Raw genomic sequence first — 57,382 nt, 5'->3', positions numbered from 1 at the left:
TATTGATCACATTTATATGATGGCCTGTCAGGCTTTAACCGGGAGCGGGGGGTGGCCGCTGACCGTAATTATGGATGCGGATAAGAAGCCTTTTTATGTGGCTACTTATTTGCCCCGCAGCAGCCGGGGAAGTCTCTGGGGTTTGCTGGAACTGCTTCCCCGTGTTGTGGAACTCTGGAATAAGGAGCGGGAATCTTTGCGGCAAGCCGGGGAAGAGATTAGCCGGCATATAATCAAGCGGGATGCAAAACAAGCAGGCCAGCCCATAAGTGAGGAGCTTTTAAACCGGGCATTTAAGCAATATGCCCGGGCGTTTGATGCGGAATGGGGTGGTTTTGGGTCTGCTCCGAAATTCCCTATACCCCATAACCTGTTGTTCCTGTTACGCTACTACCATTTTAGGCATGAAGAGCAAGCCCTCGAAATGGTGGAGAAAACATTGCAAAGTATGTACCGGGGAGGTATTTACGATCATATTGGTTTTGGCTTTGCCCGGTACTCAACCGATCGTCAATGGCTGGTTCCCCATTTTGAAAAAATGCTCTATGATAATGCGTTGTTAGCCATGGCCTACCTGGAATGCTACCAGCTAACGACCAAAGAATTTTATGCGGGGGTAGCGCGGGATATTTTCAGCTATATCCTGCGAGATATGAGCAGCCCGGAAGGAGGCTTCTATTCTGCGGAAGATGCTGATTCCGAAGGTGAAGAGGGAAGATACTATTTATGGGATAAGGATGAAATAACGGAGATATTGGGTGAGCAAATCCAATCTTTGGCCCGGACCTACGATATTAGTCAAAAGGGGAATTTTCAAGGTAGGAATATACCCAATCTTACTCGAACGCCAAACTTTGAAGAGCCCCGCCAGGAATTTGCAGCCGCGCGGCAAAAATTGTTTAATTACCGGGAGAAAAGGATAAAGCCTTTAAAAGATGATAAAGTATTGATTGGCTGGAATGGTTTGATGATAGCCGCTTTAGCTATGGGAGCCCGCGTCCTGGGGGATGAAAGCTATCTGCAGGCAGCCCGCCGGGCAGCTGATTTTGTAAAAGAGAATTTGCGCCGGCCGGATGGCCGGCTTCTCGCTCGCTACCGGGAAGGAGAATCCGAATACCTGGCTTATGCAGCTGATTATGCATATTTTATCTGGGGTTTGATAGAACTCTATGAGGCTGGTTTTGATAGTCATTACCTGGCCCTGGCTCTAGAACTCAGCGAAGATCTAAATAAATATTTTGGGGATCAAAAAGAGGGAGGCTTTTTCTTTTATGGTTTGGATGCGGAGCAACTATTGGCCCGCCCCAAGGAAGGCTATGATGGAGCCATGCCCTCGTACAATGCTGTAGCAGCTCTTAATTTCATGCGTCTGGCCCGCCTAAGTTCCGACCTGAGTTGGCAGGAAAAAGCGCAACAGGCTATGGATTACTTTGCAGCAGAGATTCAGGAGTATCCAACTGCCCATTCTTTCTGGTTGCTGGCGGCCATCTTTCAGATATATCCGGGAAGTGAGGTTGTAGTGGCAGCTGAGTCGGAAAACCAGGCAACTTCGGAAATGTTAAAGTTGCTTAATTCTCGTTATGATCCCCATAGACTGATAATTTTAAATGAATCAAAAACTAGTGAAATATTGGGTTCCAGAGCTCCCTATTTGCAGCACATGCCTGGTATAGAGGGCAAGCTTACCGCCTATATATGCGAGAATTTTACCTGCCGGGAGCCATTGGTAGGAATGGATGAGCTGCTGGAATCAGGATATATTTAATAAGCGGAGATATAAGCGGAAATAGAATGATAGGGGTATCTATTGATGCCTGATTATTTTAAAATAGCTGCTTTATAAAACACCTTCCGAAATCTGAAAGGCAGGTGTTTTATTTTGGCTTTCCCCTTAAACGATATCGCCGGGTAATATTGTATTACTACCATTAATTAGCATAACACTACCCCCATTTTATCTAAAAATCTGCTAGTGCTAATTCCATAATTGCTATAATATTGATAAATGTAGGCATGGTGTGGCAGTTATTGATGTAAGGGAAAAATCTATAACGAGGTGAAATATGTCCCCCGCTTCTTTAAGGGGTCGGGCTCCTCTTAACAAAACGGGCGGCGGGTTCTAATCCCCGCCTCGTTGCAGCGCTGTGTTGAAATTGCTCCGCAGTTTCTTCCGATGCTTAATTTCCGTTTAAAAATGCTGGCAAAGAAGTGTTGCTGGTTTTATGGCCAACAGAAGTCTGGTGCTTTTGAAGCTTTTTTTGTCCTTGGGGAGAAATAAGAGGAGGTATAAAAATGCGAATTAATCGATGCCTGGCAGGGTTGCTGCTTATATTTATAACTATCTTCAGCATTATTGTTGGAGGAGTGGCCCGGGCGGATTCAGACCCAAATACTACAGCACAACTACTAGCGATAGTAGAAAAGATGAGTATAGAAGAAAAAGTTGGGCAGATGTTTATGCCTGATTTTCGACAATGGAATGGTAAAAATGTATGTGAAATTAATGAAGAGATTGTTCAAGTTATACAGCAACATCATATCGGTGGAGTGATTCTTTTCCGGGAAAACCTGGTTGACACTGAGCAAACTGTACGCCTGGTAGATCAACTGCAGCGGGCGGCCGGTTCGATTCCTCTTTTGCTTAGTACTGACCAGGAGGGCGGGGTAGTAAACCGCCTGCAATCCGGGACAGTAATGCCGGGGAATATGGCCCTGGGAGCCACCGGTTCAACTGAATCCTGTCATCGCGTGGGTCAAGCAATTGGTGCAGAATTGCACGCGCTGGGAATAAATATAAACTTTGCTCCGGTAGTCGATGTTAATGTCAATCCTGATAACCCGGTTATCGGGGTGCGTTCCTTCGGATCTGACCCTCAGCTGGTTTCCGATCTAGGAGTATCTTATATACAGGGGCTTCATGATGCCGGAGTAGCCGCCACGGCCAAGCATTTCCCCGGCCACGGCGATACGGCTGTAGATTCCCACCTGGGGCTGCCATCGGTCCCGTATGACCGTTCACGTCTGGACGAGGTAGAGTTAAAGCCTTTCCAGACTGCTATAAACGCTGGGGTTGATCTTATTATGACAGCCCATGTAACTTTTCCAGCTATCGATTCATCAATGCTTATCTCTCGCTTGGATAATACCCCCATCTATGTGCCGGCAACTTTATCCGCTCCAGTGCTTACCGGATTAATCAGGAATACCCTGGGCTTTGAAGGAGTAGTTGTAACTGATTCCCTGCAAATGAAGGCCATTACTGATCACTTTGGTCCGGAGGATACTGTAATAAGAGCGGTTCAAGCTGGTACAGATATTATTTTGATGCCGTCCGATCTGAACCGTGCTTATCAAGCCATGCTGGCAGCAGTCAAAAATGGTGATATACCGGAAACTACGATTGATAAATCCGTGACCAGAATATTAGCTCTAAAGCTAAAACTAGGTGTGGTGGAAATTAATAACGGTAAACTGCAGCCCGGCATGGGTAGCCGGAATACGTGCCGGTGCGGAACTGATTGAATGGGACGGTCAGCCGGCAATTGATGCGGCAAGAGCTGTTTCTACTAAAGCTTATTGCAGCGATAAGGGACTGGCGTTATTACACATACCAGTCCCTTATCTGTAGAGGATTGTATTGATTGTGATAGATTATTTTATCGACCGGGCAATTTTCAATGCTTCCTCCGGTTCAAATCCTTTGCAGATCAATGAATAGCTTACCCCGTCCTTTTCCCACATTACATTGCTTTCTTCCAGGGCACCGGTTACGCCGCTGATATCTACCTCATCCACTTGCCCGCTGGTACCGTATGTGAACTGAGTATGTTCATTCATAACCCTTTCCCTTATGATTATATCTCTTCCCTTTCCCTTGAAGTAAAGATTGATGTAATCGCCGGAGCCTTTGTATCCTACAACTTCTTTCAATTCATAACCATTCGGCAGATAGTCCGGGGCCTGTACTTTGAAACTGGCAATTTTTTGAGCTTCCTCGATGCTGGCGTATTTAACTTTATAATTTTCATCTTCTTTGGCACTGGCTGCCTCTTCCTTACGCAGCTGTTCTTTTTGCTCCTCGGTCAGTTCCTTCTTTTCGGCCGGTGCGGGATCGTCCATCTGTATTACTGTACTGTACTTGCCCAGCTTGAGCATCTTGATAATATTGTCACCTACATTATCGGCTACCGCGGTAACAGTTCCTGGAAAAACCAGGGTCAGGGTCAGCATAAATATTAAGGCCAGACTTCCAAAAACGGTAACGGTCCGGTGTTGTTCAAATAGCTTTTTCATAATACCCTCCTTTTTATAGTCCTTAGAATCTTTTTCCCGGCAACGGCTTAAGAGTCTATTGCGCATTCTTGCCTGCGCAAGATTATCCCGGCTGAAATCTGTATCTTTAAGCCTGGCTATCAGTTGAAACAGCTGTTGCTCAACAATGTCTCCAGGTTGGGATGGGGTTTTCCCCTCCATAATCTCGTTCACTGACTGGTTAAAGAGTTCGGCCTGCTTATACTCGGTCATGATTCCCCTCCTTATTTGAAAGAATCTCCCGCAATTGGCGCAGGCTCCGATAAACAATAATGCCCACATTGTTCTCGGAAAGTCCCAACAAACTAGCTATTTCGCGATTCTTCAAATTGGCTGCAAACCTCATGGCGATGATGTTGCGTTCTCTATCCCCAAGGGTAGCCAGTGCCGCTAGTAATTCATTATGAGTTTCGTTCCAGAGGCTTTTAGCCGACGGGAAACTGCTCGCGGTAGGCAGTCCTGATGAAATTCATGAGTTACCAGAATAATAGACGGCTTCTCATCGGCAGATAATCTCGCAAGCTGAATCATTAATTTGTGAGTATGAATCGCATCAAGGGATTTACCGGGTTCGTCAAGTATCATTATTGAACTCCATGTTCTCTATCATTGCCACGTTCTGGGCAATCAGATCATTGACTACGCCTGGGTCATTATTCCAGTAGTTCTGCATAGTTTGAACCACCCACCTGGTCCATATCTTTATTCCAACTCCCCCCAGGACTCCGGCGCAAGGTTACAGCGTGGTGATGGGGCAGAATATTATTATAAATTACCTTGACAGCCATAGTACTATTTATTATTATGTACTTAAAAAGAAAAAGTAGAGCTAACGACACAGTTTGCTATAAAAACAACAGGAAGGAAATGCGACAATGAAATTGAACAAGGCCGGTATGCGGTGGATACGCATTTTGCATATTTTTTCAGTAAGCATATGGTTTGGAACAGTAGTGTGTATATTGGGTTTGGTTATAATGTGCTTTTTCCAATTAAACAAAAATGACTTTTTAATTATCGCTCCATTAGTGCCGAAGCTGTATCAAAAAATAGTCATGCCAGCAGCCATATTTACGATAATTCAAGGAATTATCTATGGATTTTTCTCCAGTTGGGGCTTTTTTAAGTATAAGTGGGTTCTATTAAAGTGGATTTTCGTTCTGCTAATTATCCTGTGCACTGGCTTAGGAGGCATCAGTCAAATGGTCTCTGTACTTGCAAAGATAGAGGCTACGCATTTTTTGGGCGGATTTGCTGACGGTGGGCTTGTTCTGCTATTTGTTTCCTTGCAGATTCTGTTCATGCTTATCATGATTGTATTATCCGTTTTTAAGCCAAGGACATTTAAGCCTATTATCTTTCCCGAAGATCCGGGCTGTAATTTAAAAGCTTCTATTTAATTTTGATTAGATACCCTTTGAATCTGAGGAGGCACATTTTATAAAATGAGCAGCACCATTTCAAACGATCTTATTCGAGGCCATACCGATACCATTATCTTGAATGTCCTGCGCCAGGGGGACAGCTATGGGTATGAAATCTATAAAAAGATAATCACCTTAAGCGGTCATCAATATGAACTAAAGGAAGCAACCCTCTACACTGCTTTTCGTCGTATGGAACAGGATCATTTGATAGCTTCCTATTGGGGAGATGAATCCCAGGGCGGCAGGCGGAAATATTACCGCATTACAACCAGAGGTAAGGAAGTATATCAGCAGAACATAGTAGATTGGAACTTTGCCAAGGAAGTTCTAGATATACTGATTAAGGGGGGGCTTGAAGATGTTCAAGAGCGATAATTCCATCAACACAAATAAGAAAATAACTACCTATATTGACAACCTGTTTTCTGAAGTTGGAGCCAGCCCGGCTTATATATGCGAGAATTTTACCTGCCGGTAGCCACTGGTAGGAATGGATGAGCTGCTGGAATCAGGATATATTTAATAAGCGGATAATTTGGGTGGATTAGATGCAATGGAGGACTAACTTATTCCAAGGTATAACATTATGGTCTTATGGATTTGTTCCCTTAACTCAGGGTTGTTGACTTTTCCGCAAACAGTTCCTAATCGCTCTTTGGATATTGAACGAATCTGGTGGGCCATGGCAATCGAATCCATATCTAAACCGCTTTCTCTTTGTGGCAAGCGTATCTCAGTCGGGTATATTTTTCTACCCGGTTTCATTGAAGTGATTGATAATACTGTTACAACTGGCAAAGCTCTGTTTACTGGTTCAGTAGATACAACCAGTACCGGACGAGTACCGGATTGTTCTGAACCTTTGGCAGGATCAAGGTTAACCCAGAATATATTCCATTGATATTCCTTTACCATAGAGAATCCCCTTCTCTATCAATAGCTTCGAAATCCCTCATGCTCTCGGTCAGGTCATTCATAAACATAGTATCGTTAATTGCTTCTTCCATAGTTTTCTGCAAGGTTTCTTGTTTTAGTATTTCCAAATATAGCTCAATGCCCTTGCGTACAATTGCATTTTTAGAGGGTTCAATCTTCTGCTGAACATACCAGGTCATTCTTTCAATTAAATCCTCGGGAAGATTAAAAGTAACTTGTTTATTCCTGTTCAGTTTAGATAACCTCGCTTTCTACTATGGTTTATTTATATTGTATTATATCACTAGCACTATCACAATATGCAATCAAATGGGTTTCGGACCCATAGGTCGTTTGGATTATGCGGCGCCGAAGCTTTAATGCCGGGCGGGCTTATAGTAAAATGGCCATCTGGTCAATCGCTTGATAAGAACAAGGAAATCCAGTTGGATAGCCGGAATGGGATTGGCGGGGTAAGCCCTTCTATACGGATACCGATGACCATGGAGAACGCTATTCGTGTCGCCAACGGTGAAGACGTGGAATTAGAGGAAGCAATTCGGATATTAAGTTCACTTGCGGAAAATAGTTAAAGGTATATGAAGGACGGTAAAAACTTACGTCTAATTTATCCCTGATAATACAAAAGATTTTGCTCTAAATCCGGATCCAGAGGAGCTCCGTTCTTAGTCAGCCGCGCGTAATTGGCCGTAAGAATCTTGATTTCACGATTGCGGAGGTTGTTCATGCGTGAAATCTGGGCGTTATAGAGAGGATGCTTCTCCAGGCTTTCCCTGATGGAGAGGGAAAAAGGGCAGTGCTGAAAGAGAATTTGCCGGGCCACTTTATTCAGGCGCAACAAGCCCCGGGCTTCGAAATTTATCCAGGTTTTATAATCGCTTGCGAATATTTCCCGGGTATTGTTGCGGTGTTTTTCAATCTGCAGCCGGAGTTTTTCTTTGGCCTCTTCAGTGAGATTCCGGTTCTTTTTGAAAAACTGAATGTAATCACTGTATTCCCCTATCAGTGAGTCTGATACACTGCTGGTTCTGACATAACTGGAGGTGCTGCGCGACAATTCCCAACGGAAATTAGCCATTATCTCCAGCAGAATGGTATCCAGGTTGTCGTTACAGAAAAGAGGCAAGACAAATCGCGCGGATGAGTTCCTCACCCGTCCGGTCAATTCCTGCCACATTACGCCGCGGGAACCTGGCGTTGGTACCAGAATATAATCAGGCCAGACCTGTTTCATAATGATATGCTTGTTTATGCCAATCTCCGGGTGGTGGTATACGATTTCCCGGTGAAAAACTGAATAGTCAACTTGCAGAATCCTTTCCACGCTTTCCCTAATTTTCTGAGGAGTAAGCAGACTTTTGGTAAAATCTTTTGGCAGGATAGCGGAATAAAGCACGGGGAAATAGCTGGCGCTGGAGCCATGACAAATTCGTTGACCGAGCTTAAATAGGTTTTCTATTTCATGTTGCAGCTTGCCGCTGGCATCATTATCATATTGTGGCTTATCGGTATCCCTCAGTTCTCCCCGTTTTTTCTTTTCGCGGAAAACTTCATTATAGTCATGGCCGAATTGATTTACCGAAGGCTCCTCATCCTGCTTATAAATGTTTACCAACCAGTTGTCAATGGTGTAAATTGCATCCTTTCTTCCAAAATCAATACTTTCGGCCAGTTGGTAAAGACTGTTGATTTGCTCAGGCAGCAAAAGTCTTTCATCCAGATAGCCAAAGCAAAGAAACATCTTCAACAGCGGATCAGAATAGCCTTCTGCGGCAACTTTCTTCAACACCGCCGTATATAGCTCAAAAAATACCGGGCTAACCTGCTCCCTTACCTTCCGAATCTTTTTATCGTTGGCATACTGCTGCTGCAAATGGCCAAAGCTATCCAAGCCCTGTTTAAGCTGTTCGGCTGAATTGCGGGATATCCCCCCAAAATGGATTATTTTTTCCAGGCTATTTTCGAGTTCAGCCGGGATGTTATTTGCTATCTTGCTTTTTTCCATATTTGCTTTCATATGCTGATTCACCTCTCAACTTAGCTAAAAGATGCCAGGTATTACTATACTACTTTTATACTAAATGAAATGGACGGATTCCAGTATCAGCTATATTTCCTATTTTTCGGGGTTATTTATCCTGGTAGAAAGGTCCCACAAGTCTTATGACACCTCAAATGGGGCAGCTTGCTGCTGTGCTTGTATGCTCCCAATAGCCTGGATTTGCAACGCAAGATGAATTTACCATTTGCCTATCCACCCTCCGGAATCACTTTTACTGGCAGAAGTGTGTTTCTTTTGATATAATAATAAGCTGAAAGAAAACTGGCAAAAGGTTGCAGTATTCTAGTCAACCCTATACAATTTCGAAGACGGGCCTAAAAATCCGTAAAGGGCACATCGATGAAGCTTCTGGTGCCGGCTTGTGACGCCCAGTCAGGGGTCGGTGCTGGGAGTTAAGAGTGCAGGGGCAATCCGCAACGGCATGCGGGCATGACCCCTGTATTCGTGGAGGCTCTTCACGGTATGACCAGTGAAGGGAAAACCTGCATTCCGGTATAAGCTGGGTGCAGTGTAGCCTGCCTTGAGTGGTGGCGGCGGATGAACTCTAGTGGGTAATCATATCCCGGCCAGGATATAATTGCCTGTTCTGAAACCGGGTGCTGCAAAAGAGGCTAGAATTGATGTGGGTTGTTGAGGAAAACTCCTAGACTGTGTGTTGCGGAACATAGTTTGTCGGGGATTAAAGTGTGTACTTAGTGGTAATCCAGCCCCATAAGCGGCAACGTTATGGAGCAGGCATAAAGGGAAACCGCCCTTATGGCAACATTCGGGTGACCTGCTGGGAAAACCTGCTGGACCTATGTCGCAGCGTTTACTCGACAGACAACCTTTTGCCAGAACTTTTCCTGGAGGAAACAGCGTATTGATGGGCTATATAAAAAAGGATAACCTGATATCCGGACTACTGGTAGCCTTTTTTACATTTTTTATTGCTCTTTTGGTCAGCCTGGGTTCTGAAGCTCTGGTAAGAGCCGTTAACAATGTTATCGTAGCCCTTATTCTCTTATTGACGGTAATATTTTTGGGAATATTTTTTGATATAATAGGAACAGCAGCTACCGCTGCCCAGATGCCGCCCTTTAATGCCCGGGCGGCAAAAAAAATATTTGGGGCTAAACAGGCGGTTAAGCTGGTGGGAAATGCCCATCTGGTTGCCAATTTCTGCAATGATGTTATCGGGGATATCGCCGGTACCTTGAGCGGCGCCATAGGCGCCGGAATTGTAATCAGCCTGGTAAATGAACTGGTATTTTTGGATATAATTTTAGCAGGAGCTATGATGACCAGTTTTATTGCGGCCTTGACGGTCGGGGGCAAAGCGGTGGGCAAGAGCCTGGCGGTAAATCAGGCCAATAATATTATCTTTAGAGTAGCAATAATTCTGGCCTGGTGGGAAAAGATGAGTGGAATGGAACTGTTTAAGAATAGAAGGTGAAGCTTATGGATGAGATTCTAAACACGATTAATTCACCTCGCGACCTCAAAAAACTAAGCCTTCCGGAGATGACGCAACTGGCCAATGAAATCAGGCAGTTGCTGGTAAAAAGCGTAGCCAAATGTGGCGGCCATCTGGCCTCAAACCTGGGCGTGGTTGAACTGAGCCTGGCCCTGCACACGGTTTTTGATAGTCCTGAAGACAAAATAATATGGGATGTAGGTCACCAGGCCTATGTACATAAGATACTCACCGGTCGCCGCGAGCAGATGAGTACCTTGCGCCAGTATGGAGGAATAAGCGGCTTCCCCAAGGTGGAAGAATCGGAACACGATGCTTTCAATACGGGTCATAGCAGCACTTCCATTTCGGCTGCCCTGGGAATGGCCCTGGCTCGTGACCTTCAGGGCCAGAGCAATTCGGTTGTAGCGGTAATTGGTGACGGGGCTCTTACTGCAGGAATGGCCTTTGAGGCCTTAAATCATGCGGGTCAGGAGGATTCTGACTTGATTGTGGTACTTAACGACAATGAGATGTCCATTTCTAAAAATGTTGGTGCCATGTCGGCTTATCTTAATCGTCTCCGCACCGATCCTTCCTATTCTCGAACCAAAGAAGAAATAGAAAGTGTTTTAAACCGCATTCCGGGAATAGGCCCGAATCTGGCCCGGGCGGCGGGAAAGTTTAAGGATACGGTAAAATATCTGATGGTTCCCGGAATAATTTTTGAAGAACTGGGATTTACCTATATTGGACCGGTAAATGGTCATGATCTGGCGGAATTGAAAGCGGTCTTGAGCAATATAAAAAAGATGAAAGGTCCGATCCTTCTTCATACTATAACGCAAAAAGGCAAAGGCTATGAACCGGCTTTTCAGAAACCGGATATCTTTCATGGTGTGGGGCCTTTTGATGTTGATACCGGTACCCAGTTGAAGAAAAGCTTGAAGACATATACCGAAATTTTTGGCGATTTTATGCTTAACCGGGCTCAAAGGGATAATAAATTAGTGGCTATAACGGCAGCCATGACCAGTGGTACAGGTCTATTCGAGTTTTCCCGGCAATTTCCGGAGCGCTTTTTCGATGTAGGCATTTGTGAACAACATGCCGTTACCCTGGCTGCTGGCATGGCTTCCTCAGGCTTAAGGCCAGTAGTGGCGGTGTATTCTACCTTTCTGCAAAGGGCTTACGACCAGATAGTTCATGATGTGGCCCTGCAAAAACTGCCGGTGATATTTGCCATAGACCGGGCAGGTCTGGTCGGGGAAGACGGCCCTACCCATCATGGTGCCTTTGATTTCTCATATTTGAGACATATCCCCAATCTTATCATTATGGCTCCGGCTGATGAGAACGAGCTGGTGGACATGCTCCACAGCGCCTTCTCTATGGAAGGACCGGTAGCGATCAGGTATCCCCGGGGAGTGGGGGAAGGGGTCAGGATTAAGTCCGAACGTCAGCTGCTGGAACCGGGACAATCCCGGTTAATTGTAGAGGGGCAGGATCTGGCTATTATTGCCATAGGAAGAGGGGTATCTATTGGCCGGGATGTGGTTGATATCCTGGCTGGCAAAGGGGTTAACCCGCTGCTGGTGGATGCGAGATTTGTAAAGCCTCTGGATCGCCGGGTTATAGCCGGGGCTGCTCAAAAATACCGCCGCCTGCTCACTATCGAAGATAACTCCCGGGCCGGGGGATTTGGCAGTGCCATAGGAGAGATGCTGGCGGAAGAAGGAATTGATGCCGAGTTATTGCATATAGCCCTGCCGGATGAATTTGTCGAGCATGGCCGGGTAGAGCTGCTTTTTGAACAGCTCAATATGAATCCTGATTCTATACTGGAGAGAATTGCCAGAAAATGGCCGGAGCTCTTTAGCGCTGGAAGCAGGTGGGAGTTGCTGAAGTTTGGCCAGAATTAGATTGGATAGCTTGCTGCACGACAAGGCGTTGGCCCCCAGCCGGGAAAAAGCCCGGGCCATGATTTTGGCCGGGGAGGTTCGGGTAAACGGGCAGATGGTAGATAAACCCGGAACCACCGTAGATGAAGAAGCCAGGATTGAGCTTAAAAGCCATCTATCCCGTTATGTCAGCCGGGGTGGTTTTAAGCTGGAAAAGGCTATAGAGGATTTCCGGCTTGATTTTTCCCAGCGGGTGGTATTGGATATAGGGGCCTCAACCGGCGGCTATACCGATTGTGCTCTGCAGCATGGCGCTATAAAGGTATTTGCCCTTGATGTGGGCTATGGTCAATTGGATTGGAAACTGCGCAATGATCCCCGGGTTATAAACCTGGAACGAAGAAATATACGCTATTTTTCTCGGGAAGAACTGGGAGAAGCAGTAGATATAATTACCATGGATGTTTCCTTTATTTCTACTACCCTGCTCTTTCCGGTTATCAAGGAATTGCTTAAGGAGGACGGGGTAATTGTTTCTTTAATCAAACCCCAGTTTGAGGCGGGCCGGGACAAGGTGGGCAAACATGGCGTGGTGCGTGACCCGGCAGTTCATCGTGAGGTTTTACTTAATTGCATTAATTCTGCTCAGCAGGAAAATCTATACTGTACCGCGGTTAGCTTTTCCCCTATAACCGGTCCCAAGGGGAATATCGAATTCTTTATCCAGTTGAAGAAAGAAGCTAAGCCTTGTGAACGAATAGAGGAAGTGGTTGAGAAGGTAGTGGAAGAGGCTCAGCAAAAACTGGGAGGCAAAAAGTGAAGATTATTTTAGTAAACAATCGTTTCAAGGAAAATACGGAAAAAAAGGCTCAGGAGATAGCGGGGCAGCTTAGCGCTCTTAATATTGAGGTAATTATTGACAATGGTCTGGATGAACCCTATGCCGGAACCGTAGATTTTATCATGGTTCTGGGTGGTGATGGAACCATGTTAAGGGCGGCCCGCCGTTATGGACAAAGAGCTATCCCGGTTTTAGGTGTGAATATGGGCACCGTTGGTTTCTTAAGCAATATTGAAATTAACGAATTGGCAGAATATTTACCGCTTATCTTACGAGAGGAATACTCACTGGAAGCGAGGATGATGCTCGAATTGGCGGTTTTTTACCAACAATCACTTTTGACCCGGGTTTTTTGTCTGAATGAACTGCTTTTGCGCTCCAATAGTCCCCGGATGCTGAGCTTTGCCTTGGAAATATCGGGGCAAAAACTGGAGCCTTACAGGGGGGATGGCTTAATCGTGTCAACTACCACTGGTTCCACGGCTTATTCCCTATCCGCCGGAGGACCGGTTGCCGACCCGCAGCTTGATGCCTTCATTATTACCCCGGTGGCTTCCCACATAATTAACAAGCGACCCCTGGTAGTATCTCCGGAACGGGAAATAAGCCTTCGTCTTCTCGAAGAGCGGGAAGCAATTATAGGAATAGATGGCCAGATAAAGATGGATTTTGGAGATGAAAACCGGGTTTTGATAAAACGAGCCCCTCACCCGTTGCTAATGGTTAATCTAAAAGCCAAGCCTTTCTTTACTTCTATTGACAGGAGTTTACAGCGCCAGTGAGCTTTGTTTAATGAATATAAGAGGTAAGGATAAATAAAGGAGGGCAAAAATGAAACTGCGCCGGCAGCTTTGCATAATTGATATTATCAGCCAAAAAGAGGTAGGAACCCAGGAAGAATTGTGTGAAACTCTCAAGAACCAGGGCTTTGATGTTACCCAGGCCACGGTATCGCGGGATATCAAGGAACTCAAGTTAATCAAAGTAGCGGATAAAGACGGGTACCATTATGCCCTGCCGGATACTCCGGGGGTGAAGGGCTCATATGAACGGATGAAGAGGGTTATTGAGGATTCGGTGCTGGGACTTGACTATAGTGAAAACCTGATTGTTATTAAAACTCTTCCTGGTTCTGCCCATGCGGTAGCTTCGCTTATTGATTCCGCCGAATGGCCCACCATTATAGGCACGGTTGCGGGTGATGATACCATTTTGGCAGTGGTCAAGCCTAAAGAGGCTGCTCCCGGTATTCTGGAAGAGTTCGAGCAGCTTATGTTGAAAAGCAACCGCTAGCTGTATGAAATAGAAGTATGACTCCACTGCAAAAACCCCTTTTGTTGCATAAGGGTTGCATAAATATACAAAGCGAGCGTTGGCGAAGCATGGGATGCAACACCCGGCGAAGGCGAGCGGCGAAAGGGGGCGAGCGACAGGACGTCGCGAGAGCGCTTCACCCTGCGGGTACTCCTGGTGTTCCACCCTGCGGGTGTCACTATTAAGGTTGCCGACCAGGATGGGAGATTAGCGCGGTACCCCTTGAGCCGCGAGACAAGCCGCAGGTGTTGCCCATGCGAAGCGCCCTGTCGGGCACAACTGATGCTCCCTGTGGTCGCTATTAAGGACGCTGGAGCGGTATATTTATACAAGCCAATGAATATTAATAACTTTTTGCAGTAGAATCAAGTATGAACGCATGACAACTTCTGATTTTGAATGAAGGGGATCAAATGCTGCAAGAGATATACATAAAAAACTTCGTACTTATCGAAGAACTGCGGCTTTCTTTTGAGCAGGGCTTGAATGTGCTTACCGGCGAAACCGGAGCGGGTAAATCCATAATAATTGATGCCCTGGGACTGGTTTTGGGCGAACGGGTAAGAAACGATCTCCTGCGGGACAGCCAGAAAAAGGCCATAGTTGAAGCAGTATTTGCCGTGGAGAATAATAGTGCAGCCCATTCAGTACTGCTGGAGAACGGACTGCTGGAGGAAGAAGAGGATTGCATAGTAGTAAGCCGCGAAATCGCTACCAGCGGGCGTAGTTTGGCGCGCATAAATGGACGTAATGTAAATGCCGGCTTCCTCAAAAGCCTGGCCAGGCATCTGATAGATATGCACCTGCAAGATGAAAGCAGCGGATTTTTAAACCCGCAAAACTACCTGCAATTCGTAGATGGTTTCATTGAGGAAGGCCAGGATATAGGGAAAGAGATGGAAAGCCTCTTCCTGCAGATAAGAGATGAAGAACGGCAGCTGGAAAACTATAAGAACAACGAACAGAATCGTTTGCAGAAGGTAGATTTCATTCGCTACCAAATAGAGGAAATAGAAAAAGCCGGCTTACGCAGCGGAGAAGAAGAGGAACTTCTGGCTCTTAACCAAAGAATAAAGAATGCTCAAGCTCTGGAGGAAGGAACCGGGAGGATACTGGAACTGCTCTACCATCGCCAGCATGCTGATGAAAGTGCCCTGGATTTAATTTCGGCAAGCCTGGAGAACCTGGGTCGCCTGAAAGAGGATGAATTTTTATCCCGTTTGGAAACTCCCCTGGAAGAGATTTATTATTCTCTGCAGGATATTGCCTCTCAGCTCTCATCATTTCGAGATTCCCTGGATTTTGAACCAGGCTTGTTGGAGGAAAGTGAGGAACGACTATACCAGCTGCAGAGGCTTAAAGGCAAATATGGTCAGAGTATTGATGAAATCCTGGATTATCTGGGAAAGGCTCGCCTGGAATTGGAATATCTGGAGAACAGCGGAGAAAAACAGCAAGAGCTGGAAGAATCCATAGCTGCATTAAAGTTAAGATACCATCATCAGGCAGCTCAACTCAGCCAATTGAGGCAAAGCGCGGCGCAAAAGCTACAGGAAAGCGTAGATATGGAACTTCAGGAGCTTAACATGCCTCAGGTGAAATTTGCCGTTCAGATGGAGCCCCGGGAAACCCCGGGCATTAAGGGCATGGATCAGGTGGATTTCCTGTTTTCCCCCAATCCCGGTGAGGAGATGCATTCATTATCCCGGATCGCTTCGGGAGGAGAAAGGTCTCGTTTTATTTTAGCCCTAAAAAAGGCTTTGGCCGGGATTTATATGATACCCACCCTGATTTTTGACGAAATTGATGTAGGGGTTGGCGGAACAGCATTGGCAGCCATGGCCAGTAAATTATATGAATTATCCCTGGAGCACCAGCTTATACTGGTAACCCATTCCCCCCAGATAGCCAGCCTGGCTCACCAGCATTTTCTTATTGAAAAAGCCAGCAGTGAAGACTGCACCCTTACTACAGTGAGGGAATTGGAAGCTGAGGCTCGGGTAGAAGAGATTGCCCGTATGCTGGAGGGAGAGGATTTCTCCCCATTGGCCCTGGAACATGCTCGCGAAATGCTCACCCGGAGAGAGCTGACTCCAGCAGCGGTGAAAAGAGAGTGAGCAGGCACTTGTGTGGTAAAAGGATGGATACAAGCAGCGACAGCAAAAGCCCCCCTGGGGAAAGCAGGGGGGCTTAAGTTTAGTCAATCTTAACTTGATATTTGTCGGGAGGAGTTTCTTTTAGCTTGGGCAGCATGATCTTCAAAATGCCATCCTTATAGTCGGCTTTTACTCCCTCCTGGTCCACATTCTCCACATAGAAGCTCCGGCTTACACTACCGGTCCTCCGCTCCCTGCGCACATAGTTGATACCCTCGTCCTTGGTTTCTTCATCCTGTGTAGCAGCTATGGTCAGGGTATGATCTTTTAATTCCACATTAATGTTTTCCTTTTTTACTCCCGGCAGTTCTGCTTCTACAATGTATTCCTTGTTGTTTTCTTTGATATCGGCTTTCATATTTAGAGCCGCGCCGTACCAGAAATCATTGAACTCCTTTAACATGTCCCCCCCCAACAGGCTGTTCATCATGTCCCTTCTCTTCCTGAATGGTGTTAGTTCAAACATAAGCATCCTCCTTTTTCACATTATTATTATATTTCTACAATGATATTATACAACAAAGGTCAAATAAAGTCAAAGGATAGATGAATGAAAATTGAAAGGAAAAAATAGCAAGTATTATTTTTTGATTTTATGTTATAATCATAAATAGAGGTTCCCAGCGGGAACTGAGAACCTCTTACTATGCGGGAGGCCAACATGACTCCTGGCGTAAAAGTTATTATGAATTTAGCTAATACATTATGTATTAGCTTTATTTTTTGGTTACGCCAATTATGGCAACTACCAGGGACAACAACATAAGCAATTCAATTATACTGATAAGCATTCCCCCTCTCCTGGGATTGCCAGGAGTAGGAGGCATCCTGCATAGCTAATCAAATTATACGCCAAATTAATAGAAAAAACAGTAATTTTAGCCAGCCCTTCATGTCTTAGAATACATGCACTTATGAAAAGTGAATCCGATTCTGTCTTTGAATGATGAGATATCCTAGTATATTAACCCTCACCCCTTATCCTTCACTTTTCTTTTAGAGTTTCCAAGTCATTAATAGCAATTCTTTGCTTTGTGTATATTTACCCGTGGCCGGGGGAAAAATATCCGATATTAATTGGAGCGGGAGGATACAGATTTTGCAGAGAATTCGCCCCTGGCTGGGAATAGTATTATCGTTGCTGCTTATTGCCCTTTGTATTACCCCACAGGCCCAAAGCCTGTTAAACCTTCCTCAATACCAGAGATTAGTAGTGGGTGAATCCAGTACCATATCCCTGCCACTGCCGGAAAAACTCAAAGATAAAATTGAGATGCAGGTTATAAGCCCGTCTCGAAGCGTTTTTGCTGCACCCCAGGATCCCCCGGTAACTATAAGCTCGAACTCATCGGGTTACGAAATCTTAGCTTTAAAACCGGGAAAGGTGAACGTCAAATTAAAACTCTTGGGTTACATACCTTTGAAATCCATGGCGGTCGAAACCTTACCCACCAAACGAGTTGTGGCAGGTGGTCATTCCATTGGCGTTATACTGCAGTCCAAGGGCATAATGGTCGTAGGCTATGCACCGGTAAGTGACAGTGAGGGAAAGAAAGCCTATCCGGCCCGGGAGCAGGGGGTGGAAATCGGGGATATTATTTACCAGGTTGATGGCCAGCCTTTGCACAGCGAAAGCGAGTTAGCCAGGATAATTGACGAAAAAAAGAGTGTACTTCTCGGTATTAAACGAGGCAGCAAAAAACTTTCCATTACAGTTCGCAGTACTTACTGCCCGGAAACCAATCGCTGCCGGATTGGCCTCTATGTGCGGGATGGAGTAGTAGGTGTCGGCACTCTGACTTTTTGGGAACCGGATAGTAAAATCTTTGCAGCTCTGGGACATGTGATCATCGATGCTGATACCAAACAGCAGATTGATGTTTTGCAGGGCAAAATTGTCAGTGCTTCCATTCAAGGGATAAAGCCGGGCAAACCAGGACAGCCGGGGGAAAAGATTGGTGTTTTCAATGGTGAGGGAGAGATTGAGGGAAAAATTATAAAAAACAGCTATTCAGGTATTTTTGGAAAAACCGGAGATGAGATTACTAACCCGTTGGCTATTTATACCATGGAAGTAGCTTATGCTCACCAGGTTAATGAAGGTAAGGCCCAGATCTTGACGGTGGTAAATGGCGATGATATTGAATCGTTTGATGTAGTGGTTGAGAAAGTTTTTCCGGAACGCCAGGATGGGAAAAGTATGATAGTAAGAGTTGTAGACCAACGCCTTTTAAACCTTACGGGAGGAATTATACAGGGCATGAGCGGGAGTCCGATTATTCAGAACGGCAAGATAATCGGGGCCATTACTCATGTCTTTCTTAATGATCCAACCCGGGGGTATGGCATCTTTATGGATAATATGCTTTCTGAAATTCCCAGCAATCTTAACCCCTGGTCCAAGGTTTCGACAAATTCCCGGGATACTTGGGGAATCATTGCCCATTAACGCTTAATAAGCATAATTAGTGTTCAAATTTCGCAGCAACTGCTGGAATATGCATTAATTTTGTGGAAAAAGAAAGCAGGAAGTTTATGGAGCATGGTCGAAAAGCATTAAACAATAGATATTAAGAGATGAGGAGGAATTAATCTGTATGTTTAGTGAAGCAAATCGGATAAAGATTCTCATTGCCGATGATAACCGTGAATTTTGTGGAATACTCAGGGACTATTTCAATAACGATTCCGATTTTGAAATAGTGGGCATCTGTAATAATGGCACTGAGGTTTTGGAGATTATTGAAAAGACTCCGATTGAAGTTTTAATTCTGGATCTCATAATGCCTTATATGGACGGTATCGGAGTTTTGGAAAAAATCAATGAATTGAATATTGAACCGCGCCCCCGGATAATCATACTGACTGCTTTTGGGCAGGAGAACATAACCCAGAAGGCAGTTCAACTGGGAGCTGATTATTACATACTAAAACCCTTCAATTTGCAGGTTTTAGGCGACCGGGTTAAACAGCTGGTTCGTGATGTACCGCCCCGGGTTGAGAATAGGAATGCGGGAAGCTCTGTAGTCAGTAGTAGATCGGGAGCAGGTAAAGATATGGAAATCGAGGTAACCAAAGTTATTCATGAAATAGGGGTACCTGCCCATGTAAAAGGTTATCAGTATTTGCGTGATGCTATCATGCTGGTGGTTGCGGAAATCAATTATCTGGGAGCAGTTACCAAAGAATTATATCCTACTATTGCCCAGAAATATGATACTACCCCCAGCCGGGTGGAAAGAGCTATTCGCCATGCTATAGAGCTGGCCTGGGATCGCGGTGACCTGGACAAAATAAACAAGTTCTTTGGCTACACGGTAAGTGGAGAGAAAGGGAAACCGACCAATTCAGAGTTTATTGCCATAATTGCTGATCGCTTGCGGCTGGAAAACAAAGTAAGCTAAAGGAAGTTGCCTGAAAGAAATGCCTCTCATTTATGCTAATACTAAATGAGAGGCATTTTCTTTAGGGCGCTGCTTTTCGTCCTCTTATCAGCCGGGAGTAGTATTTTTAATTAATTACACTATATGATAATATAGTTTTCGTAGGATTCTTTAACTGATATGTGAAAACCCTATATTACAGGCTTTTATAAGCCTGCTAAAACCTGAGGTGAATAATGTTAGCCAAAGGACGCGCCCGGATGGACCGGCGTACCAAAAACCTGGTAAAACGATTGAAAAAGAGCGATATTGCTATTATCGACCACGATGACATAGATGAAGTGGCCGCTAATTCCCTCATCGATGCCCGGCCGCAGGCTATTATAAATACCCAGGCTTCCATTACGGGGCGTTACCCGGCCAAAGGAGTCTACAAGATTCTAAAAGCGGGCATACCGGTATTAGATGAGGTAGGGGAGAATATTTTTTCCCAGCTCCGCGAAGGTGTTCTCATAGAGATCAGGGGAAACCAGGTGTTTTGGGGAAAAACCGTAATTGCCGAAGGAAAAGAACTGAGCCTGGAAGATGTAAGGCTGAAGCTCAAAGAAGCTCACCAGAACATCCAGCTGGAGCTGGATCATTTTGTCGATAACACCATGGAATATGCCAAGAAAGAAAAGGATCTCTTGATTGGTAATATCGATGTGCCGGTTCTGGATACCTATATGCTTAATCGTCATGTTCTGATAGTGGTGCGGGGAAGCAGTTATAAAGAAGACCTGAGAACGATAAGCTCGTATATTCAGGAGGAACAGCCGGTCTTAATCGGGGTAGACGGAGGAGCTGATGCGCTCCTGGAGTTTGGGCTTAAGCCGGATTTGATTGTAGGTGATATGGATAGTGTCTCGGATCGGGCATTAAGCAGCGGGGCGGAAATAGTGGTACATGCCTATGCTGATGGAACCGCTCCCGGCTTGGATAGGATCGAATCCATGGGTCTTAAGGCCAAAACCTTTCCTATGCCCGGCACCAGTGAAGATGTAGCCATGATACTGGCCTGGGAGTATGGTGCCAGCCTTATTGTAGCTGTGGGCAGCCACTCCAATATGATTGATTTTCTGGAAAAAGGGCGTAAAGGTATGGGCAGTACTTTTTTGGTACGCTTAAAAGTAGGTTCCATACTGGTTGATGCCCGAGGAGTAAGCCAGTTATATAAGCAACACCTGCCCAGCAAATACCTGCTGCAGTTGCTGGTGGCCGCACTGATTCCAATTACGGTAATATTGGCCGTTTCCCCAGCAACCAGGCCATTTTTGCGTCTCATCCTCCTGCAACTTAAGATTCTTTTTAATATATGAGGTAGTATTAATAATTCTGTTTGGGGTGTGTGAGCATTGATTGATCTGAGATATCATATTGCTTCTATTGTAGCCGTTTTTTTAGCATTGGGACTGGGCATACTCATAGGCAGTACCATAGTGGGGGATAACCTGCTCGTGGATCAGCAAAAGAAAATGATTGATCGCCTGGAGGGACAGTTTTATTCCCTGCGGGAAAGAGAAAGCGAGTTGTCAGCCTCCAACCAGTATAAAGACCAGATCATCTCCAATTATGAGAACTACAGCCAGGCCTTGCTTCCTCCACTGGTGAAGGAACACCTGACCGGATACCAGGTGGCCCTGGTAGTCACCGGGGGCAGTGACATACCGGCCGGTATGCTGAATGCCCTGTCTATTGCCGGAGCCAATGTGGTTTCCAAATCTGTTATTTTGTCCAATATCAGCCTGGATGAAGCGAACTTGCGCCAACGGGTACAGGAGTTCTATGGCCTGGATAAAGAGGTTTCCCCCGATGTCTTAAGGCAGTATGTAGCCGCCAGTGTGGCCGCAGTTATAACGGATAAAGCCGACTCCGGGGTAATAAGCTTTTTACAGGAAAATGATTTGTTGAAGTTCAGTGGGAGTAATACCATGCCCCTTAATGGGATAGTATTATTGGGAGGCACCAATAACCTGGCCGGATTTTTTGCGGCCAGTTTTGACCATACCTTGATTGAGTCGCTGGCTCAGCAAGGTTTAAAAATATTTGGGGTAGAAAACTCCAAAGTTACCTATTCCTATATGGAAGAATACCAGAAAGATAAAATCAGCACTATTGACAATGTTGATCTGAGTCCGGGGCAGATATCTCTGGTTTATGCCATGGAGGGTGAACCCGGTGATTATGGTATCAAAGTCACCGCCAAGAAGTTTATGCCCTCACTACCGGTAGAATCAGTGAATAAACAACAGAGGTAGTAGTAGCGGAAGACGGAAATCGGAAGATGCCGGTGTAGGCATGGGCGCAGGCATAGGCAGGCATGCGGACGGTTCTTTTGCCTGGCAAACAGCTGCATTATGGGGGGCAGTAAGAAAATAAGCTTACATCGCCTGACAATACCCTAAAGTATTTCCATCAGTGGTTGTGGCCCTCACCCTGCGGGTACTCCTGGTGTTCCACCCTGCGGGTGTCACTATTAAGGTTGCGGCCATGGGGGGTTAGTAAGAAAAGTCGTCAGTCATTGGGCGTCAGACGTTGGGAACGGTAGTTTAGCGATTGTTAGACTATTGTTCAACCATCGTTCAACCATCGATTCGATATGAGGTAGTTCCGATGAAAAATATCACGGTAGTGATTCCTGCTTATAATGAAGAAGAACGGATCGGGGAAACCCTGCAGGCGGTGAAGTCTATTCCCGGAATTAGCCGGGTTATTGTAGTCAGTGATGGCTCAACCGATGCCACCGCTTCCCGGGCACGTGAAGAAGGAGTAGAAGTTCTGGAGCTATACCCCAACCGGGGCAAAGGTGGGGCTATGAATGCGGTCTTGCCTTTTTTGAACATTGAACAGCGGGAGCCGTCACTATCCGCCGAAGCAATGGAGTTGGGATTTGTACCCCAGCTTTCCACCCGGGAGCATACTGCAGATTCTTCTGCCAATCTTCTGCCCCCCCAGCTAGAGGGAAAGGCTGCAGATATTGTGGTTTTTCTGGATGCCGATCTGGGGGCGTCAGCCAGCCAGGCCAGCCGGCTAATAGAACCGGTGGCTAAAGGAATGGCTGACCTCAGTATTGCTTCATTTCCTCCTCCTAAGAAAAAAGGAGGTTTTGGCCTGGTTAAAGGAACGGCGGCCTGGCTAATAAGGAAGGTTGGGAAAATGGAGGCCAGAGCGCCGCTTAGCGGGCAAAGGGCTATGACCCGGGAAGTGTTGCAGGCGGTTACTCCATTTAATGAAGGTTATGGGGTAGAGCTGGGAATGAGTGTAAATGCTCTCTTGCAGGGTTTTAAATTGCTAGAAGTTCCGACTACCATGAGCCACAATGAAAGCGGCCGCGATTGGAAAGGCTTTTTACACCGGGGCCGGCAGTTTTGGGATGTTCTAAGGGTAATTGGCGATTTGAGGAGGAAGGGCATTTGAATATTTGGCTTGTAGCCGGTCTGGCTGCAGTGGCCGGTGTACTCGCAGAAGGACTGATACTCCATTACCTGCTTCGCCTGTTGCAGGAAAGCGCTGCCACCAGGAAGAACTACCAGGGATTGGATATCCCGGTCAGTGCCGGTATCAGTTTCCCCCTGGCCCTTCTGCTGATTTATACTATAATCCTGCTTTTTGCTCCTCTATATGCGCAGCCGGTAAAGCAGGAAGTATACTTCCTTTTTCTTATGGGCATATTTGCTATTTCTCTACTGGGTTTTGCAGATGATATGCTGGGTCAAAGAGATACGCTGGGTTTTAAAGGCCATTTGGGTGCCCTGTTACATGGAAGAATGACTACCGGGGGCTTGAAGGCGGCAGGTGGAGCATTAATTGCCCTTTTTTTAGCTTTATCCCTGGCTTCAGGCTGGCCGGATATTATAGTGAATACACTAATTATGGCTCTATTCGCCAATATGTTAAACCTTTTGGATTTACGGCCGGGACGAGCGGTCAAAGGGTTTTTCTTTTTCTTTATCTTGCTGGCTTTCTTGGCCAGTTGGAAAATCAACTGGATTCTAATAGCTCCTTTATTGGGAGCTACTCTCTATTATCTGCATTTCGACCTTAAAGCCCTTGCTATGATGGGCGACAGTGGCTCCAATGTGCTGGGTTTGGCCCTGGGATTTATGGCTGCCGGCAGCCTGCCTCTCAGCTTTAAAGTCGGAGTTTTATTCTTTCTGATATTTATGCACCTTATCACCGAAAAGTACTCGTTAACGCGGATTATAGAAAAAGTGGCTGTACTACGAAAAATAGACCAATGGGGAAGGGGGAAGAGTGATGGTAAAAGTGAAAAGACTGGTTGACATCTTTATCCGCCTGGTGGAGACGGCTTCCGTATCCGGACGGGAATCTGCCGTAAGGGATTTGCTCCAGCAATGGTTTCAGCAGCGAGGGCTGACGCTGGTGGAAGATGAGGCCGGACAAGAACTGGGGGGCGATTCCGGCAATCTTCTGCTGCAAATCCCGGGGACCATGGAGGGTCCTACGCTTTTATTCGCCGCTCATATGGATACGGTAGAGCCCGGAATCGGGGTTAAGGCCGTAGTCGATGAAGACGGTTTTATCAGAAGTAAGGGCGATACCATTTTGGGGTCGGATGATAAAGCGGCCATAGCCGTTTTGCTGGAAGTATTTGATATTTTAAAGGAAAAGGGAATATCCCATCCCCCTTTGGAATTCCTTTTCACCGTAAGTGAGGAACAGGGCCTGAAAGGAGCCAAAGCCTTCGATTTTAAGCAGCTTAAATCAAAAATAGCCTATGTTCTGGATGCCGGTGACAAGCCGGGTGCTATTATTATCCAATCTCCCTGCCAGAATGAAATGGAATATACGGCTTTTGGCCGCGCTGCCCATGCGGGCATAAACCCTGAAGATGGCATAAATGCCATACAGCTGGTAGCCCATGCTCTGGCCGCTATGCCCTGCGGTCGCATCGATGATGAGACTACCTGTAATTTCGGAGGAATAGAAGGGGGAACCGCCCGCAATATAGTAGCTGAATTCTGCCGGGTAAAAGGCGAGGCTAGGAGCTTGAGGCGGGAAAAGCTGGACCTTCTAAGCACTGAGCTTAAAGACATTTTTATAGCGGAAGTGGAAAAAAGGGGAGGAAAGGCCGAGGTTGCAGTGAGATCTCTCTACCCGGAGATCAGGCTGGAAGAGAGCGAAGAAGTGGTTCAACTGGCGGCCCGGGCTGCCCGTAATATCGGCCTTAAGCCTCGTTTACTCAGTACCGGTGGCGGTAGTGATGCCAGTATAATAAACGGGCAGGGAATTCGCTGCGCCAATCTGGGCGTAGGGATGCGGGCCGTACATACCTGTAATGAACATATCAGTATTGAAGATTTGGTCAATGATGCTCGCTGGGTACTGGGCATAATTGAGGAAGCTGCCAGGATAGGAGAATAAAATGATTGCCATAAAGCGGGGGAAAATACTGAAGGAGCTCTTTACCCGCCCGGGAATTAAAGGCTATATAATTTCTATTGACGGCGAAGAAGCCCGCTCTATAGTATATCCGGAGCTGGTGGGGGAGGTTCTGCCGGGAGATGAAGTGCTGGTAAATACCACGGCGGTTGAACTGGAACTGGGCAGCGGCGGCTATCATTATGTTATTGCCAGCTTGCCGGGACGGAACCGGGAATTGGCCCCAGGCGGGCATATAATGAAATTGCGTTATACTCCTATGCAGCTTAAAGTTCTAAGCGTGGAGGAAGAAGCCAGCCCTTTTCACCAGGTGATGCAGGAAGCAGATAGCCTGGAGAACACTCCGGTACTGGTGTCCAGCCTGCATTCCATGCTTCTTCCTTTGTGTTTGCAACTAAAGGAAAAGGATAAAGAGCTCAGGCTGGCCTATATTATGACCGATGGGGCAGCCTTGCCGCTGGCTTTCAGCCAGGTGGTGGATTATTTAAAAAGGGAGGGCCTGCTGCAGGCTGCGCTAAGTGTGGGACACGCTTTCGGAGGCGACCTGGAAGCCGTAAACATATACTCCGGGCTTTTGGCCGCTCGCCATATATTGCAGGCTGATATTATAATCGTAGGCATGGGACCGGGAATAGTAGGAACCGGAACCAAATGGGGCTTCACGGGAATAGAGCAGGGGGAAATCCTGAATGCGGTTGAAGCGCTGGAGGGCAGGCCGGTAGCCGTACCCCGCATTAGTTTTGCGGATAAGAGAAAGCGACATCAAGGAATAAGCCATCATACCCTGACGGTTCTTTCCCGAGTTTGCCGGGTTAAGGCTCTGGTACCCTTACCCTTGTTGGAAGAAGAAAAAATGGATTTTTTATGGACGCAAGTCAGAGAGGCCGGGTTGTTGGATAAATACCATTTTACTGTCGAAAATGAACCGGGAATTCTTGATTTGCTTAATAACGGCAGCTTTAAGGCCAGCACCATGGGCCGGGGGGTGGAGGAAGAAAAGGAATTTTTCCTGGCCCTGGGGGCGGCTGCTCAAGCAGCCTTGCGTTTGTACCGGCAGGAGTAACTCGGCTCAATGCAGGTGCAGGCGAATGAAATCTTGCAAACGGGTATCCGGGGGGTAGGCCTTTAATAGAGCCAGGAGCTCCCCAAACTTACCGGAAAATACTATAGTGTTTTTGCCTACGCTTATACTCATGAATTATCACCTCCCTGGCAGTTTATGCCGGGATTAGGTAAAATATGCGGGAGGAGAAGCTCATGGATTTGGAAGAAAAGACTCTGGCTTCCCGGGAGATATTCCAGGGACGCATTATAAAGGTCAGGGTGGATCAGGTCCTTCTGCCCGATGGCAGTGAGAGTAGCCGCGAAATAGTGGAACACTCCGGGGCGGTAGGTATTGTAGCTATAGATAAGGAAAACAATCTATGGATGGTGCGGCAGTACCGCAAGGCCCTGGAAAGGGTTTTGCTGGAGATACCGGCGGGAACTTTGGAAGAAAACGAAGAACCGCTCGAATGTGCCCGCCGGGAGCTGGAGGAGGAAACCGGGCTGCAGGCCGCAGAATGGCAGGAAATACTGAGCTATCATAGCGCCCCCGGTTTTTGTGATGAAAAGCTCTTTTTGTTTATGGCTCAGGGCCTGAGCCTGGGAGAAAGCAGTTTAGATCGGGATGAATTCCTGGAAGTGAAAAAAGTCCCGCTGAAAGAGGCCTATGAGATGATTTTTAGCGGAGAGATCATTGATGGCAAGAGCATAATAGGCATACAATATGCCTGCCGGTTATTGGGTTGCTGAAAATTTGAGCAAAGGCTTGTTAAGAAGGGATTAAAAATTGCGGGAAATATTTGCTGATTTGCATATTCATATAGGCCGCTCGCAAGGCCGGGCTATAAAAATTACCGCCTCCCGGGAACTTACCGTAAAGAATATTCTATTTCAGGAAGCTCCCCACAAAGGGCTGGATATGGTGGGTATTGTTGATGCCGGCAGTACTCTGGTAGCGGCGGAAATAGAAGAAATGCTGCTCCATGGTGAGCTGGAGGAACAGCCCCAGGGGGGATTTCTGGCTGCGAATGGAGTACTGATGATAGCCGGAGCGGAAATAGAAAGCAGGGAAGGAGTGCATTGGATAATATTCCTTCCCTTTTTGCATAGCATCAAATCGCTGCAGAAGTACCTGCGCTCCCGGGTGAGGAATATGACTCTGTCCACCCAGAAGGCTGATGCTACTGCGATTGACCTGCTCAACCTGAGTTATCTCCTGGAGGGAATTTTCTGTCCGGCCCATGCCTTTACTCCCCATAAAGGAGCTTATGGTTTTTGGACCGATAGCCTGGCCGATAAAATGGGGCGTGATTTGACTCAGGTGAAGGTTCTGGAATTGGGCCTAAGTGCAGATAGCTTGATGGCCGACATGATCGCTGAAACCAGCGGTTTTACTTTCCTGTCCAATTCAGATGCCCATTCCCTGGCCAATATCGGACGGGAATATAATCTTTTGCGTATGAAACAGAAAAACTTTGCGGAATTCAGGTATTGTCTGGAAAACTATGAGGGACGCCGGGTTCTGGCCAACTATGGTATGGATCCCTTGATGGGCAAGTATCACCGCAGCTTCTGCCTGAAGTGTGAGCGTATTGCTGCGGAGGCTCCCCCGGTTCAAGCCTGCGCTAATTGTGGCAGCGAGAATTTAGTGAACGGGGTTTATGACCGCATCGTGTCCATCAGGGACTACAGCGAACCCCGGCAACCGCTGGGCCGAGCCCCCTACTATTACCGGGTGCCTTTGCAGAAATTGCCCGGGATTGGACCCAAAACCCTGGAAAAACTGCGCGCCGGGCTGGGCAGTGAAATAGATATATGCGAAAATGCCAATCAGGATGATATAAGTAAAATTGCCGGTGAAAGGGTGGCCGCTCTGATTATTGAGATGCGAAAAGGCCGCCTGGATATATCTCCCGGAGGTGGAGGCCGTTATGGTAAAGTCCAAAAGAATAATCGTAAGCAGTGATGCCAGTGGTGCCGTACAGGCTGCCCGCGAGGGTTTGCTCCTCATAATTGTCGATGTGATTGATATGTCGACCACTCTGGAAAGCGCTCTGGACGCCGGAGCTGCAGCCGTTCTGGGCTGCAGTCCTGACTTTACCCGGGCTCCGGTAAAGGTGGCTCCGGAAGAGATCGGCCAGGAAGCCAGCCGCCTGGCCCGGGAAAAGGGCCGGGGCATTATTCTGGTGGCTGAACCCCGGGTGGGAACGGAGGAAGAGCGTCGGGGCCGCTGTCAGAGAGTGATAAGCGGAATTGAAAAGGGAGGAGGCGTGATCGAAGCCGTGGTTCCCAATATCGGAGCGGAAACCCCCCGGCTGGTGGATATGAAGGACCGGGTAGTAGTGGCGGTAACTGATACGGGGGGGGTGGCTTTTGATGCCGCTTTCCAGGAAAGCCGCCGTCTTACCGTAGGAACCGTAGCCAGAACCCTGAAGCAGAAAGGAATGGAACCAGCCCTGACGGCGGTCAGCCGGGCATTGAAGATGCTGCAGGAGACTGACCAGGGGATAGCTGTGGTGGCCGCCAGCCGCAATTCCCTGGAAGATGTCCTGGCTGCACAGTTCATTGCCAACCTCTTTCTATAATATATCATGGGGACGGTTCTGCTGCCTGTTCCACCCGGTTGCGGCCATTTTGTTTGGCCTTATAGAGAGCGGCATCGGCTAACTGAACCAGCTCAGCAGTCGTAGTTTTTTCATCACCGACTGCTTTCATGGCTACACCGAGGCTGATGGTTACTGCAATGGGGGTGCTATTAAACATCACCGCCTCCTGGCTGATACTTTCCAGGATACGATTCGCTATTATTATGGCTTCTTCTGTACTACAGCCGGGAAGAACCAGGAGAAACTCCTCGCCTCCATAACGACCAACGGAATCATAGAGACGAATATTATTTTTCATCCGCCGGGCAACTTCTGCCAGTACGGCATCACCAGCCACATGGCCATAAGTGTCATTTACTTTCTTAAAATGATCCAGGTCTCCCATAATTATGGCCAGGTTGCTATTTTGCCGCCTGGCGCGGTAAAGTTCTTTTTCCAGTATATTAAGTATCTTTGCATGATTAAATATTCCGGTTAAGAGATCGTGTTGGGCCTGATAACGCTGGACCTCCAACGCTTCGTTCAGTGACTGCTGTAAATCCAGGATACGTTTGCCTACCCGTAAGCGCACTTCTAATTCCTCGGGCATAAAGGGTTTGGTAATATAATCATCAGCCCCGGCATTAAGCCCTCCAATAATATCTTCCTTACTATCCCGCCCGGTGAGCAAAATAATATAGTGATAGGTATTATTATCTAATTGACGCAAACGGCGGCATAATTCCAATCCATCTATCCCTGGCATCATCCAGTCCAGCAGGACCAGTTGAGGCGAATCCTTTTCTTTAAGGATATCCCAGGCCTGAATGCCATCCCCTACTTCCAGCACCTCATAACCCCATTTTGATAATAGGGCCTTTACTACAGCGCGGGAAATCAAATCATCATCAGCAAGCAATACTCGCATAATTTTCGCCCTTCCATATTTAATTCTAAAAGTTGCTGGATATTTAACTCTTGACCAGACGCTTGATAAACTGCAAAGTATCAACAGATGCTGCTGTATCTTCCGCAATCGCTTTCTGTTCCAGATCCAAAAATAGTTCATAAAGCTTTTGTATGCGCAGAGTGCCGGAAGAACCTTTTAATTGATGAGCCAGGCTGCGGACCTTTTTATAGTCATCGTTGGTCACGGCATTTTGCAATTCTTCCAATACCCCTGGCAGGGTTGACCATAATTTATCATAAAGCTCCCGGCTATCTCTCTCAGATAATCCGGTCTCAGCCATAAAGCTGCTCAAGCTTTCCTCCAACATGGCTGCGATCTCGCTGACAGACTCTTGCTGCCCGGCAGCGTAGTGTTCAATAATATTAAACAGCAGCTGGAAATCAACCGGTTTACTGATGTAATCGTCCATACCTGCCTGCAAACATTTCTCCCGGTCTCCCTCCATGGCGTTGGCAGTCATAGCAACAATGACAGTATGCCGTTCTTCTCCCTCCATTTGTCTAATCCTGGCAGTAGTTTCATATCCGTCCATCTCTGGCATCTGACAATCCATAAAAACCATGTCATAATCTTTTTGCTGCAGGGCTTTTAATGCTTCGGCTCCACTGCTGGCCAGATCACAGTACATACCTTTCTTTTCTAACATTTTAATAATTATTTTCTGGTTCATTTCGTTATCTTCGACCAGAAGAAACCTGGGATGGGCAGAAACCGGATTTTCCTTGATCGTATAACGGGTGATGATTGAATCACCCAGGGAGGTTTCTGCCTTTAAACCCAGGACTATAGAAACGCATTTGAGCAGTTCGTCTCTTTTTACGGGCTTGGTCAGGTAAGCGCTAAAACCATATTCTTTAGCCCGGTTGGCATCCCCCCTCTGGGCGGCCGAAGTAAGCATAATCAAATGTATAGCTCGGGTGGAAGGTATGGCCTTAAGGGCGGCGGCCAGCTCATATCCATTCATAACAGGCATTTGAAAATCTACAATTACTACATCAAAGGATTTTTTAGCGGCTGTAGATAGGAGGATAGTGATGGCCTTTTCGGCACTATCGCTCTCCTCAACCAGGCATTGCGCATCTTCTAGATAAGTCCGTATGATTTTGCGGTTACTGCTGTTATCATCCACAACTAGTACCCGGGCACCCGTAAGCTCTGCAGGTTCAAAATCCAGGCTATCCTTATGCAGACCTGGTTTAAAGCAAGCAGTGAAGTAAAACTTTGATCCATGGCCTAATTTACTCTTTACCTGCATGGTTCCTTTCATTAAGCGCACCAATTCATAGGAAATCGCCAGACCCAGACCGGTACCCCCATATTTCCTGGTGGTGGAGGCATCCGCCTGGGTAAAAGGTTGAAAAAGTTTTTCCATGTCCTCCGCGGCAATACCAATACCGCTATCACAAACTTCAAAAGCGATTTCCACCTGCTCCGCAGTTTCAGTTATCGTTTCCGCAATTACCAGGATTTCACCGGTATGGGTAAATTTAACCGCATTGCTAAGCAGGTTATTTAAGATTTGACGCAGCCGGGCCGGGTCACCCACTACCTCATCTGGTACATTGGATTTGATCAGGGTATGCATCTCCAGGCCTTTTTCTCTGGCCTTTGGAGCCTGCAGGGAAACAGCGTCTTCCACTACCGTTCTAACCCGGAAGGGGATTTCTTCCATGGTCAGTTTACCAGCTTCAATTTTAGAGAAATCCAGGATATCATTAATAAGATAAAGTAGGATTTCCGAGGCTCTATGTGCCTCCTGCACATAGTCTTGCTGTTCAGTCGATAGTTCAGTTTCCCCCAGGAGTTCCAGGAACCCCAATATGCCGTTCATAGGAGTGCGAATCTCATGGGACATATTCGCTAAAAATAAGGATTTGGCGTGGTTGGCAGATTCAGCTGCTTCTTTAGCCTGGGCCAGTTTTTGTTCCATTTGACTGCGTTCGATGGCTTCAGCAATAGAATTGCTGAAAGCCTTCAAAATGGAAAATTCGTCTTCACTCCAGTTTCTTTCCTCCTTGCATTCATCAAAACCGACAAAACCCCATAAAACTCCTCCTACAAAGATGGGTAAAGCCAGTATTGATATGATTCCTTGTTCTAACAGGAGTTCTTTATCCAATCCATCCTTGAATTCTTGTACCCTTCCAATAATTGCTTCATTCCGCATTAGCGGTTCTAAAAAATTCGCTATCTGCTCGAAGGGGATATTCCGCAGTCTGGGATTGTTTATTTGGGCTGGGAAAATACCGGAGTTCCATTCCATTTTATAGCTGGTACAGGCCTTATTATCTTCATAATGGTTTTCAAACATATAGACCCGATCTACTCCGGTAGCCTCACCCAGCAAAGCCAGGCATTTATTAATAGCTTCATAGTAATCACTATTTATTAATAGTTCATTGGTAGCGGCAGCAATGTTGGATAGTATTTTTTGTTTTATAAGCAGCTGGTTTTGGGCTATTTTACGCTTGGTTATATCCCGGGATACTCCAATCAGCCCGGCTATGGTTCCGTCTTTGTAAAAGGGTGTTTTTACCGTCTCCAATTCCATTATGGAGCCGTCAACCAGGGTTATAGTTTCTTCGTTCATACGGGTCTCACCCGATAGCAGCATTTCCCTGTCTTTTTGCATAAAAAAGCGGGCCAGCTCCTTATCTTTAACAAAATCCAAATCAGTTCTGCCCACTATTTCTTCTTCGGCTAGACCAATAAACCTGTGAGCAAAGGCATGGTTACAACCCAGGTATATATTGTTTATATCTTTGTAAAATATAAGGTCAGGAATGGCATCAATCAATGATTTTAAGAAGGTCCGCTGCTCTATCAGCTCATGTTCTAATCTACTACTCTCGGTAATATCCCGGGTAATTCCCGTAGTTCCTATCACATTGCCCTTCTGGTCAAACACCGGGGTTTTAAAGGTACTAAACCATATACCTCCGGCTTTATCCTGCAACCGCTCCTCTTTATTGATTTGTTTTTTGCTAGCCATTACTTCTCGGTCATCTTCCATATATTTTAAAGCAAATTCCCGGGGCCATATATCCAGGTCGGTCTTACCAATTATTTCATCGCGTGTTAAGCCACAGGATATTTCAAAAAACCGGTTTACCTCTATATGATGTCCTTCTTTATCTTTAAACCAGGCTAAAAAAGGCAGGTTATCCAAAATGGCTTTTAGCTGTCCCCGAGTACGGCTCAAGTCTTCCTGAACTTTCTTTATCTCGGTAATGTCGGTATGGGTGCCGATAACCCGCAGAACTTGGCCTTCTTCATCACGCTTAATCACCTTTCCCCGGTCCAGAATCCATTTGTAGCTGCCATCCCGGGTACGCAGACGATGTTCACTCCCGTAAACCGGTGTCTGGCCATCAAAGTGTTTTTGCAGTTCTACCTGGATCCGTTCCCAATCCTCCGGGTGAACCCGGCTTTGCCATTCCTGCAGGGAGTCCCCGATCTCGTATTCTTCATAACCCAACATGCTTTTCCATTCCCGGGAAAAGAATACCTGATTAGTTACCGCATCCCAATCCCAAACCCCGTTCCCACTGCACTCCAGGGCTGAAGACCAGCGATCTTCACTTTCCTTTAAAAGTTCTTCGGCTATCTTCCTTCCGGTGATATCCACCATTACCGTTAAAAGGTAGACCTGATCGTCGGTTTCTATATATTCGACCGAAAAAATAACATATAATTCGCTAGCGTTTTTTGTACTAAGGGTTAATTCCTTATTATGTATATAGCCCTGCTGGTAAAGTTCTTTTATGAGTAAATCTCTCTCGGCAAACGGTATAATCCCAAGCTCACTTGAGGTTTTGCCGATTACCTCGTCCCTACTATACTCCAACCTTCTAAGATAACTTTCGTTTACATCAATAAGCTCACCACTGTCAATCTTGCTGATAGCCATAAGTGCCGGATTAATAGAAAAGGCTTTGGAAAACCTGGCATTAGCCTGGCTTATCTGTGATATATCTTTACTGATAGTAAAAAAGACGGGGGTCCCCTGCCACTGCCCCCTCACAACTTTGGTTTCAACCGGTATGCAGCTGCCTCCTTTAGTATAGAGAGGAATAGGACAATGATCGCGTTTCCCGGCTATCATACTGGCAAATATATTGGCGGCTTCATCCCTTCTTTCCGGCGGATGCAAAAGAAGTAGTCTCATTCCCTCTAATTCTTCCGGGCTATAACCCAGTTTTTCGATAACTGCTTTATTGGCATATACAGTTTTGCCATTTTCATCTATAATAAATAAATAATCCTCTAAGGTATTAAACAAAGTGTCAAAATTAGCTTTCATCTCGTTTATGCTGAAACCGTCTGTCATCAGTAATCCCTCCTCCATATACCTGTGCTAGTTATTTGTTCATGATATTTATAATTTTGTATTTATTCTAAAAACCCTTTATAGCGATAAAAAAAGTGCAAGGCATTAATATGGCAAAAACAGGCTAAACTTAAAGCAAGGGAGGTATTTTGGAGTGAAAGCGATTTATGTGATAGGCCATAAAAACCCGGATATAGATGCCGTTGCTGCCGCCATAGCCTACCGGGAATATAAGGAAGCCACAGACCAGGGGCTGTACCTGGCGGCGATGGCGGGAGAAATGAGCGATGAAATAGATTTCGTATTAGAGGCTTTTGATTTTGCCCCGCCCCTGCATATAAAGAACGTGAAGACCACGGTAGAAGACCTTTTGGATGAGAAGGAGCCTTTTTGCGTATGCCGGGATATGAACCTGATGGAGCTCAGCAATATCTTGCGCCGGCAGGAACTGAAGACCGTTCCCGTGGTTGATGAAAAGGAGAGACTGCTGGGTCTGATTACCATCGGTGACATGGCCATGCTCTTTATGAACAGCCTGCTGGATATGGGAGATCTGGCGGAAACTCCGGGAATACTCGGGAAATTGCTGGATAGAAAAGTCACCGACATAATGAAAACCCGGGATTTAATCCTTTTTGAAAAGGATGAGGCCGCAGAAGAAGCCCGCAAGCTCATGCTTTCCACCCGGTTCAGAAATTACCCCGTAGTAGACGAAGAAAATCGTTTTTTAGGGATTATTTCCCGCTACCACCTTTTGAATATGCGGCGCAAGAAGCTCATACTGGTGGACCATAACGAAAAGAAACAGGCAGTTGACGGGGTGGAAGAAGCAGAAATATTGGAGATAGTGGATCATCACCGGGTGGGCGATCTACAGACCATATCGCCCATATACTTTCACAACGAACCGGTTGGTTCCACCTCCACCTTGGTGGCGGAAAAGTTTATCAGCATGAAACTGGCGCTCTCCAAAAACCTGGCCGGATTGCTGCTCTCGGGAATACTTAGTGATACCATGCTTTTCAAATCACCTACCACTACCGGCAAGGATTTGAGTATTGCCGCTAAACTGCAGGATATATCAGGATTGGAGCCCTTGAGCTGGGGCAAAGCCATATTTGAAAACAGCCATCAGCTGGATAAACGGGATGATGAGGAATTGATATACGAAGACCTCAAGGAGTACAGCAGTGAAGAACTTATCTTTGCTATTTCGCAGATTGAAACGGTTGACCTGGCCAGCTTCTCCCGGCGTAAAGCCTCCCTCTTGAAGAGCATGCAGGAGATATGCGAGCGCAAAGCCTATGCTTTTATATGCTTGATGGTCACCGGTATTCTGGAAGAGGGAACCGAATTGCTCTTTGCCGGGGAGAAAAGCTCTCTGGTTGAGCGGGCTTTTGGTTTGCACAGTGAAGAAGGGGAGATATTCCTGCAGGGGGTTATGTCGCGTAAGAAACAGGTGGTACCGGTTATATACGAAGCCCTGCGCCAGCAAAATCTCCTCTAGATGTGTGTAGAAATGCCGGGGACCCTTATGCTCAGTGACAAACTCAGTTAATAAAATTGAGCAATGAAGAATGAATTTTTCAAATTGCCCGCAGCTATTCTTGCCTTGTCAGAACCTGGAATAATTTCCAGGTCTTTTTCTTTTCTGCATAAAGTGAAGCAAAAATAAATATCTTTTTCTAAAGGCCGGTGAAAAATCCGCTGCCAAAAGCTATGAGCTCAAAAAAAGAGGAGCCCCTAAAACCGGCAAAAGGAGACGGCTATGTATTTGAAACAGCGGATAAAACAACATATCAGGGATAACCGCTGGCAATATTTGCTCATATTACTTATCTTTTTAAGCGGTATTGTTGTGGGAAGCTACAAAGTATCCAGCCTGGATGGGGGAGTAAGAAGCCACCTGCTGCAGATGATAGATAAGTATTTGAAAGGGGGGATGGAGGGCAATCTTGATGGAGCCAGCATCTTTTGCAGCGCCTTTCTTCATCAGAGCAAAACTATTCTGGTGATATGGTTTCTTGGTCTTACGGTAATTGGCTTTCCCTTGATTCTGGCGGTGATATTTTTACGGGGCATTTCTCTGGGATTCACCCTAAGTTTTTTATTCCAGGAAAAGGCCGGTGCTGGTATTATTCTGAGTTTTATTGCCGTTCTTCCCCAGAACATCGTCTATATACCTTTTCTTTTAATATGGGCGGTAGTGGCAGTCAATGCTTCGCTATATATACTAAAAGGCAGAAACAACAGTTACTTACCCCTGGGAACAGCTTTGATAGCTTACAGTATATTGATGCTGCTTTTCATCCTGGTTTTTTTACTCGGGGCCTTTATCGAAGCTTATCTATCACCCTGGTTGTTGCAGCTCCTGGTCTGAAGAAAAAGCGGACCTCAATAATATTTTCTGGAGGTGAAAAATCTGTGATTGTCGTTATAAATAACTGGAAAAAAAAGATTCTCAACTTCTTGATTTTGCTTGTTTTTATCCTCGCCTTTGCTCTGGCCGTTCCGACCATGACTGGGATACTGCATAAGCAGGTTCCTGCTTTGGGCAACTGGTTTAAGGAAGAGCACCCCAGCGGTAACCCCATGCGGGTGGAGAAGAACAAACAAAGTACCAGGTTTGAAAAGGTAATGGATCAATTTGTTTTCAAATTGCAAAACTTTTATTATGAGGAGAAGGAGTGAAAGCAGGAAAACAGGGCGAGTATGTCAAAAACAAAAAACATTAGAAAAACTGGGAGCAAGCTTATGCAGAATTCCATAGAGGATTTTATGGCTTATCTTAATTTTGAAAAGGGCCTGGCGGCCAATTCCCGTATTGCCTATAAGCGGGATCTGTTGAAATTCCAAGAGTTTTTGCGAGAGAATTCCCGGGCTTTATGTCCGCAGAATATTAGCAAGCATGATATTATGGCTTTCCTTTCCTGGCAGTTGGATCAGGGAGCAGCTCATTCCAGCATTGCCCGCAGCCTTTCCAGTATCAAGAGCTATTATAAGTTCCTGATACTGGAAGGGGAGCTGGAGAAAAACCCCAGCAGCGATTTGGAGACTCCCAAAATAAAACGCAAACTGCCCCAGGTTTTGTCTATCGAAGAAGTGGATAAGCTAATGGAACAGCCCAATCCGGTTGTGCCGCTGGGAATCAGGGATAGGGCCATGCTGGAGTTGATGTATGGAACCGGGATAAGGGTTTCGGAGCTCCTGTCTCTACAGGTGGAAGACCTCAACCCTACGGCCGGTTTTTTACGTTGTATGGGCAAAGGCCGCAAAGAGAGGATTATACCGGTAAACCAGACTTCCATCGAATGGGTAAATCGTTATCTGGCCCGAGTTCGTAATTCGTTGGTAAAAAATTCTCTGGAGAGAACGCTTTTCTTAAATGCCCGGGGCCGCCCCTTGAGCCGGCAAGGTTTTTTTAAAATATTGGAGAATTATGTTGGGAAAGCTGAACTGGAAAAGGAAGTGACTCCCCATACTTTGAGACATTCCTTCGCCACTCATTTGTTGGAAAATGGAGCCGATCTCAGAGCGGTTCAGGAAATGCTGGGTCATGCCGATATTTCTACCACCCAGATATACACCCACCTGACGAAAAGCAGGCTGCGCGAGGTCTACCAGCAGTATCATCCCCGAGCCTAGTCGGCCTGCATGAGGTTCCAGACCTACGGAGAACCCGAACTACAGGAGGTAGAGCAGTTTTGACCAGGAGAGCTATATTAATAGTTTTAGACAGCGCCGGCATTGGGGAAATGGAAGATAGCAGTCTTTATGGGGACCAGGGCAGCAATACCATCGTTAATACGGCCCGGGCGGTAGGAGGGCTGGAGCTCCCCCGCATGCAGAGCCTGGGTTTGGGCAACCTGGATGAAATACCCGGGGTGAAGCCTGTCCAGCAAGCTCTTGGCGCCTATGGCAAAATGAAGGAAAAATCACCAGGCAAGGATAGTACCACCGGTCATTGGGAGATGATGGGACAGGTATTAAAATATCCCTTTCCCACCTATCCCCATGCCTTTCCCCCTGATTTGATTGAGGAATTTGAAAGAAGAATACAGCGGAAGACCCTGGGCAATGTAGTGGCCTCTGGAACCGAGATAATAGAGCGCCTGGGGCCGGAACATATGAAAACTGCTTGTCCCATCGTTTATACCTCAGCCGACAGCGTTTTTCAGGTGGCCGCTCATGAGGAGCTTATCCCGCTGGCTGAGCTTTATGCCATCTGCCACACGGCCCGGGAGATGCTGGCCGGAGAAAACGCGGTAGGCCGGGTCATTGCCCGCCCCTTTACCGGTCATCCCGGAGCTTTTCAGCGTACCCCCAATCGCCATGATTTTTCTCTGGCTCCGGAACGCAGCATACTGGACGCGATAATAGAAGCAGGACAGCAGGTCATAGCTATCGGCAAGATTTATGACCTTTTTGCCGGCCGGGGAGTGAGTGAAAGCCGTCCCAGCAAAAGCAACCGTCAGGGAATAGAGCTTATAATCGCGGCGATAAAAGAAGAATCGTCAGGCCTGATATTTGCCAATCTGCTGGATTTTGACCAGGTATATGGACACCGTAACGATGTTGAAGGCTATGCTCGGGCCCTGGAGGAATTTGACGCTGAACTGTCCAATATTATGTCTGCCCTGAAGCCGGGCGATCTCCTCTTTATTAGCGCCGACCATGGCTGCGACCCCACTACCCCCAGCACCGACCATTCCCGGGAAATGGTGCCGGTCCTGGTTTATGGAAGGGAGTGCCGTCCTGGAGTTGACCTGGGGATCAGGGAGAGTTTTGCCGATTTGGGACAGAGCATAGCGGAACATATAGGGGTGCCGGCTTCCGGGCTGGCCGGAAAGAGTTTCTATCCTTTGATAAGGGGTTTAGTCTAATAAGGAGAAGCTGTTAAAATGAAGATGTCCTACATTATCGAAAAAAAACGCGATGGTAAAGATTTGAGCCGGGATGAAATAGAATTTCTAGTCCGGGGTATTGCTGTTGGTACTATTCCCGACTACCAGATTTCCGCCTGGGCTATGGCGGTATATTTTCAAGGCATGAGCCCGGGGGAGACCCGGGATTTGGCTCTGGCCATGGCCTATTCCGGCGAAGTGATAGAGCTTTCCGCAGTGGAAGGGGTCAAAGTGGACAAGCACAGCACAGGTGGGGTGGGAGACAAAACCACCCTGGTAGTTATTCCGCTGGTGGCGGCAGCCGGTGTACCCGTGGCTAAAATGTCCGGGCGGGGCCTGGGCCATACCGGGGGAACCATCGATAAATTTGAGTCTATTACTGGATTTAAAGTGGAAATGGCTCACCCGGCTTTCTTGCAGCAGGTAAGTCAGATTAAGGCGGCGGTGGTTTCCCAGAGCGGCAACCTGGTGCCGGCTGACAAAAGGCTTTATGCCATCCGGGATGTGACCGCAACCATAGACAGCCTGCCTTTGATAGCCTCCAGCATAATGAGCAAAAAAATCGCTTCCGGGGCAGAGGGAATAGTACTGGATGTTAAAGTGGGCAGCGGCGCCTTTATGAAAAGTTACGAGAAAGCTGCTCAGCTGGCTCGAATCATGATTGATATTGGCCGGGGAGCAGGCCGCAAGGTTGTGGCTCTGCTCAGCAATATGGATCAACCCCTGGGAAATGCGGTGGGCAATGCCCTGGAGGTTAAAGAAGCTATTGATACTCTGAAAGGGCAGGGACCTCCCGATCTGGAAGAATTGTCGCTGGAGCTGGCGGCGCAGATGATATTTCTGGGGGAAAAGGCCAGCAGTATTAATGAGGCACGGGAACTGGCCCGGTCTGCTTTGAAAAGTGGTTTGGGCCTGGTCAGCTGGAAACAGATGGTAGAGGCCCAGGGAGGGAAACTGAACTATTCCCTTCCCCACTACGGGCTCCCGGAAGCTGCGATTAAGGAGAAGATTACGGCGGGCCAGCGAGCTTATGTAGAGCATCTCAATGCGCTGGAAGTGGGGCAGGCCGCCATGCTTCTGGGAGCGGGGAGAGAACAAGTGAGAGATATAATCGATCACGCTGTAGGTATTGAGTTGTTAAAAAAACCGGGAGACCTGGTAGAAGCCGGGGATACCCTGGCGCTAATCCATGCCAATGACCCCGGTCGCTTGGAAACAGCCCGGAGACAACTCTTGCGGGCCTACCGCTTCAGTGAACAGGCCCCGGAGAAAAGCCCCTTGATTATTCAGCTCATCAGTTAGCGCCGGGATTATTTTTTTCGAATACCTTCTCAGCTTTCCAGGAGGCAGTCATCCAGAGCCGGCAGCTCATCTTCCAGATATTGCGGCTCTCCCAGTTCATTGATTCGGATATCCCCGGCCTGTCCATACTGGTACAGCTGATCCAGCAGTTCCACGGCGGCACGGATTCTGGTTCTCAGCAAATAACCCCGGGTTTCTGTGGCTTTAAGCACTTGCTCAATGTCCAGGTTGGCAGGCCAATCATAGGCCTGAGCGTGAAAATCCCGCAGTTGTTCCAGCACTACCTTAATCTCCGCCGGACTAAGGGCCTGTAATTGCGCTGCGGTCTTGATAGAGTTGAGAACCTTTTCCACCGGTTCTCTTTCACTGCGTTCGACATAGACGCTGTTCAGGTTTTCATACTCATGCCGGCCTTCGATTACATCTTCTATAAAAGAAGCGGTCAGGGCAAAGATGCAAAAAGTTGATTCCAGGTGCGAATACTGTTCCGGAAAGAGGAAAGAAGCCATATTTGAATAGGCTTTTAGCCGGGCTTTTTTACCCAGGCGCCCCACCAGCTCGCCCTCATCAAAGAGAATTACCCAGCCGTTGAAGCCCAGCAGCTTGAACAGGTGGCTTAACATGGCGAAGTAATCTGTGCTGTGCCTGCTCTTGGTGAAAGGGGTCGCAAAGCGAGCTGCCTGGCCGAAGATGCGCTTGTAAACCTGGCGGAGGCGTGAAGTACTGATGAAGTCACCCTCCAGGTCGGCCAGCAGCAAGTATTTGTCGTCCGGGTCATCTACATGCAAATAGGAACGGAATACGAAGAACAGCTTGTCCGTTTCCAGGTGTTTGCTGGTAAAAGATAGTATATCCTGGGCTGCCTGGCTGTTGGGGGTCAGATCCTGCAGCAGCTGTTCAAATCCGGGCTGCAGCCTGCCGGGCAGGTAGGTATTGGACACCATTTTTTGGTAAACCAGGTAGAGCTTATCAAAAGGCGTTTCCTTGCTCAGAGAAAGCAGGCTGACCACCATGTTGTTGTTGTGGGCCAGGTTAACAACGGTGTTCAGGAGATGGGTTTTGCCTTCGCCATAGCGCCCGGTTATGACCATACCGCTGGAATCCCCGTTCTCCATGACCCGGTCCAATTCGCGGGAAAGCTGCCGCATCAATTCCGGCCGGGCCGAGGAAAAATAATGGCCTACTGCCCGGGAAGAAACCCCCGAACGCAAGGCTTCAATTACTCTCTGGGCTTCAAAATTCATTGTTCCTCCACTCCTCCCTGTAAAGTTGACAGGATTACCCGCCGGGGAAGAGATACCTTGCCAAAGCGGGCCCGAGCGTATAATTCCTCGGCAGTGCTCAGGCTGAGCGGCCTGGCCCCTTCATCGTAGCGGTTTATCAATCTGGCCAGACGGGTGGACATCTCCACGATTTTATCTGGTGTATAGACTTCATCGACCAGGCGATCCAGGTCTACGATATCCGCAAAACGGTTAAAGCGCTCGCCTTCAATCTCGTTTTGAATCCGCATCCATAGGGCAGGATAGGACTTCAGCCCCCATCTATCATCATCCATCAAGCGCCGGTCGAATGAAAAAACAAACATGACGCATTTCAAGGTGTCGATTTCATCGATTAACTCTCTAATACTCTCATAGGCGTCCTCACGCTTCATGCGAGTGTAGCGAAGTTCCGGCATATCATCTTTTCTCACCAGAATATCCAGCTCATCGATAGAGATTATCAGCCCCTTGTAACCCGCCAGGCGACAAATTTCCACCAATGAACGCAGCATATGGCGGGCATTGTATTTGGTCACTTTGCTCGGAGAGAGGCCCAGACGGCGGATAGAGGGAAGACGTGCTTCGCGGTTCCCTTCCAGCCATAATTGCAAGAGGCGGCAGCTGGATTCCTCCAGGGTAGGGTGCCCCATTATACTGCCGGTCAGCAGGGCGCAGGCCAGAGCAAAATTGTTGTCAATGAGCGGGTTGGAGAGAAACAATTGATTCAGTTGCTGCCTTATCTCCAGTTTGGTCAAGGGATCCAGCTTTCCCTGGCTGGCTAAATAATCCACCAGGGTCATATCCTGAGGGATGGCCTCAGGGTCATAACCCACTTGCCGGATAATTTCATGACTGCAGAGCTTTAAGCGCTCCAGCAGGTTGACCTGGTGCAGGACGGCACTGTAAATCTCTTTGAAATCATGAATCCATACTTCCCGGGCGGACAGCTTTACCGGGATATAACCCATATTTTCCGCCTCCAGGGCTAGCATTTCCAGGAAATGCGTTTTCCCGCTTCCGCTGCGGCCGGTCAGAAACTTGATCTTGCTGCCGCCCCGCGCCAGGTATTCAGCCAGGTATTTTTCCCGCCAAAAATCCAGCATGAAAGCAGTGCCCACCGATATTTCCTGCAGGAACTCACGCTTGCCCGGAGAGTGTCCCTTTTTTAAACAGGCCAGCGCTGACTTGATATCGTTGTCCAATGCGTCATCTCCTTTTAAGCTTGGCCTGGAGGACGGCATAACGGCCTGAACCGCAACGCTTCATTTGCCCAGGCTTGTTTGCCATCTATAGTGGCAAAGTCATTTCCTCTTCGGGGGAGGCGAAAAAGCGGATGGTGGCCAGATACTGCTCCCGGCCCTCCTGGTCCAGAATACGGATGGCCTTGCTGATGTTGCGGCTGGGGCCGAATTGAAAGCGGCGCCCATCCTCGGTGGAACGCAGGTCGGAGGCATAGAGCCGGGCCAGGTCAAAGGCGAAGCTTTGCTGGTCATAATCCCGGCGGAACCGCCTCATTGGGGTAAGGATAGTGTAGATGTTTTTCAGATAAACATCTCCCTCCAGCACCGGGTGCGCTTTGCCCTGATTTTGCTTCAAAAGCAGCAGGTCATAAGCCGCAGCCAGCTCCCGTACAAAAAACCGGGGGTCAAAGCTGGCCCGCAGCATTTTATCCCGGCTGGACTTGACCTCCTGCACAAAAGCCAGGGGGCGCAGGCACTGCACTTTTTTCCTATCCAGGAATAATTCCAGGTTTTCCGCATCGATTTTAACCCGGAAGGGGAACATTTCATAACTGGGGAAATCGCCCTTCACATCCACCCCCAGGCTGTCGCAATAGGCCAGCATTTGTTCCACAAAGTCCCCGTTTTCCATATAGGGACGGATACCGAACTCATCTACCTGGGCTTGCATGCCGGTGAGCAAGGCTTCCTGTTCCTGCAGCAGGCTGCGCATAGTGCTCAGCTCACGGTTCCAGCTCTTAAGATCGCCCTTCTCCATGTTTTTGCACAGACTTTTAAAACACTTCTGCAAACTGCTGATTTTCTCTTTTAGTTCTCTTTCCGTTAGCAATTGTTGTTTTAATAATGATTCGTAGTCAGCCATTCCACTGCTCCTTCCCAGGATTTTATCCATAATTATCATGCTTTATAACAAGGTGAAACATGTCCCCCGCTTCACTAAGCGGCCGGGTTCCTATTATACAGGCGGCGGGTTCTCATCCCCCGGCTCGTTGCAGCGGTGTGTTGATGCTGCTCCGCGGTTTCTTCCGCTGCTCAAAATAATATATATTAATTCTACCAGGGTATTTCGACAACAGGCAATGATTTCCTTTACTTCATTGACAAAAATATATTGAGAGGAGAAAAGCCTATTATGGTTCTGATTTTGTGGAATTCGGGTTATTCTGCTTTAATTTGCATCACCTGGCGGGCCTGGTTAGCCTTGCCAAGTTTATATAAAAAGGCGATACTAAAACTGTATACAATAGGGATAGGAGAAAGAACATGTCGTTGCTCTACGAAGGGAATTCGGAGGGACCGGACAGGACTGGCCCGGCCGTTGGCGGTCAGCTGAAAAAAAAGCTGTTCGCCTGGCAGGAAGAGTGCTTGGATATATGGATGCAGCACCAGGGGCGGGGTATTGTCAATGTGGTAACCGGTGCCGGCAAAACCATCCTGGCCCTGGGTGCCATTGCCCGGTTGGAAAAGCAATTGTTGCGAGAGAATGCCGCGGGTCTAAAGGTTATAATCGTAGTACCCCAGGTATTTTTACTGCAGCAGTGGGCCCAGACTCTGCAGGATGAATTGGGGATTGCCCGGGATCAGATCGGGATTTATTCCGGAGCCCACAAAGACTTGCCCACCCGCAAGTACATGATTTATGTCGTAAATTCGGCCCGCCACTGCCTAGCCCGGCACCTGCTGGAAGATTACCAGCGGGGGGCGGCCGTAATGCTCATTGCCGATGAATGTCATCATTACAGCAGCCCCGAGAATTCGCGAATTTTTGATTTTATCAGCCATATCTCCCCGGGGTCATCCTCCCGCTATTATGCTTTGGGCTTGTCCGCTACCCCGCAAGCCCCTCGCTTTGATGAAAAACTGGTTCCCGCCCTGGGCGTGCAGATATACAAATATGGTTTTGCCGAGGCGTTAAATGCCAACATTATCAGTTCCTTCTCCATTTTCAACTTGAAATTGAAATTCACCCCGGACGAAGAACAGGAATACCTGGAATTGAGCGAACAGCTTTCCCGGGTGCTGGATGTACTGATGCGCCGCTGCCCTTACCTTAACGGCTTGTCCAGCCAGCACTTCTTTGCCTGTCTGGAGGAAATGGCCCGGGAATCAGATGATTCTGCGCTTTCCGGCTTGTCTCGCGCGGTTCTCATCCTGGCTCACCAGAGGAAGGATGTAGTTTACAAGGCCAGAGCGCGGATCAGCTGTGTGCAAAATCTGCTGCAGAGGATTCCAGCAGCGGCAAAGGTTATTATTTTTAATGAGAGGATAGAAACGGCCGAAGCCATCTATGCCCTACTGCAGCGCTTGTTTTCCGGGCAGGTGGGACGCTATCATTCGGAAATGGATGAGCGGAGCAAAAAGCGTGTCCTGCGCCGGTACAGCAACTCCGAAATACGCATACTGGTGACCTGCCGGGCGCTGGATGAAGGCTTGAATGTACCGGCCACTGATGTAGGCATAATCGCCTGTTCCACCAGGAGTTCCCGGCAGCGTATACAAAGGCTGGGACGAATATTGCGCCGGTCGGGCGAAAACAGCCACGCCTGCCTGTATTACCTCTACATAGGTGCTTCCAATGAGGAGCAGGAATTAATGGCGGATATATCCCAGGAATTGGCGGGACTGATTCCGGTATTGGACCTGGAATATGACCATGAGAGCCAGAGTTTCCTTCACCCCAGCTACCAGCTGCTGGTCGACCGGGTCCTGGCCTACGCCCGGAGGAAAGCTTGGGATGCGGAAATCGTTGGCGAGTTGGAAAGAAACCTGGAACGGGGAAAGCTGGGCTGTGAATGGTGGTTCTCCCAGCAGGAATGCCTGCGGCGAATCCAATCCGCTCGTTCCCGCGCGGAGCGCAATTACTGGATAAGCATGCGGCTCCTGGCTCAGGCCAGTCGCCAGGGCCTGCCAAACGGCTAGCTTACCAAGGTGTTTTTGCGGCAGAGTCAATGATTAGCTAAGGAAATATTAATCCAGCAGGGCGATAAGCTGTTCAAAACCCTCTACATCTCCCTCTTCAGCCGGAAGCGGGCGTTTGAATACCAGGGTGTCGCGTTTGCGGTTGTCTTTCATGGTTTTAAAAGTTGCGGTTGCTTGAGATAGAACCAGCTTTTCCTGAGATTTGTCGGCAAAGGTATAACTGCGGTCGATTTTAGATATATCGTCCAGCTTGAAGCTATAGAGGCCCATTTTCCCGTCTTCGGCAATTTGCACCCAGATAAGAACCTCCTCCATCAGGAAAACGTTTTCCTCCATAAAATGCTTGCCGGCCCATTGATTGCCGCCCCGGTAATATTTGTACCAGGCCCTAAGCTCTCCGCCGTGTTGCAAGCGCTCCCGCAAATGGGGAAAGGTAAGCTCATTCATATAGATTTGCTCGGCGATTGATTGCCAATTTTCCAGCATATAAACCTCCGGAGTATAATTTATTATAGTATTATGCCACTAGATTAACTACCTGGCCTACCTTGGAGTTAATAGTTTTACTTAAGGCTGCCACGTCTTTGGTATTAAACAGTTTGCTTATCTCCTCACCATGGACTTTTAGTAAATGATCCTGCATCTTACCGATGAAAGCCACCGACTGGCTGGCTTGTTCCTGAGCATTACCAGTCCGGCAGCAGTTGACATAGTACCGGGCATAAGGCCAGTAATACCTATATACCTAACGGATTCCTCCTTTTTATCGGGAGCGGAATAGTGGAAGAATAAGCCTGGTTTGTCACTATAATAACATATCCAGCTTGTAGAAAAAAGTAAAATGAGGGAAGCTCCTGTATCCATACAATTTGCTGGTATAATAGCCTGTATTTTTAAATATAATCTACTAATGACTCTGCTGCAAAAACCCCTTTTTATGCAAACTATGCATATTTATAACTTTGGCAGTGGAATCACTAATGATTATTACAGGGGAGGTGCGTTAGAATCATGTGTTGTAGAAGGAGCATCGCCTGGCTTGTCTTGTGGGTTATGGTATTTATTATTGCTGCGCCGGCCAGGTTGGAGGCCGAGGTGGTGGAAGCAAAAGCAGAATCCTATGTTCTAATGGATGCTGATTCCGGTAAAGTACTGCTGGCCAAAAATGAACATAAGCAATTAGCTCCTGCTAGCATGACCAAGCTGATGACTTTGATTTTGGCGATGGAAGCCCTGGAGGAAGGGAAAGCAACCCTGAAGGACAAAGTCGTGACCAGTGAGAGTGCCTGGAAGATGGGGGGCTCCCAGATTTATCTGGAGCCGGGAGAACAGATGAGCTACGAGGATATGCTCATTGCCATAGCCGTTGGTTCAGCCAACGATGCCTGCGTAGCCGTGGCCGAACACCTGGAAGGCACGCACCAGAACTTTGTAGACAAAATGAACCATAAAGCTAAAATGTTGGGCTTGAAGAATACCCACTTTATCAATTCTTATGGCCTCACTGCTCCCAAACACTATACCAGTGCTTATGATATGGCGGTAATTGGCCGTGAGGCTCTGGCCCACCCCAAAATATTAGAGTACAGTTCTATCAAAGAGTATGACCTGAGGCAGGGAGAATTCAAGCTATTTAATACCAACAAGTTGCTCTGGTGGTACCAGGGGGCGGATGGCTTTAAAACCGGATGGACCGATGAAGCCAAATATTGCCTGGTGGGAACCGCCAAGAGAGATGGCTTGCGATTAATTTCCGTGGTTATGGCATCCCCGGAAAAACATGGCAATTTCCGGGACTCCATGCAGCTTTTAAATTATGGTTTTGCCCGTTATGCTTTTAAGAGCCTGATTGGCCAGGGTAAAAGCTGTGGAATGGTAAAAATAGGCAAAGGCATGGAGGAGCAGGTGGGAGTGGTTGCGGAAGAAGAAGTGGGCTGCACGTTAATCAAGGGGGAAGAAAAGAAGATAAACAGCAAAACCACCTTGCTTCCCTATGTTGATGCTCCGGTAAGTAAAGGACAGAAGTTGGGTGAAATCTCGTTATACAAAGACGGTGATTTGATTAAAGAGATAAACCTGGTCGCAGCCAGTAATGTCGGTCGCGGAGGATTGCTTAAGGAAATCGGGAAAATATTTGCCGAAATCTATCTATTATAAATGGAATTTTGTGGAAGGTATTCGTCCCCTCCTTGTAGAAGCTTGTTTTAGCAGCTTGCAGGGAGGGGATTTTGCTGTGGAAATAGATTTAAAAGTGATTAGGAATACTCTGGTGGTGAAAATATCGGGTGAATTGGACCTGTTAGTGGCGGAAAAACTCCGGCGAGAGATTGATAGCAAAATCCAAAGCCAGCAGGTTAAAAACCTGGTTTTAAACTTGGAGAAAGTGAGCTTTATAGATAGTTCCGGTTTGGGTGTAATTATAGGTAGATATAAACGGATGAATGCTGAAAACGGGCGTATGTATATTGTTGGGGCCAGCCCGGCGGTTGAAAAAATCCTGATTTTTTCCGGAATTAATAAACTAGTTCCCTTGTATCGGAGTGAACAGGATATAATCAATATTTAAGGAGGTGAATACCAGCCCTGGGCTGGAATCATTATGAATGTAAAGAATTATGTACGCTTCGAATTTAAAAGCCTGGCGGAGAATGTATCCTTTGCCCGTTCCTGCGTGGCAGCTTTTGCCGCACAATTGGATTGCACCCTGGAAGATATAGAAGAAATCAAGGTGGTAGTCTCGGAAGCAGTATCCAATAGCATAATTCATGCTTATGAAAACAGGTGTAATGAGAAGATAGTTGTTTTAGTCAGCATAATGGATGATCGTAGCCTGGAAATCGTGGTTGAGGATCATGGAAAAGGAATTGAAGATATTGAGAAGGCTATAGAACCATCTTTTTCCAGCGATAGCTCCCGGACGGGACTGGGTTTTACCTTTATGAAGTCTTATATGGACGAAATGGAAGTCTTCAGCCAGCCCGGCGAAGGCACTACGGTCCGGCTTAAACGCTGTTTTGGGAAAAAAGAACAGGAAGCCTATGCGTAAAGGGGGCTAGACCATGTCCTCAGGCGATTCCTACCAAAATAATGAAGCCCTCCTCCGCCTGGCGCAAGAGGGAAACCAGGAAGCCAAAGCTCAGCTATACGAAGCCAATATTGGACTAATATACCTGGTCCTGGAACGATTCAAAAATACCTCTTATGATCAAGAGGATCTTTTCCAGGTAGGGGCCATGGGGCTATTAAAAGCAATTGAGCGCTTTGACTTTAGCTTTGATGTGCGCTTTTCTACCTATGCGGTACCTATGATAATCGGAGAGATAAAAAAATTTTTACGCGATGACGGCATGGTAAAAGTACAAAGGGGAATCAAAGAGCTTTATGCCCGTATCCGTTGGGCTCAGGACAAGCTGCGCGGGGACTTGGGGCGGGAACCGGGAGTAAATGAGATAGCCAGCCTGTTGGAAATGGAAAAAGAGGATATCGTGGTGGCTATGGAGGCCTGTCAAACTCCGGCCTATATCCATGATGTTGTGCCGAGTGAGGAAAAGGAGCAACTTTCTTTGCTGGACAAACTGGTACATGAAGAGGGGAATGTGGCTATTTTGGAGAAACTGGCTTTGCGAGAAGCCCTGGCCAAACTGGATGAACGGGAAAGGGTGGTTATTATCCGCCGCTTTTTTCAGGATGAGACCCAAACCGTTATTGCCGAAGACTTGGGAGTGTCGCAGGTACAAATCTCCCGCATAGAAAAGAGCGCCATTCTAAAACTCCGCAGCCTCCTGCAATAGAGGGATTTCATTAGCTTTTTTAGTTCAAAAAAGAACAAAGAGCATAATTATACCTGGCCAATGTAAATGCCGGAGCAGAGCTCCGGCATTTTTAACTTACCCCCCATGGCCAGGGGCTACAAGCACCGATGAAAAGTTAATTAGTAGGGGCTTGAATAGCAAGATGTAGCAGGAAATAAATTAAACCCCTCACCCCTTACTCCTCACGTTTCTTATTAATCACCCCAGGCCAGAGGACCTACTGCCAGAGCGTTGAACATGGGATTGGAAACGTTTGCAAAGTCAACACCTTCGGTTTCAGCATTAATCACTTCAACCATATAAGTGCAGCAGCCGGGGCAAGCATGACAATCGCAGAAGGTAAAACCGAAGGCATCTACGGTCTCAACGGTGAGGCCAATGCCGTTTGCTCTAAGCTCCGCTTCACTGCCTTCAGTTGCTCTGCCGCTATTTCCATACCAGCCAAACCCCACATTTCTTTCAAAGTTCCAGCTTCCCAGCACTGCTTTGGCTCCCCCGCAAACTCTGGATAATTGAAAGGTCAAACGCAAGTCACAAAGCCAGTAATCATGTAGTTCTTTATAGGTTATTATACTGGAGAAATCCAATTTCACACTGGGACTGCTGAGATTGCTGGTATCAATGGATAGACTGGCAACAACATAAGGGTTGAGCAGTTGGGAACGGGATTCTTTGTGAGAAGGAAGATTAACCCCGCTTCCAGTTCCACAGCTCAAAATGGTCTGGTTGAGCCGGGGGGGATAAGGGGGGCAAGGGGGGCAACAACCCGGGTTTTCCAACTTGTAATCACTCATAAACCATTACCTCCTGTAAAAATATTTAACGACTGAATAATGCCTACACTATGGTTTGCATCTGCCTTATATTATTCAGCCGGAACCAGAGATGTTACTAAATGGAAATAAAAATATTTAATCCCTATATTACAAACATATAGGAATATGCTTGTATAACTCAGACTTAGTAACACTTCAACAAAAAAGACATATTTTGTAATAGAGAGAATAGAGGAGGAATGTGCCGGTGGCAACGATTACATTATTGCCTTTTCATGATAGTTATATAGCGGAGTGGTATGCTCGGGACAACTTTGCCGGCGAGAGCTGTTTAAACCTCAGCCAGTTCCGGCAGACAGGCGATAATTACCGGTCTTTGCTAAAGTTTCGATTGGATGCCATTCCTGGCGGCTGCAGCATTGAAAAGGCGGAATTGGAACTAACTATGTATCGGAATGAGGTTAAGGATGCTATCGATATTACCGTACAGCGTTTACTCAGCCGTTGGCATGAAAAATCCGTCAACTGGGATACCCAGCCCTTGCACTCTCCCGAGATTGCCGGGAAAATCAGGGTTGACGCCAACACCCCGATGGGGGCGCTTAGGATGGATTTAAGCGGTTTGGTTAAAGGCTGGCATGACGGTTCCATTATCAACAACGGCCTGTTGCTAAAAGGAAATGAAGTGGAAAATAACCTGGTAGCCTTTTATAACAGCAAACATATCAATGGAGATGAATGGCCCAAACTTCATATTAGCTTTGTTGACGGAGTCTTGAACGCCTTTGACAAAGAAGAAATCATAATTCCCTCCTATCCGGAGGTGCCGGTGGCAACATCTGCTCCTATAGCTCTGGGGCCAAGGGCGCTGGCCACCTTTTTAATCGCCAATTGTTCTGATTCCTGCAAGCTAAGGGCCAGGATACAAGTGGGATATGGCAAATGCCATTGCTCCACCTATTATGATGTGGGCGAGCAGATATCTTTGAAAGCCCGGGGTTATCCCGGGGAGGCGGTAGCCCTTAGCAGCTGGGAGGCAGCTGAATTTGCCCGGATACTGCTGATCGGAGCAGGGGGGGAAAAAGTAAGTATTTATGCCCGAAGCAAAGAATTATAACGAGGCGAATATATCCTCCGCTTCATTAAGTGACCGGGTTCTTATTAACTAACCTCCATGGCCGCTACCCCAATAGCGGCCGTAGGGAGCATCAGGCGTACCCCTACTCACTTTTCTTACTTAACAGGCGGCGGGTTTTAATCACCCGCCTCGTTGCAACGCTGGGTTGAAAGCAGTTAGATAAGGTGCAGGTCATAGCCGGGAAGATTTATTCTGGTTTTTGCCTTGGCGAAAGGATTGATATAAAAAATGAGCAAAGTGCCCCTTTTATATCCCGACCGAAATATCTGCATAATGGGGCTGGGCTATGTGGGCCTTACCCTGGCTACCGTGATGGCGGAATGCGGTTTTCAGGTACTGGGGGTGGAAATTAGAAAAGATATCGTGGCCAGGCTGCAAAAAGGGGAATCTCACTTCTATGAACCCGGCTTATCAGCCCGCCTAAAAAATGTGATTAAGACAGGCAGGCTGCAGGTCACTGCGAGCATAGCGGATAACTTCGCTGGAAGTGTTTTCATAATAACCGTAGGTACTCCGCTGGACGAAAAGGGTAAAGTCCGGCTTGATATGGTGGAAAATGTCTGCCGGGAAGTGGCGGCACATCTAAAAGAAAATGACCTGGTTATTATGCGTTCCACCGTAAAATTAGAGACCACCCGTAAAATTGTCCGGGCTATCCTGGAGGAGGCCGGGGTTAATTTTGAACTGGCTTTTTGTCCGGAACGGAGCCTGGAAGGTAAAGCTTTGCAGGAACTTCGCTCTTTGCCCCAAATCGTCGGTGGCCTTACTCCCGGAGCAGCTATCAGAGCCGCTCACTTATTCCTCTTTATTACCCCCACAGTAATAAAGGTAAGTGATATGGAAACGGCTGAGATGATCAAGCTGATTGATAATGCTCAGCGGGATGTTTTTTTTGCTTATGCCAATGAAGTAGCCCGTTTATGTGATGCCATAGGGGTTAGTGCGGCTGAGGTGATTCAAGCGGGAAACCTGGCTTATCCCCGTAGCCGCTTGCCCCAGCCTGGACCGGTAGGCGGTCCCTGCCTGGAAAAAGACCCCCATATCCTGGCTGAGAAAATATTGGAACTGGGGCTGCGCCCAGAAATTACCCTGGCCGCTAGAAAAATTAACGAAGAGCAGCCAGAAGAAGTGATATCTTACCTGCACAGGGTTTGTTCTGGCTTAGCTTCTTTTCCTGCCTGCCCGCAGATTTCCTTGCTTGGTCTGGCCTTCAAGGGGCAGCCGCCCACGGATGATCTTCGCGGCACCATGGCCAGACCCGTTCTAAATTCCTTGCAAAAGCACTTTCCATGTGCCCATTTTCGGGGATTTGACCCGGTAGTCAGGGCTGAGGAGATAGAGGCTTTCGGTTTAATTCCCTGTGTTAGCCTGGAAGATGCCGTGAGAGGTGCAAATCTAATTCTTATCTTAAACAATCACCCCCGGTTTGCTCATATGCAGATAGAAGATCTAAGTGAACTCCTGGCTCGTCCCGCTTTAATCTATGATTTTTGGAACAATTTTGTGGCCAAAGAGCTTCATTTACCGTCCGGTATTGGGTATATGGCATTGGGCAGTCATTCCCGAGCCGTTTTACCTTAAGGGGGTTCCTGGGTAGTTTAGGAATAATCAGCGAGGGAGTGAAGAAATGGCCAGGAAGTACCTGATCACTGGAGGAACCGGTTTTATCGGAACAGCTTTGGCGAGGAGATTGCTAAGTGCAGGTCATGAGCTAAAGATTTATGACAACAATAGCCGCGGGCGGCGGGAAAGACTTCAGGGATTAGCCGGTGAAGTTCAGATAGTAGAAGGGGATATTCGTGATCGGGAGCGGCTTATAGGCGCGGCCCAGGGGATGGACTCACTAATTCACCTGGCTTATATAAACGGTACCGAATTCTTTTACAATCAACCAGAAATGGTACTGGATATAGCCATACGAGGCATGCTGAATGTCATAGACGCATGCCGCGCAGAGGGAATAGGGGAATTGATACTGGCCTCCAGCTCGGAAGTTTATCAAAGTCCCCCGCAAATACCCAGCAGTGAAGCCGTACCCTTATCCATACCAGATCCTTTTAATCCTCGCTTTTCTTATGGCGGAGGGAAAATCGCCTGCGAATTAATGGCCATAAATTACGGCCGCAAGGATTTTGAACGGGTATTGATTTTCCGGCCGCATAATGTTTATGGTCCGGATATGGGCTGGGAACATGTGCTGCCCCAGTTTATCCTGCGCGCTATCAAGGCCATAGAATCCAAGCCGCAAGGGCCGGTGCCTTTCCCCATTCAGGGGGATGGCAGCCAGACCCGGGCCTTTATTTATATCGATGATTTTATTGATGCCTTAATTTCGCTGATACAATCGGGCCAGCACTTGAACATATATCATATAGGCAATCCTGAAGAGATAAGCATAAATACTGTTGCCGACAAGCTTTTCCAATATCTTGGCCGGGAGGTAGAGATAATCAAAGGCTCGTTGCCTCCGGGAAGTCCCCCAAGGCGCTGTCCGGATATATCCAAGCTGCTGGAGCTGGGTTTCAGGCCCAGGATTTCTTTTGAGCAAGGATTGGCTGCGACCATTGAATGGTATACCCGGGCTATACCAGAGGGCAAAAACCCGAAATACTAAAAGGTGGGAGGCAAATGGATAAAAACGCCAAAATTTACCTGGCCGGGCACCAGGGGTTGGTGGGTTTGGCTCTGGGGCGCTATTTGCAAGCCCGGGGCTATAATAATATAATTACCCGCAGCTTTGATGAACTGGATTTGCGCCGGCAGAATGCGGTGGAGGAGTTTTTCCGCAGCTTCCAGCCGGAGTATGTTTTCCTGGCGGCGGCTAAAGTAGGCGGGATGTGGGCCAATTACTTGCGGCCCGGGGAATTTATCTACGATAATATTCTAATTCAGAGCAATGTGCTGGAAGCGGCTCGCAAATATGCGGTAAAAAAGCTGCTCTTTCTGGGTAGTTCCTGCATTTATCCTAAATTTGCCCCCCAGCCTATCAAGGAAGAAAACCTGCTCCAAGGCGAACTGGAACCCAGCAATCAAGCCTATGCCATAGCCAAGATAGCGGGAATAGCTATGTGCCGGGCGTACCGGGCACAATACGGAAGCAATTTTATTGCCATAATGCCCAATAACCTTTACGGCCCGGGCGATAATTTTCACCCGGAAAACGGACATGTACTGCCAGCCATGATAAACAAATTTCACCAGGCCATGCTTTCTCGCAGTCCTCAGGTTTACCTCTGGGGGACGGGGACCCCCCGGCGGGAATTTCTTTATGTCGATGACCTGGCTGATGCTTGCTGTTTTTTAATGAAGCACTACGATGAAGCAGATATCATCAATGTGGGTAGCGGCGAGGAATACAGCATTAGTGAACTGGCAGCAATGGTAGCAGCAATTGCAGGCTATCAGGGCGAGATTATCTGGGATAGTTCAAAACCGGACGGAACCCCACGCAAGCTTCTGGATGCAAGCCGGATTAATGCAATGGGATGGCATAGCCGGGTTTCGCTTTGGGAAGGGCTTAAACTGACCTATGACTGGTACATTAAAAATCCCTAAAAAAACAACAGGTCAACGCTGAGGAGCGACCCACGCTTGCTAATAATGCCCCTTACAACTTGCTATGTAAATATTATCTCCATCGATACTATAAATTAATCTATGCTCAGATGTAATGCGACGGCTCCAGTATCCAGACAATTCATGTTTCAAAGGCTCCGGTTTACCTAAACCATCATTACCATTTCTTTCGATATCTTTTATTAAATCATTAATTTTTCTTAGTATCTTTTTATCATTAACTTGCCAATATAAATAATGCTCCCAGGAGATATCTGAAAATATCTTATTCATCTAATAGCTCTCTTTTCTTTCCTCTCCCTTTTTTTAACTGTTCAATAGACTGCAGTAGTTCATTATAATATTCCGGATTGCTTCGTACATAAAGGTTTTCCAAAAGGTTGTTATACTCTGATTCGGATATAATCACTACATTTTCGCCTCTCTCCCGAGTAACGATGATAGTCTCAAAATCATAAGTAGCCTTGTCACAGTATTCTTTGAAGTTTTGCCTTACATCTGAATAATTTGTAGCTATCATAGAAATCACCTCTTTGATATATTGTACAATGCAATGTACAATTAAGCAACAAGTTTTTAAACAATCAAACCCATGCTATAATAATTTTGATGTGATTAAACATGTCAGTCAAGATTGAACAATTAATTCAGGAAGTTCAACAGTTGCCACATGAAGAATTAATTGTTTTATGCAAAGCTTTAATTATCCAATTAGCCACTCCTCTGAGAGATCCCCAAGAAATGTATGATGATTGGGATGATCTGGAGGTGGATAAGGCTTATGCTCAGCTCTGGTGATATCGTAATAACCCCTTTCATCTATTCTGATCTTAAAGGATTGAAAGTTCGTCCTGCATTGGTTCTCTTTTTGTATGTGGTGCATATAATATTCCTGACTGTAATCGAAGCCATTAAATAGAGTGTAGATGGCTGAAGTGTTGATAGTATAAACGAGAGATAAAAGGCTTATTACGGTGAAAACGCTAGAAGGTTCTATCGCCAAGGGCGAAACGGTTGCAAACCCGGGGATAAATGATTTGTTTGAGCTTACCCCGCGCTTTTTTTATCTAAAAGGAGAGGCAGAGATGTTAAAAGTTAAAATCTCCACCCGGGTTCCCCATGAACCTATCATTCGCCAAACACCCGGGTCGCAGGGAATATGGAGAAATTGCCGGTTTTTCATCAACGAAGAGGTAGAAGAATGTGATTATTGGGTAGTTTATGATGGATTGCAACATGAAGAAAGCACCCTTTGCCCGCCAGAAAACACCATATTGCTTACCGTTGAGCCTCCCAGTGTTTTCTACTATGAGCCGGATTTTGTTCAACAGTTCTCCACCGTGATAACTTGTCCGGGTCACGATTTTTCCCATCCCCGCATAATCTATTCTCCGGCTTTCAACTGGCATGCAGGTCGGGTAATCATCGACATAAAAGCGGTGCAGAGCAAAGTCAACCTGGATTATGATGATTTCAAAAGAATGGGAGCTTTTAAAAAAAGCCAGCAGATTTCTCTGGTTTGCTCGAATAAAGATTTTACCGAGGGTCACAGGAAACGGCTGGCTTTTGTGGATCGGCTGATGGAACACTTTGGTTCCAGGATCGAGCATTTTGGCTTCAACATTAACGATATTGAAGATAAATGGGATGCCATCAGGGAATATAAGTATCACATAGCCATAGAAAACAGTTTTTTTTCGCATTACTGGACCGAAAAAATCGCTGATTGCTATTTGGCTGGCGCCTATCCCATTTATTACGGCTGCCCCAACCTGGCAGAGTACTTTCCTCAGGGCGCTTACACCTCAATAGATATTGAGGATGTGGAAACGGCTATAAGCTCTATCGAAAACTGCCTGGCGGAAAATCGTTATGAGAAAAACCTGGATAAAATATGGGCGGCAAGAGAGCTGGTTTTGGATTATTACAATCTCTTCGCCGTAATAGAAAGATGTATTTTGCGACTGGAAGCCGCAACCCACTCCCGCCAGACCCCTAAAATCCCCACCACCATCCGCCCTTGCCAGGAGGCCTGGTTAATAACCTGAAGAATGAGTATGCTTTTCTTTATTGTCTATTTCTCCAAGTAAATGCAATATCCTGTTTTTGATAGAAACATTATAGAAAAAATATGGAAACAATGACTCCGCTGCAAAAAACCTTTTTGTTGCATAAGGTGACTCCACTGCGAAAACCCCTTTTGTTGCATAAGGGTTGCATAAATATACAAAGCGAGCGTTGGCGAAGCATGGTTGCAACGCCCGGCGAAGGCGAGCAGGCGAAAGGGGGCGAGCGACAGGACGTCGCGAGAG

The 57,382-nt window shown here is 47.0% G+C and carries 58 protein-coding genes (1 of these 58 cut by a window edge); 40 read left to right on the top strand and 18 right to left on the bottom strand.

Features of this window, described 5'->3' with window-relative positions; genetic code table 11:
- A protein-coding gene (locus tag AWB54_RS12595; protein WP_153014733.1) for a thioredoxin domain-containing protein crosses the window boundary here: on the top strand, positions 1-1,765 show its 3' portion. The gene continues 92 nt to the left of window position 1, outside the view; 1,765 of the gene's 1,857 nt are visible here — the last part of the coding sequence; its start codon lies off the left edge, out of view; the stop codon is at positions 1,763-1,765.
- A 527-nt stretch (positions 1,766-2,292) separates the two neighbouring features.
- A complete protein-coding gene (locus tag AWB54_RS12590; protein WP_061214951.1) occupies positions 2,293-3,522 on the top strand; it encodes a glycoside hydrolase family 3 protein in 1,230 nt (409 codons plus the stop codon).
- 129 nt (positions 3,523-3,651) lie between these two features.
- Here AWB54_RS12590 and AWB54_RS12585 read toward each other — a convergent pair whose 3' ends face one another.
- Positions 3,652-4,524, bottom strand: coding sequence for a DUF4367 domain-containing protein (locus AWB54_RS12585; protein ID WP_061214950.1), 873 nt, complete (start codon positions 4,522-4,524; stop codon positions 3,652-3,654).
- Complete coding sequence (locus AWB54_RS15460; protein ID WP_268873654.1) at positions 4,511-4,768, bottom strand: RNA polymerase sigma factor; 258 nt, start codon at positions 4,766-4,768, stop codon at positions 4,511-4,513. Before AWB54_RS15460 ends, AWB54_RS12585 begins: the two co-directional genes overlap by 14 nt.
- Positions 4,769-5,186: 418 nt before the next feature.
- On the opposite strand from AWB54_RS15460, the gene AWB54_RS12575 reads away from it, so the two are divergent.
- On the top strand, positions 5,187-5,711 hold the full coding sequence (locus AWB54_RS12575) for a hypothetical protein (RefSeq protein WP_061214948.1): 525 nt from the start codon (positions 5,187-5,189) through the stop codon (positions 5,709-5,711).
- A gap of 45 nt (positions 5,712-5,756) precedes the next feature.
- Positions 5,757-6,113: a PadR family transcriptional regulator gene (locus AWB54_RS12570; protein WP_061214947.1), complete on the top strand. Its 357-nt coding sequence runs from the start codon at positions 5,757-5,759 to the stop codon at positions 6,111-6,113.
- 186 nt (positions 6,114-6,299) lie between these two features.
- Here AWB54_RS12570 and AWB54_RS12565 read toward each other — a convergent pair whose 3' ends face one another.
- Positions 6,300-6,653 carry a type II toxin-antitoxin system PemK/MazF family toxin gene (locus AWB54_RS12565; RefSeq protein WP_061214946.1) on the bottom strand — a complete coding sequence of 118 codons (354 nt, stop codon included), beginning with the start codon at positions 6,651-6,653 and terminating at the stop codon, positions 6,300-6,302.
- Positions 6,647-6,853 carry a hypothetical protein gene (locus AWB54_RS12560; protein ID WP_061214945.1) on the bottom strand — a complete coding sequence of 69 codons (207 nt, stop codon included), beginning with the start codon at positions 6,851-6,853 and terminating at the stop codon, positions 6,647-6,649. Before AWB54_RS12560 ends, AWB54_RS12565 begins: the two co-directional genes overlap by 7 nt.
- 180 nt (positions 6,854-7,033) lie before the next feature.
- Between AWB54_RS12560 and AWB54_RS12555 the strand changes: the two genes are divergently transcribed.
- Entirely contained in the window at positions 7,034-7,246 is a 213-nt protein-coding gene (locus tag AWB54_RS12555) for a hypothetical protein (RefSeq protein WP_061214944.1), read from the top strand.
- A 35-nt stretch (positions 7,247-7,281) separates the two neighbouring features.
- Here AWB54_RS12555 and AWB54_RS12550 read toward each other — a convergent pair whose 3' ends face one another.
- Complete coding sequence (locus AWB54_RS12550; RefSeq protein ID WP_061214943.1) at positions 7,282-8,691, bottom strand: hypothetical protein; 1,410 nt, start codon at positions 8,689-8,691, stop codon at positions 7,282-7,284.
- A 910-nt stretch (positions 8,692-9,601) separates the two neighbouring features.
- Between AWB54_RS12550 and AWB54_RS12540 the strand changes: the two genes are divergently transcribed.
- The 6 genes from AWB54_RS12540 to recN all read left to right on the top strand — a co-directional run bounded on the left by AWB54_RS12540 (position 9,602) and on the right by recN (position 16,344).
- Complete coding sequence (locus AWB54_RS12540; RefSeq protein ID WP_061214962.1) at positions 9,602-10,171, top strand: hypothetical protein; 570 nt, start codon at positions 9,602-9,604, stop codon at positions 10,169-10,171.
- A gap of 5 nt (positions 10,172-10,176) precedes the next feature.
- Entirely contained in the window at positions 10,177-12,093 is a 1,917-nt protein-coding gene (gene dxs / locus AWB54_RS12535) for a 1-deoxy-D-xylulose-5-phosphate synthase (protein ID WP_061214941.1), read from the top strand.
- Complete coding sequence (locus AWB54_RS12530) at positions 12,080-12,892, top strand: TlyA family RNA methyltransferase (protein ID WP_061214940.1); 813 nt, start codon at positions 12,080-12,082, stop codon at positions 12,890-12,892. The genes dxs and AWB54_RS12530 overlap by 14 nt, the downstream gene beginning before the upstream one ends.
- Positions 12,889-13,695 carry an NAD(+)/NADH kinase gene (locus AWB54_RS12525; RefSeq protein ID WP_061214939.1) on the top strand — a complete coding sequence of 269 codons (807 nt, stop codon included), beginning with the start codon at positions 12,889-12,891 and terminating at the stop codon, positions 13,693-13,695. The genes AWB54_RS12530 and AWB54_RS12525 overlap by 4 nt, the downstream gene beginning before the upstream one ends.
- Positions 13,696-13,744: 49 nt before the next feature.
- On the top strand, positions 13,745-14,206 hold the full coding sequence (gene argR, locus AWB54_RS12520; protein WP_061214938.1) for an arginine repressor: 462 nt from the start codon (positions 13,745-13,747) through the stop codon (positions 14,204-14,206).
- A 434-nt stretch (positions 14,207-14,640) separates the two neighbouring features.
- On the top strand, positions 14,641-16,344 hold the full coding sequence (recN, locus tag AWB54_RS12515) for a DNA repair protein RecN (protein WP_061214937.1): 1,704 nt from the start codon (positions 14,641-14,643) through the stop codon (positions 16,342-16,344).
- 79 nt (positions 16,345-16,423) lie between these two features.
- On the opposite strand, the gene AWB54_RS12510 is transcribed toward recN, so the two are convergent.
- On the bottom strand, positions 16,424-16,849 hold the full coding sequence (locus AWB54_RS12510; RefSeq protein ID WP_061214936.1) for an Hsp20/alpha crystallin family protein: 426 nt from the start codon (positions 16,847-16,849) through the stop codon (positions 16,424-16,426).
- 633 nt (positions 16,850-17,482) lie between these two features.
- Between AWB54_RS12510 and spoIVB the strand changes: the two genes are divergently transcribed.
- The 8 genes from spoIVB to AWB54_RS12470 all read left to right on the top strand — a co-directional run bounded on the left by spoIVB (position 17,483) and on the right by AWB54_RS12470 (position 26,271).
- The gene (gene spoIVB / locus AWB54_RS12505; protein WP_061214935.1) at positions 17,483-18,832 is read left to right on the top strand and encodes a SpoIVB peptidase; all 1,350 of its coding nucleotides are present in this window, start codon (positions 17,483-17,485) and stop codon (positions 18,830-18,832) included.
- 148 nt (positions 18,833-18,980) lie between these two features.
- Positions 18,981-19,787, top strand: coding sequence for a sporulation transcription factor Spo0A (gene spo0A / locus AWB54_RS12500; RefSeq protein ID WP_061214934.1), 807 nt, complete (start codon positions 18,981-18,983; stop codon positions 19,785-19,787).
- Positions 19,788-20,002: 215 nt separating this feature from the next.
- The gene (steA, locus tag AWB54_RS12495) at positions 20,003-21,124 is read left to right on the top strand and encodes a putative cytokinetic ring protein SteA (protein ID WP_061214933.1); all 1,122 of its coding nucleotides are present in this window, start codon (positions 20,003-20,005) and stop codon (positions 21,122-21,124) included.
- Between the two features lie 36 nt (positions 21,125-21,160).
- The gene (locus AWB54_RS12490; protein WP_061214932.1) at positions 21,161-22,063 is read left to right on the top strand and encodes a copper transporter; all 903 of its coding nucleotides are present in this window, start codon (positions 21,161-21,163) and stop codon (positions 22,061-22,063) included.
- 355 nt (positions 22,064-22,418) lie between these two features.
- A complete protein-coding gene (locus tag AWB54_RS12485) occupies positions 22,419-23,222 on the top strand; it encodes a glycosyltransferase family 2 protein (RefSeq protein WP_061214931.1) in 804 nt (267 codons plus the stop codon).
- Positions 23,219-24,088: a hypothetical protein gene (locus AWB54_RS12480; RefSeq protein ID WP_235811184.1), complete on the top strand. Its 870-nt coding sequence runs from the start codon at positions 23,219-23,221 to the stop codon at positions 24,086-24,088. The genes AWB54_RS12485 and AWB54_RS12480 overlap by 4 nt, the downstream gene beginning before the upstream one ends.
- Entirely contained in the window at positions 24,063-25,190 is a 1,128-nt protein-coding gene (locus AWB54_RS12475) for a M20/M25/M40 family metallo-hydrolase (RefSeq protein WP_061214930.1), read from the top strand. The genes AWB54_RS12480 and AWB54_RS12475 overlap by 26 nt, the downstream gene beginning before the upstream one ends.
- A 1-nt stretch (position 25,191) precedes the next feature.
- On the top strand, positions 25,192-26,271 hold the full coding sequence (locus AWB54_RS12470) for a DUF3866 family protein (RefSeq protein WP_061214929.1): 1,080 nt from the start codon (positions 25,192-25,194) through the stop codon (positions 26,269-26,271).
- A 6-nt stretch (positions 26,272-26,277) separates the two neighbouring features.
- Here the strand turns inward: AWB54_RS12470 and AWB54_RS16570 are convergent, their stop codons facing one another.
- Positions 26,278-26,403 (bottom strand): hypothetical protein, encoded by a 126-nt coding sequence (locus tag AWB54_RS16570; RefSeq protein WP_268873653.1) that lies wholly within the window; start codon positions 26,401-26,403, stop codon positions 26,278-26,280.
- Positions 26,404-26,465: 62 nt separating this feature from the next.
- Here AWB54_RS16570 and AWB54_RS12465 point away from each other — a divergent pair, with 62 nt between their 5' ends.
- The 3 genes from AWB54_RS12465 to AWB54_RS12455 are packed head-to-tail and all read left to right on the top strand — an operon-like array spanning position 26,466 to position 28,837.
- Entirely contained in the window at positions 26,466-27,002 is a 537-nt protein-coding gene (locus tag AWB54_RS12465; protein WP_061214928.1) for an NUDIX domain-containing protein, read from the top strand.
- A 37-nt stretch (positions 27,003-27,039) separates the two neighbouring features.
- Positions 27,040-28,218 carry an endonuclease Q family protein gene (locus tag AWB54_RS12460; protein WP_061214927.1) on the top strand — a complete coding sequence of 393 codons (1,179 nt, stop codon included), beginning with the start codon at positions 27,040-27,042 and terminating at the stop codon, positions 28,216-28,218.
- Positions 28,184-28,837, top strand: a complete 654-nt coding sequence (locus AWB54_RS12455) for a hypothetical protein (protein WP_061214926.1) — start codon at positions 28,184-28,186, stop codon at positions 28,835-28,837. Before AWB54_RS12460 ends, AWB54_RS12455 begins: the two co-directional genes overlap by 35 nt.
- A gap of 4 nt (positions 28,838-28,841) precedes the next feature.
- On the opposite strand, the gene AWB54_RS12450 is transcribed toward AWB54_RS12455, so the two are convergent.
- Together AWB54_RS12450 and AWB54_RS12445 are read right to left on the bottom strand one after the other, a co-directional pair.
- Positions 28,842-29,765 (bottom strand): GGDEF domain-containing response regulator, encoded by a 924-nt coding sequence (locus AWB54_RS12450; protein WP_061214925.1) that lies wholly within the window; start codon positions 29,763-29,765, stop codon positions 28,842-28,844.
- 43 nt (positions 29,766-29,808) lie between these two features.
- Positions 29,809-34,137, bottom strand: a complete 4,329-nt coding sequence (locus tag AWB54_RS12445) for a PAS domain S-box protein (RefSeq protein ID WP_061214924.1) — start codon at positions 34,135-34,137, stop codon at positions 29,809-29,811.
- A 154-nt stretch (positions 34,138-34,291) separates the two neighbouring features.
- Between AWB54_RS12445 and AWB54_RS12440 the strand changes: the two genes are divergently transcribed.
- The 6 genes from AWB54_RS12440 (at position 34,292) to AWB54_RS12415 (ending at position 40,343) form a co-directional block, all read left to right on the top strand.
- Positions 34,292-35,644 carry a putative manganese-dependent inorganic diphosphatase gene (locus tag AWB54_RS12440; protein ID WP_061214923.1) on the top strand — a complete coding sequence of 451 codons (1,353 nt, stop codon included), beginning with the start codon at positions 34,292-34,294 and terminating at the stop codon, positions 35,642-35,644.
- A 261-nt stretch (positions 35,645-35,905) separates the two neighbouring features.
- Positions 35,906-36,517, top strand: a complete 612-nt coding sequence (gene spoIIM, locus AWB54_RS12435; RefSeq protein WP_061214922.1) for a stage II sporulation protein M — start codon at positions 35,906-35,908, stop codon at positions 36,515-36,517.
- A 44-nt stretch (positions 36,518-36,561) separates the two neighbouring features.
- Positions 36,562-36,828, top strand: a complete 267-nt coding sequence (locus AWB54_RS12430; RefSeq protein WP_061214921.1) for a hypothetical protein — start codon at positions 36,562-36,564, stop codon at positions 36,826-36,828.
- 63 nt (positions 36,829-36,891) lie between these two features.
- Positions 36,892-37,782: a site-specific tyrosine recombinase XerD gene (gene xerD / locus AWB54_RS12425; protein WP_061214960.1), complete on the top strand. Its 891-nt coding sequence runs from the start codon at positions 36,892-36,894 to the stop codon at positions 37,780-37,782.
- A gap of 59 nt (positions 37,783-37,841) precedes the next feature.
- Positions 37,842-39,020: a phosphopentomutase gene (locus AWB54_RS12420; protein WP_082736206.1), complete on the top strand. Its 1,179-nt coding sequence runs from the start codon at positions 37,842-37,844 to the stop codon at positions 39,018-39,020.
- An 18-nt stretch (positions 39,021-39,038) separates the two neighbouring features.
- A complete protein-coding gene (locus AWB54_RS12415; protein WP_061214920.1) occupies positions 39,039-40,343 on the top strand; it encodes a pyrimidine-nucleoside phosphorylase in 1,305 nt (434 codons plus the stop codon).
- Between the two features lie 29 nt (positions 40,344-40,372).
- Here AWB54_RS12415 and AWB54_RS12410 read toward each other — a convergent pair whose 3' ends face one another.
- The 3 genes from AWB54_RS12410 to AWB54_RS12400 all read right to left on the bottom strand — a co-directional run bounded on the left by AWB54_RS12410 (position 40,373) and on the right by AWB54_RS12400 (position 43,741).
- Positions 40,373-41,587, bottom strand: a complete 1,215-nt coding sequence (locus tag AWB54_RS12410; protein WP_061214919.1) for a BREX system ATP-binding domain-containing protein — start codon at positions 41,585-41,587, stop codon at positions 40,373-40,375.
- Positions 41,584-42,810, bottom strand: coding sequence for a BREX system ATP-binding domain-containing protein (locus AWB54_RS12405; protein ID WP_162839419.1), 1,227 nt, complete (start codon positions 42,808-42,810; stop codon positions 41,584-41,586). Before AWB54_RS12405 ends, AWB54_RS12410 begins: the two co-directional genes overlap by 4 nt.
- 85 nt (positions 42,811-42,895) lie before the next feature.
- The gene (locus AWB54_RS12400) at positions 42,896-43,741 is read right to left on the bottom strand and encodes a hypothetical protein (RefSeq protein WP_235811183.1); all 846 of its coding nucleotides are present in this window, start codon (positions 43,739-43,741) and stop codon (positions 42,896-42,898) included.
- A 371-nt stretch (positions 43,742-44,112) separates the two neighbouring features.
- Here AWB54_RS12400 and AWB54_RS12395 point away from each other — a divergent pair, with 371 nt between their 5' ends.
- Entirely contained in the window at positions 44,113-45,768 is a 1,656-nt protein-coding gene (locus tag AWB54_RS12395; RefSeq protein ID WP_061214918.1) for a DEAD/DEAH box helicase, read from the top strand.
- A 48-nt stretch (positions 45,769-45,816) separates the two neighbouring features.
- Here the strand turns inward: AWB54_RS12395 and AWB54_RS12390 are convergent, their stop codons facing one another.
- The gene (locus tag AWB54_RS12390; RefSeq protein WP_061214917.1) at positions 45,817-46,254 is read right to left on the bottom strand and encodes a hypothetical protein; all 438 of its coding nucleotides are present in this window, start codon (positions 46,252-46,254) and stop codon (positions 45,817-45,819) included.
- 31 nt (positions 46,255-46,285) lie between these two features.
- Positions 46,286-46,429, bottom strand: a complete 144-nt coding sequence (locus AWB54_RS15985; RefSeq protein WP_160328957.1) for a hypothetical protein — start codon at positions 46,427-46,429, stop codon at positions 46,286-46,288.
- Between the two features lie 350 nt (positions 46,430-46,779).
- Here AWB54_RS15985 and AWB54_RS12385 point away from each other — a divergent pair, with 350 nt between their 5' ends.
- From AWB54_RS12385 to AWB54_RS12370, 4 genes are all read left to right on the top strand, one after another.
- The gene (locus tag AWB54_RS12385; RefSeq protein WP_061214916.1) at positions 46,780-47,925 is read left to right on the top strand and encodes a D-alanyl-D-alanine carboxypeptidase family protein; all 1,146 of its coding nucleotides are present in this window, start codon (positions 46,780-46,782) and stop codon (positions 47,923-47,925) included.
- A 76-nt stretch (positions 47,926-48,001) separates the two neighbouring features.
- The gene (spoIIAA, locus tag AWB54_RS12380; RefSeq protein ID WP_061214957.1) at positions 48,002-48,334 is read left to right on the top strand and encodes an anti-sigma F factor antagonist; all 333 of its coding nucleotides are present in this window, start codon (positions 48,002-48,004) and stop codon (positions 48,332-48,334) included.
- A gap of 33 nt (positions 48,335-48,367) precedes the next feature.
- Positions 48,368-48,814 (top strand): anti-sigma F factor, encoded by a 447-nt coding sequence (spoIIAB, locus tag AWB54_RS12375; RefSeq protein ID WP_061214915.1) that lies wholly within the window; start codon positions 48,368-48,370, stop codon positions 48,812-48,814.
- 13 nt (positions 48,815-48,827) lie between these two features.
- A complete protein-coding gene (locus AWB54_RS12370) occupies positions 48,828-49,559 on the top strand; it encodes a SigB/SigF/SigG family RNA polymerase sigma factor (protein ID WP_061214914.1) in 732 nt (243 codons plus the stop codon).
- 215 nt (positions 49,560-49,774) lie between these two features.
- Here AWB54_RS12370 and AWB54_RS12365 read toward each other — a convergent pair whose 3' ends face one another.
- Positions 49,775-50,374, bottom strand: coding sequence for a DUF4489 domain-containing protein (locus AWB54_RS12365; RefSeq protein ID WP_061214913.1), 600 nt, complete (start codon positions 50,372-50,374; stop codon positions 49,775-49,777).
- A 229-nt stretch (positions 50,375-50,603) separates the two neighbouring features.
- Between AWB54_RS12365 and AWB54_RS12360 the strand changes: the two genes are divergently transcribed.
- The 4 genes from AWB54_RS12360 to AWB54_RS12345 all read left to right on the top strand — a co-directional run bounded on the left by AWB54_RS12360 (position 50,604) and on the right by AWB54_RS12345 (position 55,049).
- Entirely contained in the window at positions 50,604-51,473 is an 870-nt protein-coding gene (locus AWB54_RS12360) for a DNRLRE domain-containing protein (protein WP_061214912.1), read from the top strand.
- A gap of 249 nt (positions 51,474-51,722) precedes the next feature.
- A complete protein-coding gene (locus AWB54_RS12355; protein ID WP_061214911.1) occupies positions 51,723-53,075 on the top strand; it encodes a nucleotide sugar dehydrogenase in 1,353 nt (450 codons plus the stop codon).
- A 46-nt stretch (positions 53,076-53,121) separates the two neighbouring features.
- Positions 53,122-54,108: an NAD-dependent epimerase/dehydratase family protein gene (locus tag AWB54_RS12350; protein ID WP_061214910.1), complete on the top strand. Its 987-nt coding sequence runs from the start codon at positions 53,122-53,124 to the stop codon at positions 54,106-54,108.
- 14 nt (positions 54,109-54,122) lie between these two features.
- Complete coding sequence (locus tag AWB54_RS12345; RefSeq protein WP_061214909.1) at positions 54,123-55,049, top strand: GDP-L-fucose synthase family protein; 927 nt, start codon at positions 54,123-54,125, stop codon at positions 55,047-55,049.
- Positions 55,050-55,088: 39 nt separating this feature from the next.
- Here AWB54_RS12345 and AWB54_RS12340 read toward each other — a convergent pair whose 3' ends face one another.
- Both AWB54_RS12340 and AWB54_RS12335 read right to left on the bottom strand, forming a co-directional pair.
- Positions 55,089-55,343, bottom strand: a complete 255-nt coding sequence (locus AWB54_RS12340; protein WP_061214908.1) for a Txe/YoeB family addiction module toxin — start codon at positions 55,341-55,343, stop codon at positions 55,089-55,091.
- Entirely contained in the window at positions 55,336-55,590 is a 255-nt protein-coding gene (locus tag AWB54_RS12335; protein WP_061214907.1) for a type II toxin-antitoxin system Phd/YefM family antitoxin, read from the bottom strand. The genes AWB54_RS12340 and AWB54_RS12335 overlap by 8 nt, the downstream gene beginning before the upstream one ends.
- 101 nt (positions 55,591-55,691) lie before the next feature.
- Between AWB54_RS12335 and AWB54_RS15980 the strand changes: the two genes are divergently transcribed.
- Genes AWB54_RS15980 through AWB54_RS12330 form a run of 3 tightly spaced genes read left to right on the top strand, consistent with a single transcriptional unit; the run spans position 55,692 to position 57,118 of the window.
- Positions 55,692-55,868, top strand: a complete 177-nt coding sequence (locus AWB54_RS15980) for a hypothetical protein (RefSeq protein WP_160328956.1) — start codon at positions 55,692-55,694, stop codon at positions 55,866-55,868.
- Positions 55,852-55,989 (top strand): hypothetical protein, encoded by a 138-nt coding sequence (locus tag AWB54_RS15975; protein WP_160328955.1) that lies wholly within the window; start codon positions 55,852-55,854, stop codon positions 55,987-55,989. Before AWB54_RS15980 ends, AWB54_RS15975 begins: the two co-directional genes overlap by 17 nt.
- A gap of 55 nt (positions 55,990-56,044) precedes the next feature.
- A complete protein-coding gene (locus tag AWB54_RS12330) occupies positions 56,045-57,118 on the top strand; it encodes a glycosyltransferase family 10 domain-containing protein (RefSeq protein WP_061214906.1) in 1,074 nt (357 codons plus the stop codon).
- Here AWB54_RS12330 and AWB54_RS16165 read toward each other — a convergent pair.
- The coding region (locus AWB54_RS16165) for a hypothetical protein (RefSeq protein ID WP_207644258.1) at positions 57,107-57,382 on the bottom strand (276 nt) is incomplete at its 5' end. The genes AWB54_RS12330 and AWB54_RS16165 overlap by 12 nt on opposite strands.

This window comes from Syntrophomonas wolfei subsp. methylbutyratica (assembly GCF_001570625.1).
GTDB classification, from domain to species: Bacteria; Bacillota; Syntrophomonadia; order Syntrophomonadales; family Syntrophomonadaceae; genus Syntrophomonas; species Syntrophomonas methylbutyratica.
The sequence above is the reverse complement of the archived record's forward strand: the minus strand, read 5'-3'. Positions and strand labels throughout refer to the sequence as shown.

Coding starts and splice junctions, on each gene's coding strand:
- AWB54_RS12590 (WP_061214951.1), top strand. CDS start 2,293: ATGCGAATTAATCGATGCCTGGCAGGGTTGCTGCTTATATTTATAACT.
- AWB54_RS12585 (WP_061214950.1), bottom strand. CDS start 4,524: ATGACCGAGTATAAGCAGGCCGAACTCTTTAACCAGTCAGTGAACGAG.
- AWB54_RS12575 (WP_061214948.1), top strand. CDS start 5,187: ATGAAATTGAACAAGGCCGGTATGCGGTGGATACGCATTTTGCATATT.
- AWB54_RS12570 (WP_061214947.1), top strand. CDS start 5,757: ATGAGCAGCACCATTTCAAACGATCTTATTCGAGGCCATACCGATACC.
- AWB54_RS12565 (WP_061214946.1), bottom strand. CDS start 6,653: ATGGTAAAGGAATATCAATGGAATATATTCTGGGTTAACCTTGATCCT.
- AWB54_RS12560 (WP_061214945.1), bottom strand. CDS start 6,853: ATGACCTGGTATGTTCAGCAGAAGATTGAACCCTCTAAAAATGCAATT.
- AWB54_RS12555 (WP_061214944.1), top strand. CDS start 7,034: ATGCCGGGCGGGCTTATAGTAAAATGGCCATCTGGTCAATCGCTTGAT.
- AWB54_RS12550 (WP_061214943.1), bottom strand. CDS start 8,691: ATGAAAGCAAATATGGAAAAAAGCAAGATAGCAAATAACATCCCGGCT.
- AWB54_RS12540 (WP_061214962.1), top strand. CDS start 9,602: ATGGGCTATATAAAAAAGGATAACCTGATATCCGGACTACTGGTAGCC.
- dxs (WP_061214941.1), top strand. CDS start 10,177: ATGGATGAGATTCTAAACACGATTAATTCACCTCGCGACCTCAAAAAA.
- argR (WP_061214938.1), top strand. CDS start 13,745: ATGAAACTGCGCCGGCAGCTTTGCATAATTGATATTATCAGCCAAAAA.
- recN (WP_061214937.1), top strand. CDS start 14,641: ATGCTGCAAGAGATATACATAAAAAACTTCGTACTTATCGAAGAACTG.
- AWB54_RS12510 (WP_061214936.1), bottom strand. CDS start 16,849: ATGTTTGAACTAACACCATTCAGGAAGAGAAGGGACATGATGAACAGC.
- spo0A (WP_061214934.1), top strand. CDS start 18,981: ATGTTTAGTGAAGCAAATCGGATAAAGATTCTCATTGCCGATGATAAC.
- steA (WP_061214933.1), top strand. CDS start 20,003: ATGTTAGCCAAAGGACGCGCCCGGATGGACCGGCGTACCAAAAACCTG.
- AWB54_RS12485 (WP_061214931.1), top strand. CDS start 22,419: ATGAAAAATATCACGGTAGTGATTCCTGCTTATAATGAAGAAGAACGG.
- AWB54_RS12475 (WP_061214930.1), top strand. CDS start 24,063: ATGGTAAAAGTGAAAAGACTGGTTGACATCTTTATCCGCCTGGTGGAG.
- AWB54_RS12470 (WP_061214929.1), top strand. CDS start 25,192: ATGATTGCCATAAAGCGGGGGAAAATACTGAAGGAGCTCTTTACCCGC.
- AWB54_RS16570 (WP_268873653.1), bottom strand. CDS start 26,403: ATGAGTATAAGCGTAGGCAAAAACACTATAGTATTTTCCGGTAAGTTT.
- AWB54_RS12465 (WP_061214928.1), top strand. CDS start 26,466: ATGGATTTGGAAGAAAAGACTCTGGCTTCCCGGGAGATATTCCAGGGA.
- AWB54_RS12455 (WP_061214926.1), top strand. CDS start 28,184: ATGGTAAAGTCCAAAAGAATAATCGTAAGCAGTGATGCCAGTGGTGCC.
- AWB54_RS12450 (WP_061214925.1), bottom strand. CDS start 29,765: ATGCGAGTATTGCTTGCTGATGATGATTTGATTTCCCGCGCTGTAGTA.
- AWB54_RS12445 (WP_061214924.1), bottom strand. CDS start 34,137: ATGACAGACGGTTTCAGCATAAACGAGATGAAAGCTAATTTTGACACT.
- spoIIM (WP_061214922.1), top strand. CDS start 35,906: ATGTATTTGAAACAGCGGATAAAACAACATATCAGGGATAACCGCTGG.
- xerD (WP_061214960.1), top strand. CDS start 36,892: ATGCAGAATTCCATAGAGGATTTTATGGCTTATCTTAATTTTGAAAAG.
- AWB54_RS12415 (WP_061214920.1), top strand. CDS start 39,039: ATGAAGATGTCCTACATTATCGAAAAAAAACGCGATGGTAAAGATTTG.
- AWB54_RS12410 (WP_061214919.1), bottom strand. CDS start 41,587: ATGAATTTTGAAGCCCAGAGAGTAATTGAAGCCTTGCGTTCGGGGGTT.
- AWB54_RS12400 (WP_235811183.1), bottom strand. CDS start 43,741: ATGGATAAAATCCTGGGAAGGAGCAGTGGAATGGCTGACTACGAATCA.
- AWB54_RS12395 (WP_061214918.1), top strand. CDS start 44,113: ATGTCGTTGCTCTACGAAGGGAATTCGGAGGGACCGGACAGGACTGGC.
- AWB54_RS12390 (WP_061214917.1), bottom strand. CDS start 46,254: ATGCTGGAAAATTGGCAATCAATCGCCGAGCAAATCTATATGAATGAG.
- AWB54_RS12385 (WP_061214916.1), top strand. CDS start 46,780: ATGTGTTGTAGAAGGAGCATCGCCTGGCTTGTCTTGTGGGTTATGGTA.
- spoIIAB (WP_061214915.1), top strand. CDS start 48,368: ATGAATGTAAAGAATTATGTACGCTTCGAATTTAAAAGCCTGGCGGAG.
- AWB54_RS12370 (WP_061214914.1), top strand. CDS start 48,828: ATGTCCTCAGGCGATTCCTACCAAAATAATGAAGCCCTCCTCCGCCTG.
- AWB54_RS12365 (WP_061214913.1), bottom strand. CDS start 50,374: ATGAGTGATTACAAGTTGGAAAACCCGGGTTGTTGCCCCCCTTGCCCC.
- AWB54_RS12355 (WP_061214911.1), top strand. CDS start 51,723: ATGAGCAAAGTGCCCCTTTTATATCCCGACCGAAATATCTGCATAATG.
- AWB54_RS12350 (WP_061214910.1), top strand. CDS start 53,122: ATGGCCAGGAAGTACCTGATCACTGGAGGAACCGGTTTTATCGGAACA.
- AWB54_RS12345 (WP_061214909.1), top strand. CDS start 54,123: ATGGATAAAAACGCCAAAATTTACCTGGCCGGGCACCAGGGGTTGGTG.
- AWB54_RS12340 (WP_061214908.1), bottom strand. CDS start 55,343: ATGAATAAGATATTTTCAGATATCTCCTGGGAGCATTATTTATATTGG.
- AWB54_RS12335 (WP_061214907.1), bottom strand. CDS start 55,590: ATGATAGCTACAAATTATTCAGATGTAAGGCAAAACTTCAAAGAATAC.
- AWB54_RS15980 (WP_160328956.1), top strand. CDS start 55,692: ATGTCAGTCAAGATTGAACAATTAATTCAGGAAGTTCAACAGTTGCCA.
- AWB54_RS15975 (WP_160328955.1), top strand. CDS start 55,852: ATGCTCAGCTCTGGTGATATCGTAATAACCCCTTTCATCTATTCTGAT.